Annotated in this window: 60 protein-coding genes and 1 tRNA gene (2 of these 61 running past the window's edge); 29 read left to right on the plus strand and 32 right to left on the minus strand. The window is 66.9% G+C overall.

What is annotated here, in order from left to right; all coding sequences use genetic code 11:
- On the plus strand, positions 1-755 hold the 3' portion of the coding sequence (locus tag BW990_RS11650) for a vWA domain-containing protein (protein WP_076448220.1). Its footprint begins 508 nt before the window's first position; the window shows 755 of its 1263 coding nt (coding positions 509-1263); the start codon falls outside the window, past its left edge; its stop codon occupies positions 753-755.
- Between the two features lie 142 nt (positions 756-897).
- Positions 898-1326, plus strand: a complete 429-nt coding sequence (locus BW990_RS11655) for a DUF4174 domain-containing protein (protein WP_234990237.1) — start codon at positions 898-900, stop codon at positions 1324-1326.
- Here BW990_RS11655 and purL read toward each other — a convergent pair.
- The 3 genes from purL to BW990_RS11670 form a co-directional block, all read right to left on the minus strand.
- Positions 1323-3482: a phosphoribosylformylglycinamidine synthase subunit PurL gene (purL, locus tag BW990_RS11660; RefSeq protein WP_076448221.1), complete on the minus strand. Its 2160-nt coding sequence runs from the start codon at positions 3480-3482 to the stop codon at positions 1323-1325. The two genes, BW990_RS11655 and purL, sit on opposite strands and share 4 nt — an antisense overlap.
- 95 nt (positions 3483-3577) lie before the next feature.
- Complete coding sequence (locus BW990_RS11665) at positions 3578-4180, minus strand: DUF6151 family protein (protein WP_076448222.1); 603 nt, start codon at positions 4178-4180, stop codon at positions 3578-3580.
- A gap of 111 nt (positions 4181-4291) precedes the next feature.
- Complete coding sequence (locus tag BW990_RS11670; protein ID WP_076448223.1) at positions 4292-4522, minus strand: DUF1127 domain-containing protein; 231 nt, start codon at positions 4520-4522, stop codon at positions 4292-4294.
- Between the two features lie 144 nt (positions 4523-4666).
- On the opposite strand from BW990_RS11670, the gene BW990_RS11675 reads away from it, so the two are divergent.
- The 4 genes from BW990_RS11675 to BW990_RS11690 all read left to right on the plus strand — a co-directional run bounded on the left by BW990_RS11675 (position 4667) and on the right by BW990_RS11690 (position 8810).
- Positions 4667-6070: an aminotransferase-like domain-containing protein gene (locus BW990_RS11675; protein WP_076448224.1), complete on the plus strand. Its 1404-nt coding sequence runs from the start codon at positions 4667-4669 to the stop codon at positions 6068-6070.
- A 289-nt stretch (positions 6071-6359) separates the two neighbouring features.
- Positions 6360-6824 (plus strand): 50S ribosomal protein L13, encoded by a 465-nt coding sequence (gene rplM, locus BW990_RS11680; protein WP_076448225.1) that lies wholly within the window; start codon positions 6360-6362, stop codon positions 6822-6824.
- Complete coding sequence (gene rpsI / locus BW990_RS11685; protein ID WP_076448226.1) at positions 6824-7321, plus strand: 30S ribosomal protein S9; 498 nt, start codon at positions 6824-6826, stop codon at positions 7319-7321. Before rplM ends, rpsI begins: the two co-directional genes overlap by 1 nt.
- A 451-nt stretch (positions 7322-7772) precedes the next feature.
- Entirely contained in the window at positions 7773-8810 is a 1038-nt protein-coding gene (locus tag BW990_RS11690; protein ID WP_076448227.1) for a glycosyltransferase family 2 protein, read from the plus strand.
- 52 nt (positions 8811-8862) lie between these two features.
- On the opposite strand, the gene BW990_RS11695 is transcribed toward BW990_RS11690, so the two are convergent.
- From BW990_RS11695 to BW990_RS11715, 5 genes are read right to left on the minus strand one after another with little or no spacing between them, the layout of a single operon-like run.
- Positions 8863-9717 carry a hypothetical protein gene (locus BW990_RS11695; protein WP_076448228.1) on the minus strand — a complete coding sequence of 285 codons (855 nt, stop codon included), beginning with the start codon at positions 9715-9717 and terminating at the stop codon, positions 8863-8865.
- A gap of 3 nt (positions 9718-9720) precedes the next feature.
- Positions 9721-10434 (minus strand): hypothetical protein, encoded by a 714-nt coding sequence (locus BW990_RS11700; protein WP_076448229.1) that lies wholly within the window; start codon positions 10432-10434, stop codon positions 9721-9723.
- On the minus strand, positions 10431-11723 hold the full coding sequence (serS, locus tag BW990_RS11705; RefSeq protein WP_076448230.1) for a serine--tRNA ligase: 1293 nt from the start codon (positions 11721-11723) through the stop codon (positions 10431-10433). The genes BW990_RS11700 and serS overlap by 4 nt, the downstream gene beginning before the upstream one ends.
- Before the next feature lie 54 nt (positions 11724-11777).
- The gene (locus BW990_RS11710) at positions 11778-12419 is read right to left on the minus strand and encodes a trypsin-like serine peptidase (RefSeq protein WP_076448231.1); all 642 of its coding nucleotides are present in this window, start codon (positions 12417-12419) and stop codon (positions 11778-11780) included.
- A gap of 30 nt (positions 12420-12449) precedes the next feature.
- Positions 12450-13871 carry a pentapeptide repeat-containing protein gene (locus tag BW990_RS11715; RefSeq protein WP_143526163.1) on the minus strand — a complete coding sequence of 474 codons (1422 nt, stop codon included), beginning with the start codon at positions 13869-13871 and terminating at the stop codon, positions 12450-12452.
- 284 nt (positions 13872-14155) lie between these two features.
- Here BW990_RS11715 and yajC point away from each other — a divergent pair, with 284 nt between their 5' ends.
- The 9 genes from yajC to BW990_RS11760 all read left to right on the plus strand — a co-directional run bounded on the left by yajC (position 14156) and on the right by BW990_RS11760 (position 20640).
- Positions 14156-14443, plus strand: coding sequence for a preprotein translocase subunit YajC (yajC, locus tag BW990_RS11720; RefSeq protein WP_076448233.1), 288 nt, complete (start codon positions 14156-14158; stop codon positions 14441-14443).
- Between the two features lie 56 nt (positions 14444-14499).
- Complete coding sequence (gene secD / locus BW990_RS11725; protein ID WP_076448234.1) at positions 14500-16158, plus strand: protein translocase subunit SecD; 1659 nt, start codon at positions 14500-14502, stop codon at positions 16156-16158.
- 15 nt (positions 16159-16173) lie between these two features.
- On the plus strand, positions 16174-17142 hold the full coding sequence (gene secF, locus BW990_RS11730) for a protein translocase subunit SecF (protein WP_076448235.1): 969 nt from the start codon (positions 16174-16176) through the stop codon (positions 17140-17142).
- 95 nt (positions 17143-17237) lie between these two features.
- Positions 17238-17591, plus strand: coding sequence for an Mth938-like domain-containing protein (locus BW990_RS11735; protein WP_076448236.1), 354 nt, complete (start codon positions 17238-17240; stop codon positions 17589-17591).
- 304 nt (positions 17592-17895) lie between these two features.
- Entirely contained in the window at positions 17896-18504 is a 609-nt protein-coding gene (ccmA, locus tag BW990_RS11740; RefSeq protein ID WP_076448237.1) for a heme ABC exporter ATP-binding protein CcmA, read from the plus strand.
- Complete coding sequence (ccmB, locus tag BW990_RS11745; protein ID WP_076448238.1) at positions 18501-19157, plus strand: heme exporter protein CcmB; 657 nt, start codon at positions 18501-18503, stop codon at positions 19155-19157. The genes ccmA and ccmB overlap by 4 nt, the downstream gene beginning before the upstream one ends.
- A 76-nt stretch (positions 19158-19233) precedes the next feature.
- Positions 19234-19962 (plus strand): heme ABC transporter permease, encoded by a 729-nt coding sequence (locus tag BW990_RS11750; protein WP_076448239.1) that lies wholly within the window; start codon positions 19234-19236, stop codon positions 19960-19962.
- Positions 19962-20108, plus strand: coding sequence for a heme exporter protein CcmD (gene ccmD, locus BW990_RS11755; RefSeq protein WP_076448342.1), 147 nt, complete (start codon positions 19962-19964; stop codon positions 20106-20108). Before BW990_RS11750 ends, ccmD begins: the two co-directional genes overlap by 1 nt.
- 13 nt (positions 20109-20121) lie before the next feature.
- The gene (locus BW990_RS11760; RefSeq protein WP_076448240.1) at positions 20122-20640 is read left to right on the plus strand and encodes a DsbE family thiol:disulfide interchange protein; all 519 of its coding nucleotides are present in this window, start codon (positions 20122-20124) and stop codon (positions 20638-20640) included.
- A 76-nt stretch (positions 20641-20716) separates the two neighbouring features.
- Here the strand turns inward: BW990_RS11760 and BW990_RS21855 are convergent, their stop codons facing one another.
- The 3 genes from BW990_RS21855 to acnA all read right to left on the minus strand — a co-directional run bounded on the left by BW990_RS21855 (position 20717) and on the right by acnA (position 25300).
- A complete protein-coding gene (locus BW990_RS21855; RefSeq protein WP_159441642.1) occupies positions 20717-20869 on the minus strand; it encodes a hypothetical protein in 153 nt (50 codons plus the stop codon).
- Positions 20870-21059: 190 nt separating this feature from the next.
- A complete protein-coding gene (locus BW990_RS11765; RefSeq protein WP_076448241.1) occupies positions 21060-22367 on the minus strand; it encodes a short-chain fatty acid transporter in 1308 nt (435 codons plus the stop codon).
- 182 nt (positions 22368-22549) lie between these two features.
- Complete coding sequence (acnA, locus tag BW990_RS11770; RefSeq protein WP_076448242.1) at positions 22550-25300, minus strand: aconitate hydratase AcnA; 2751 nt, start codon at positions 25298-25300, stop codon at positions 22550-22552.
- A 252-nt stretch (positions 25301-25552) separates the two neighbouring features.
- On the opposite strand from acnA, the gene BW990_RS11775 reads away from it, so the two are divergent.
- On the plus strand, positions 25553-26239 hold the full coding sequence (locus tag BW990_RS11775) for a DUF1223 domain-containing protein (RefSeq protein WP_234990238.1): 687 nt from the start codon (positions 25553-25555) through the stop codon (positions 26237-26239).
- Here BW990_RS11775 and BW990_RS11780 read toward each other — a convergent pair.
- From BW990_RS11780 to purB, 4 genes are all read right to left on the minus strand, one after another.
- The gene (locus BW990_RS11780) at positions 26203-27150 is read right to left on the minus strand and encodes a lysophospholipid acyltransferase family protein (RefSeq protein ID WP_076448243.1); all 948 of its coding nucleotides are present in this window, start codon (positions 27148-27150) and stop codon (positions 26203-26205) included. The two genes, BW990_RS11775 and BW990_RS11780, sit on opposite strands and share 37 nt — an antisense overlap.
- A gap of 67 nt (positions 27151-27217) precedes the next feature.
- On the minus strand, positions 27218-28300 hold the full coding sequence (locus tag BW990_RS11785) for a flagellar motor switch protein FliG (protein ID WP_076448244.1): 1083 nt from the start codon (positions 28298-28300) through the stop codon (positions 27218-27220).
- 135 nt (positions 28301-28435) lie between these two features.
- On the minus strand, positions 28436-28627 hold the full coding sequence (locus tag BW990_RS11790; protein ID WP_234990239.1) for an adenylosuccinate lyase: 192 nt from the start codon (positions 28625-28627) through the stop codon (positions 28436-28438).
- Positions 28628-28663: 36 nt separating this feature from the next.
- A complete protein-coding gene (purB, locus tag BW990_RS11795) occupies positions 28664-29971 on the minus strand; it encodes an adenylosuccinate lyase (protein WP_076448245.1) in 1308 nt (435 codons plus the stop codon).
- A gap of 119 nt (positions 29972-30090) precedes the next feature.
- Here purB and BW990_RS11800 point away from each other — a divergent pair, with 119 nt between their 5' ends.
- From BW990_RS11800 to BW990_RS11810, 3 genes are all read left to right on the plus strand, one after another.
- Positions 30091-30525, plus strand: a complete 435-nt coding sequence (locus tag BW990_RS11800) for a DUF6314 family protein (RefSeq protein WP_159441643.1) — start codon at positions 30091-30093, stop codon at positions 30523-30525.
- Between the two features lie 109 nt (positions 30526-30634).
- On the plus strand, positions 30635-31234 hold the full coding sequence (locus BW990_RS11805) for a biotin transporter BioY (protein ID WP_076448247.1): 600 nt from the start codon (positions 30635-30637) through the stop codon (positions 31232-31234).
- Between the two features lie 84 nt (positions 31235-31318).
- On the plus strand, positions 31319-32056 hold the full coding sequence (locus BW990_RS11810) for a heme-dependent oxidative N-demethylase family protein (RefSeq protein ID WP_076448248.1): 738 nt from the start codon (positions 31319-31321) through the stop codon (positions 32054-32056).
- A gap of 10 nt (positions 32057-32066) precedes the next feature.
- Here the strand turns inward: BW990_RS11810 and BW990_RS11815 are convergent, their stop codons facing one another.
- From BW990_RS11815 to BW990_RS11835, 5 genes are all read right to left on the minus strand, one after another.
- A complete protein-coding gene (locus BW990_RS11815; protein ID WP_076448249.1) occupies positions 32067-32906 on the minus strand; it encodes a hypothetical protein in 840 nt (279 codons plus the stop codon).
- A gap of 110 nt (positions 32907-33016) precedes the next feature.
- Positions 33017-33820, minus strand: coding sequence for a lytic murein transglycosylase (locus BW990_RS11820; protein ID WP_076448250.1), 804 nt, complete (start codon positions 33818-33820; stop codon positions 33017-33019).
- A 92-nt stretch (positions 33821-33912) separates the two neighbouring features.
- Positions 33913-34716, minus strand: a complete 804-nt coding sequence (locus BW990_RS11825) for a hypothetical protein (protein ID WP_076448251.1) — start codon at positions 34714-34716, stop codon at positions 33913-33915.
- Positions 34717-35103: 387 nt separating this feature from the next.
- Complete coding sequence (glnA, locus tag BW990_RS11830) at positions 35104-36510, minus strand: type I glutamate--ammonia ligase (protein WP_076448252.1); 1407 nt, start codon at positions 36508-36510, stop codon at positions 35104-35106.
- 46 nt (positions 36511-36556) lie between these two features.
- Positions 36557-36895 carry a P-II family nitrogen regulator gene (locus BW990_RS11835; protein WP_076448253.1) on the minus strand — a complete coding sequence of 113 codons (339 nt, stop codon included), beginning with the start codon at positions 36893-36895 and terminating at the stop codon, positions 36557-36559.
- A gap of 158 nt (positions 36896-37053) precedes the next feature.
- Here BW990_RS11835 and BW990_RS21370 point away from each other — a divergent pair, with 158 nt between their 5' ends.
- Both BW990_RS21370 and BW990_RS21375 read left to right on the plus strand, forming a co-directional pair.
- On the plus strand, positions 37054-37707 hold the full coding sequence (locus tag BW990_RS21370) for an NAD(P)H-hydrate epimerase (RefSeq protein WP_234990240.1): 654 nt from the start codon (positions 37054-37056) through the stop codon (positions 37705-37707).
- A gap of 38 nt (positions 37708-37745) precedes the next feature.
- A complete protein-coding gene (locus BW990_RS21375) occupies positions 37746-38552 on the plus strand; it encodes an NAD(P)H-hydrate dehydratase (RefSeq protein WP_143526164.1) in 807 nt (268 codons plus the stop codon).
- 171 nt (positions 38553-38723) lie between these two features.
- On the opposite strand, the gene BW990_RS11845 is transcribed toward BW990_RS21375, so the two are convergent.
- Positions 38724-39224 (minus strand): Hint domain-containing protein, encoded by a 501-nt coding sequence (locus BW990_RS11845; RefSeq protein WP_076448254.1) that lies wholly within the window; start codon positions 39222-39224, stop codon positions 38724-38726.
- A 167-nt stretch (positions 39225-39391) separates the two neighbouring features.
- Between BW990_RS11845 and BW990_RS11850 the strand changes: the two genes are divergently transcribed.
- Positions 39392-39476 (plus strand) — tRNA-Leu (locus BW990_RS11850).
- A gap of 24 nt (positions 39477-39500) precedes the next feature.
- Positions 39501-40832 (plus strand): trigger factor, encoded by a 1332-nt coding sequence (gene tig / locus BW990_RS11855; protein ID WP_076448255.1) that lies wholly within the window; start codon positions 39501-39503, stop codon positions 40830-40832.
- A 96-nt stretch (positions 40833-40928) separates the two neighbouring features.
- Here the strand turns inward: tig and BW990_RS11860 are convergent, their stop codons facing one another.
- The 5 genes from BW990_RS11860 to rpsF all read right to left on the minus strand — a co-directional run bounded on the left by BW990_RS11860 (position 40929) and on the right by rpsF (position 43868).
- Positions 40929-41879, minus strand: coding sequence for a D-2-hydroxyacid dehydrogenase family protein (locus BW990_RS11860; protein ID WP_076448256.1), 951 nt, complete (start codon positions 41877-41879; stop codon positions 40929-40931).
- Positions 41880-42038: 159 nt separating this feature from the next.
- On the minus strand, positions 42039-42329 hold the full coding sequence (locus BW990_RS11865) for an antibiotic biosynthesis monooxygenase family protein (protein ID WP_076448257.1): 291 nt from the start codon (positions 42327-42329) through the stop codon (positions 42039-42041).
- Between the two features lie 262 nt (positions 42330-42591).
- Entirely contained in the window at positions 42592-43245 is a 654-nt protein-coding gene (gene rplI / locus BW990_RS11870; RefSeq protein WP_076448258.1) for a 50S ribosomal protein L9, read from the minus strand.
- A gap of 13 nt (positions 43246-43258) precedes the next feature.
- Positions 43259-43486: a 30S ribosomal protein S18 gene (rpsR, locus tag BW990_RS11875; RefSeq protein ID WP_008328567.1), complete on the minus strand. Its 228-nt coding sequence runs from the start codon at positions 43484-43486 to the stop codon at positions 43259-43261.
- Positions 43487-43511: 25 nt separating this feature from the next.
- Positions 43512-43868: a 30S ribosomal protein S6 gene (rpsF, locus tag BW990_RS11880; RefSeq protein ID WP_076448345.1), complete on the minus strand. Its 357-nt coding sequence runs from the start codon at positions 43866-43868 to the stop codon at positions 43512-43514.
- 332 nt (positions 43869-44200) lie between these two features.
- On the opposite strand from rpsF, the gene BW990_RS11885 reads away from it, so the two are divergent.
- From BW990_RS11885 to BW990_RS11895, 3 genes are all read left to right on the plus strand, one after another.
- Positions 44201-44440: a hypothetical protein gene (locus tag BW990_RS11885; RefSeq protein ID WP_076448259.1), complete on the plus strand. Its 240-nt coding sequence runs from the start codon at positions 44201-44203 to the stop codon at positions 44438-44440.
- A 158-nt stretch (positions 44441-44598) separates the two neighbouring features.
- Entirely contained in the window at positions 44599-45189 is a 591-nt protein-coding gene (locus BW990_RS11890; protein WP_076448260.1) for a YceI family protein, read from the plus strand.
- Between the two features lie 208 nt (positions 45190-45397).
- Positions 45398-45781 (plus strand): DUF805 domain-containing protein, encoded by a 384-nt coding sequence (locus BW990_RS11895; RefSeq protein WP_076448261.1) that lies wholly within the window; start codon positions 45398-45400, stop codon positions 45779-45781.
- Between the two features lie 96 nt (positions 45782-45877).
- Here BW990_RS11895 and BW990_RS11900 read toward each other — a convergent pair whose 3' ends face one another.
- Together BW990_RS11900 and BW990_RS11905 are read right to left on the minus strand one after the other, a co-directional pair.
- The gene (locus BW990_RS11900; protein ID WP_076448262.1) at positions 45878-46324 is read right to left on the minus strand and encodes a plastocyanin/azurin family copper-binding protein; all 447 of its coding nucleotides are present in this window, start codon (positions 46322-46324) and stop codon (positions 45878-45880) included.
- 290 nt (positions 46325-46614) lie between these two features.
- Positions 46615-47829 carry a cytochrome b/b6 domain-containing protein gene (locus BW990_RS11905; protein WP_076448346.1) on the minus strand — a complete coding sequence of 405 codons (1215 nt, stop codon included), beginning with the start codon at positions 47827-47829 and terminating at the stop codon, positions 46615-46617.
- 205 nt (positions 47830-48034) lie between these two features.
- Here BW990_RS11905 and fabD point away from each other — a divergent pair, with 205 nt between their 5' ends.
- From fabD to BW990_RS11920, 3 genes are all read left to right on the plus strand, one after another.
- Positions 48035-48967 (plus strand): ACP S-malonyltransferase, encoded by a 933-nt coding sequence (gene fabD, locus BW990_RS11910; RefSeq protein WP_076448263.1) that lies wholly within the window; start codon positions 48035-48037, stop codon positions 48965-48967.
- Positions 48968-49057: 90 nt separating this feature from the next.
- Positions 49058-49795 carry a 3-oxoacyl-[acyl-carrier-protein] reductase gene (gene fabG / locus BW990_RS11915; RefSeq protein WP_076448264.1) on the plus strand — a complete coding sequence of 246 codons (738 nt, stop codon included), beginning with the start codon at positions 49058-49060 and terminating at the stop codon, positions 49793-49795.
- A 201-nt stretch (positions 49796-49996) separates the two neighbouring features.
- Positions 49997-50230 (plus strand): acyl carrier protein, encoded by a 234-nt coding sequence (locus BW990_RS11920; RefSeq protein WP_076448265.1) that lies wholly within the window; start codon positions 49997-49999, stop codon positions 50228-50230.
- 157 nt (positions 50231-50387) lie between these two features.
- On the opposite strand, the gene BW990_RS11925 is transcribed toward BW990_RS11920, so the two are convergent.
- From BW990_RS11925 to mazG, 4 genes are all read right to left on the minus strand, one after another.
- Positions 50388-50831: a GNAT family N-acetyltransferase gene (locus BW990_RS11925; RefSeq protein ID WP_076448266.1), complete on the minus strand. Its 444-nt coding sequence runs from the start codon at positions 50829-50831 to the stop codon at positions 50388-50390.
- A 4-nt stretch (positions 50832-50835) separates the two neighbouring features.
- Positions 50836-51825 carry a YihY/virulence factor BrkB family protein gene (locus BW990_RS11930; RefSeq protein WP_076448267.1) on the minus strand — a complete coding sequence of 330 codons (990 nt, stop codon included), beginning with the start codon at positions 51823-51825 and terminating at the stop codon, positions 50836-50838.
- A gap of 148 nt (positions 51826-51973) precedes the next feature.
- Positions 51974-52984, minus strand: a complete 1011-nt coding sequence (locus BW990_RS11935; protein ID WP_076448268.1) for a Fe(3+) ABC transporter substrate-binding protein — start codon at positions 52982-52984, stop codon at positions 51974-51976.
- A 319-nt stretch (positions 52985-53303) separates the two neighbouring features.
- Positions 53304-53941: the 3' portion of a nucleoside triphosphate pyrophosphohydrolase gene (mazG, locus tag BW990_RS11940; protein WP_076448269.1), read on the minus strand. The gene runs 172 nt beyond the window's last position; the window shows 638 of its 810 coding nt (coding positions 173-810); its start codon lies beyond the right edge, outside the window; it ends in the stop codon at positions 53304-53306.

The raw sequence follows: 53941 nt of genomic DNA on the forward strand, positions 1-53941 counted from the left end.
CCAAGCGCATGCTCGCCAAGCTCAGCCTGCCGGTGAAACCCATCCAGTCGCGCCGCAGGATGGCCGCGACCCTCGGCACCCATGCCGATTGGCGCCGCACCATGCGCGCGGCGATGCGCCAGGGCGGCGAGATCCGCAGTTTTGCGAAAACAAAGCGGCGCCCGCGCTGGCCGAACCTCGTGGTACTTTGCGATATCTCGGGTTCCATGAGCCAGTACAGCCGGATGGTGCTGCATTTCCTCCATGCGGTCGCGAACGAGAAGGGCGCGGGCTGGGCGCGCGTCCATGCCTTCACATTCGGCACGCGGCTGACGAACATCACCCGGCATCTGGCGACGCGCGATGTCGACCAGGCGCTGAAGGCCGCAGGCGCCGAGGCGCAGGATTGGGAAGGCGGCACCCGGATCGGGCAATGCCTGCACGCCTTCAACCGCGACTGGTCGCGGCGCGTCATGGGGCAGGGCGCGGTGGTGCTGCTGATCACCGACGGGCTCGACCGCGATCCCGAGGAAGGGCTGGCGCGCGAGATGGAGCGGCTGCACCTTTCCTCGCGCCGTCTCATCTGGCTCAACCCGCTGCTGCGCTGGGACGGTTTCGCGCCCAAGGCCCGCGGCATCCGCGCCATGCTGCCCCATGTGGACAGTTTCCGCGCGGGCCATTCGATCCAGACGCTGGAGGAGCTGGCGCTGGCGATCTCGCAGCCCGACGATCCGGGGGAGAAGGACCGCCTGATGCGGGCGATTGCCGAGGGCTGAGCCATTGTCTCGCGATGCCGCGGGGTGGCCGGCCGAAGAATTGCGTTTATCTGGAAAGGTGAAGGGCAGGGGCGGCGCTTCGCGTGGCGGGCTCCGGGCGGGCCGGACGCGCCGGAGCCGCAGTGCCGAAAGGAGGGCATCCATGATCGGATCGAGACACCTGGCCGGAGCGGTCTTCATGGCCGCGGGCCTGGGCGGGGGCGCGGAGGCTGCGGAGTTCCGCCCGCTTGACCCGGGGCGGGCCGATTTCGCCGACCTGCGCTGGCAGGCCCGCATCGTCGTGGTGCTGGCCGATGATGCGGCGGACGCGGCCTTTTGCGATCAGATGGCGCGCCTGCGTTCCGCCGGGGCGGGCCTTGCCGAGCGCGACATCATCGTCTTCACCGATACCGATCCCGCCACGCGCGGGCCGCTCGGGACGCGGCTCTCCGATGGTCCGTTCACCGCACTGCTGATCGGCAAGGATGGCGGCACCAAGCGGCGCGAAAGCGCGCCGCTTGCGATCGACGATCTCTTCGCCACCATCGACGCCATGCCCATGCGGCGGCGCGAAATGCAGGGCGGCGACTAGCCGAAGGTCTCCGCGAAGGCGCCGCGATAAAGCGCCGAAAGCTCCGCCAGCGGCGCCTCGGAGCCGTCCAGGCGCACCGTGTCGCCCTTGAACTTGCCCACCGTGCGGATCGCGACGCCGGCTTTCGACGCCTCGGCCATCAGCCATTCGGCGCAGTCGAAATTGCAGCTGACGAGGTAGCGGCCCTGATCCTCGCCGAAGAGCGTCGCGGTGTCGTCGCTGTCGAGCACGACGCCCACGCCCGCGGCTTCCGCCATGGTGAAGGCCGCATAGGCCAGCCCGCCATCGGAGATGTCCTGGCAGGCGCGGATATAGTCGCGCTGCGCGCGGATGAAGTCGCCATTGCGCCGTTCGGCCTCCAGGTCCACCGCGGGCGCGTCGCCGTCGGTGCGGTTGAAGACCTCCGCCAGAAGCGCCGACTGGCCGAGATGCCCCGACGCCTCGCCCACCATCAAGAGCACATGGCCGTCGCGCGGCTGGCCCAGGATCGGCGTCTCGCCCGCGGCGATGAGACCCACCGCGCCGATGGTCGGGGTGGGCAGGATGCCGGTGCCGTCGGTTTCGTTGTAAAGCGACACGTTGCCCGACACGATGGGCATGTCGAGCGCCGCGCAGGCCGCCCCGATGCCCTTGATGGCCCCGACGAACTGACCCATGATCTCGGGCTTCTCGGGATTGCCGAAATTGAGATTGTCGGTCGTGGCCAGCGGCTTGGCGCCCACCGCGCAGAGGTTCCGGTAAGCCTCGGCCACCGCCTGCTTGCCGCCCTCTTCGGGGTTTGCCGCCACGTAGCGCGGGGTCACGTCCGAGGTGAAGGCGAGCATCTTGTCTGTGCCGTGCACCCGGATCACGCCCGCGCCGTAGCCCGGCCCCTTGACCGTATCGGCCATGACCTGGCTGTCATATTGCTCGTAGAGCCAGTTCTTGGCGCTGTAATTGGGGCAGCGCAGCAGGGCCTTCAGCCCGTCGATCGGATCGACCTGCGGCACCTCCTCGAGGGGCGCCGCGGGCGGGGTCTCGACCCAGGGCCGGTCATATTCCGGCGCGTTGCCCGAAAGCGCCTTCAAGGGCAGATCGGCCTTCACCTCGCCGTTCAGCACGATCAGGAAGCGGTCCTCGGGGATGGTCTCGCCGACGATGGCGAAATCCAGATCCCACTTGTCGAAGACCGCGCGCGCGGCGGCCTCCTTCTCGGGGTCCAGAACCATGAGCATCCGCTCTTGAGACTCAGAGAGCATCATCTCATAGGCGGTCATGCCCGGCTCGCGCGTCGGCACCTTTTCCAGATCGAGCCGCACGCCCAGATCGCCCTTGTCGCCCATCTCGACCGCCGAACAGGTCAGGCCCGCGGCCCCCATGTCCTGGATCGAGATCACGGCGCCGGTCTGCATCAGCTCGAGGCAGGCCTCCATCAGCCGCTTCTCGGTGAAGGGATCGCCCACCTGCACCGTGGGGCGCTTTTCCTCGATCGACTCGTCGAATTCCGCCGAGGCCATGGTCGCGCCGCCGACGCCGTCGCGGCCGGTCTTGGCCCCGAGATAGACCACTGGACGGCCGACGCCGCTCGCTGCGGAATAGAAGATCTTGTCGGCATCCGCGAGGCCCGCGGCGAAGGCATTGACCAGGCAATTGCCGTTATAGGCCGGATCGAAGCGGGTCTCGCCGCCGACGGTCGGCACGCCGAAGGCGTTGCCGTAGCCGCCGATGCCCTCCACGACGCCATGCACGAGCTGGCGGGTCTTCGGATGGGCCACCTCGCCGAACGAGAGCGCGTTCATCGCCGCCACGGGCCGCGCGCCCATGGTGAAGACGTCGCGCAGGATGCCGCCCACGCCGGTCGCGGCGCCCTGGTAAGGCTCGATGTAGGAGGGGTGGTTGTGGCTCTCCATCTTGAAGACCACCGCCTGGCCGTCGCCGATATCGACCACACCCGCATTCTCGCCCGGCCCGCAGATGACCTGCGGTCCCTCGGTGGGCAGGGTGCGCAGCCATTTCTTCGAGGATTTGTAGGAACAATGCTCGTTCCACATGGCCGAGAAGATGCCGAGCTCGGTGAAGGTCGGTTCGCGTCCGATGATCTCGAGGATGCGCTCGTATTCGTCGGGCTTGATGCCGTGGGCAGCGATCAGGTCGGGCGTGATGGCCGGTTCTTGCATGCGCGGGAACTCCGGGAGGACAGGCTTCGCCGCTCTCTAAGCCAAGCGTCCCGGCAAGTGAAGGGGCCGCGCGCCACGGTTCGGCGCGCGGGGCCTCAGATCACCGCCTCGCGGTCTTCCCGGCTCAGCAGCTCCGGCGCGACCCGCAGATGCCCGGCCTCGAAGAAGGGCGATGCGGTCCGCCCGGTCAGCTTGCCCAGGAGGCCGCGCCCGATCACGCCCCAGCCGACCCGCGCCATGCCGCGCTGTTTCACCGGGCTGAGGGCGGTCTCGGTGAAGGCATGGTTGCGGCTGGGGCCGAAGACCTCGGTATCGGGGGGCAGGATGACGCCGACGAAGGGCAGGGCGGCGGTAGCGATGGTGTTGGCGACCGGCGTGTTGCAGCAATCGACATACCAGCGCACCACGCCCTTCGGGGTCATGCGAAAGGATTTCAGCCGCCGCGTGCCGCGGATCATGCGGAAATTGTCCGGCAGGGTCTGGAAGATCAGCGTGCCGCCCTCGGGGTTGAGCCGCGTCTCCGCCAGCCCTAGGTGCTTCATCGCCCCCTGACAGGAGCGGCAATAGCAGCACACGAGCGTGCCGGGCGTGGCATCGACCACTTCCCAATAACACTCGCCGCATTGGCAGGTTTGCGAAAAGACCGACATGGGCGTCACCCGAAAAAGGGAATGTGTGTAATGGGTCCATTGTGCCATCGCGGCGGGTCCCTGCCAAGAAACAAGAAAAAGGGGCCGCCCGCAGGCGGCCCATTAGGGAGAGATCCGGCAGGCCGGGATACCAGGGGCCGGCCGGAGATCGGGCAAGGCTCAGCCCTGCCAGAACCGGCGCTGCGCCTCGGTCCGGGCGGTGTGGCGATCGAGGCCGATATCGCGCAGCAGGTGATCGTCGAGAAGTGCGAGCTGGCGGCGGGAGCGGCTGCGCGCGGTCCATTTCGTCAGCACCACGGCGGCCTTCAGCGCGATCCCGGCGGCCACGCCGAGGCGGGGCGCGTCTGCGAGATAGGCGAGGTGGGCGGCATGCGGGGCTGCGATGGACATGGGTCTTCTCCTTGAATGCGTGTCCAGGTTCAAAAGGTCGTCTCAAATGTGGCCGGGCCGGATATTGTATTGACACAAAAGCACAGGCTTGCTACGAATTATGGATACAATGCAGTCAGGCCTCCGGTCGAGGAAAACATTGTCATGGATACAATTATCTCCGCCTACGGGACGATGCCGGGCGACGGCCCGAAATACCGCCGTCTCGCGGATGCGATCCGCGCCCGCATCGCGGCGGGCCAGCTCGCGGCGGGCCAGAAGCTGCCGCCGGTGCGGGATCTGGCCTACGACCTTGGTATCACGCCGGGAACCGTGGCGCGCGCCTACACGATCCTGACCGATAGCGGCCTCGCCGAGGCGCAGGTCGGGCGCGGCACCTTCATCGCTGCGCCCGAGGCCGCATCGCCCGAGGCGACCTTCGTCTGGCACCAGCCCGAACCCTCGGCAACGCCCGGCCTCGTCTCGCTCTATTCGCCGCGGCTGCCGGACCGCGGACAGGTACAATTGATACAATCCGCCTTCGCCCGGCTCGCCGCGATGCCCGCGGATCGGCTTTTGAACTATCCCTCGCGCGCCGGCTTCCGGCCCGCGCGGCAGGCGGTGCTGGACTGGCTTGGCGAGACGCCGCTCGGTCCCGTCTCCGAGCAGGACATGGTGCTGTCCCATGGCGGGCAGAACGGCATCGGGCTCGTCATGCAGGCGGTGCTGCGCGGCACGCGGCCCACGATCCTCGTCGAGGAGCTTTCCTATCCCGGGTTCCGCCGCGCCGCCGACCTTCTGCGCGCCGAGGTGGTGGCGGTGCCGATGGACGGGCAGGGCCTCATACCCGAAGAACTCGACCGCCTCGCCCGCAAGCACGACGCGCAGCTGCTCTGCACCTCGCCCGAGATCCACAATCCCACCGGCCTCTGCACGCCGCTCGCCCGCCGCGAGGCGGTGGTCGAGGTCGCCGCAAGGCGCGGCTTTCACATCCTCGACGACGATTGCTACCGGCTGGGCCGTCCCGCCGCGCTGAGTTACCGCGCGATCCTGCCCGAGCAATCCTGGTACGTCTCCTCGATCTCCAAGACCATCACGCCCGCGCTGCGCGTCGGCTTCACCATCGCCCCCAAGGGCTGGCGGTCCGAGCTGCGCCGCGTGGCCGAGCACGGCTTCTTCGGCCTCGCGCAACCCCTGGCCGACCTGGTCTGCGACCTGCTGCGCGACCCGGCGCTGCCGCACGTCCTCGGCGAGGTGCGCGCCGCCTATGCCCGCTATATCCGCGCCGCGGTCAACGGCCTCGGCGCGTTCGACATCACCTGGCGCGAGGACATGCCGTTCCTCTGGCTGCGCCTGCCCGCGGGCTGGCGCGCGGCGGCCTTCGTGCAGGCCGCCGAGGTGCAGGGGGTGCAACTGCGCGCCGCCGACGAGTTCGCCCTGCGCGACGGTTTCGCGCCCCATGCGGTGCGCCTCTCGATCAACGCGCAGGTGCCGCTTGCGGAGTTCGAGGCGGCGATCGGACGGCTGCGCGCGCTTCTCGACGATCCGCCCGAGCGCATCGCGGTCTAGCCGCGCCCCGAGGGCAGGGCGCGGCACGGCGCTGCCGCGCGCCGCACAGAAACGAACCGGATCGACCCCGCGGGCTTTCCGCCCCGGCCCGGAAACCGGTCGCCGGTGCCCCAAAAGTATGGGGTATAATAATACCTATTTTGTAAACCACTGATATCCTGTGTATAATCCGAAATCGCCCCGCTTGACTGTGCCTTGCGGGTGGCTATAACCCGCCCATCGGATCGCGCCGCGCGTGGGCTCTTGCCCCCGTCCGGCCCCAGACACCAGACCCAGGGGATACCTGACCATGAAAACCTTCTCGGCAAAGCCCGCCGATATCGAGAAGAAGTGGATCGTGATCGACGCCGAGGGCGTCGTTCTCGGCCGTCTCGCCTCGATCGTGGCCTCGCGCCTGCGCGGCAAGCACAAGCCCTCCTTCACGCCGCACATGGATATGGGCGACAACGTGATCATCGTGAACGCGGACAAGGTCCAGCTGACCGGCAAGAAGCGCCAGGAGCACTTCTACTGGCACACCGGCTATCCGGGCGGCATCAAGTCGCGCACAAAAGAGCAGATCCTCGAGGGCGCCCACCCCGAGCGCGTCGTCTTCCAGGCCGTCAAGCGCATGGTGCCGGGCACCCGCCTGGGCCGTCAGCAGATGACCAACCTGCGCGTCTATGCCGGGGCCGAGCATCCTCACGAGGCGCAATCGCCTGAAGTGCTCGACGTCAAGTCGATGAACTCCAAGAACACCCGGGTGGCGAAGTAATGGCTGAGCAGATCAACTCCCTCGAAGAACTGGGCCAGGCCGCCGGCATCGACGCCGCCGCCGCGCCCGAGACCGAAACCCTGACCCCGCGCGAGCCCGTCCGCGACGAGTTCGGCCGCGCCTACGCGACCGGCCGCCGCAAGGACGCCACCGCGCGCGTCTGGATCAAGCCGGGCTCCGGCAAGGTCACCGTCAACGGCAAGGAAATCAACGCGTATTTTGCGCGTCCCGTGCTGCAGATGATCCTGCGCCAGCCCTTCACCGTCGCCGGTGTCGAGGACCAGTTCGACGTGATGGCCACCGTCAAGGGCGGCGGCCTCTCCGGTCAGGCCGGTGCCGTGAAGCACGGCGTGTCCCGCGCGCTGCAGCTCTACGACCCGAGCCTGCGCGCCGCGCTGAAGGCCGCCGGGTTCCTGACCCGCGACAGCCGCGTCGTCGAGCGGAAGAAGTACGGCAAGCGCAAGGCGCGCCGGAGCTTCCAGTTCTCCAAGCGTTAAGCCGCGCTTGCGATACCAATTTGGAAAGGCCGCTCTTTGGGGCGGCCTTTTCTTATGCGATGAAGCGGACGCGGTTGCAGATCAGGGCAGGGGATCGACCGACGCTGTGGCATCAGCCCCGATACGCGCTTCGGGACCGCCGCGCGCGCCCGGGAACAATCCCAATATCGAGACCGCCTGGAACGACGCACCCCCGGCGCGGAATCAAGGCTGCCTGCAGTCGCCGCATCAGCGCCGATCCGGCCCCACCGGATTGGCGCTTTGAGCCCGCCAGCACTGGCGTTCGAATGGCGCAATGACGCCGCAACCATAAAGCGCCCACCCGCAACCCTTGCCGCGCCACCCCGCCGGCCCGGCGCTCCCGACCGGTGCACGGGCCGCATAAGGCGTCCAAACCCTTCCCCCCGCGGCCCATCCCCGCTACCACCGTCCCGACCCGCCCGGAGCCCTCATGCGCCTCACCCTCGACGACCTCTCCGCCCAGACGCGCCGCCACGGCACCCCGACCCCCGGTGCGCGCAAGCTCTTCTCGATCATGCGCGACGAGATGGCGCTTCTGCCGTCCTTTCTCGCGCATTACCGCGCGCTCGGGATCGAACAATTTCTCATCTTCGACGACGGCTCCTCGGACGGCACGCGCGAAACGCTCGCCGCACAGCCCGACGTGGTGCTCTACGAGGCGCGCCACCGGTTCGGCAAACCGGTCGAGATCGTCTTTCCCGACGACACCTCCCGCAAGGACCGCTTCGGCACCTGGGTGAAGGCGGCGTTGCCCCATGTGGAGGCACCGGGCGAGATCGTGGCCTATTTCGACGCCGACGAGTTCTTGATCCTGCCGCCGGGCGTGACCTCCTTGGCGGAAGTCTTCGACACCATGACGCGCGGCGCCATCCCGGCGATCTGCGCCTCGGTGGTGGAGTTCTTCCCCGAAACGCTGGCGGGTCTCGACGGCGCCATGCCCGACACGCCCAAGGGGCTCTTCGCGGCCTATCCGTTCTTCGAGCCCGAACCGCTCGTCACCCTGATCGAAGGCGAAAGGCCCGACCCGTTTGGCACCTCGAAGACCAACAAGCTCTTCGAGGAATACGGCATCGACGCCGCGAAACCGACCTTCCTGCAGCGCCTGACCGGGCGCAAACCCAAGCCGCGCTTCAAGCGCTCGCCCCGGCACAAGCTGCCGCTCTTGCGGCGCGACGCCGAGACCTGGCAGGTGGGCTCGCATTACGCCAACCGGCCGCCCTCCGCCGATCACCTGCTGACCATCGCGCATTTCGTCTTCACCGCCGAATTCGCCGCCAAGATCGCCCGCGCGCGCCGATGGAAGGCGCATACGGAGGGGGCCGCGAAATACGATCATTACGACCAGTTGCTGGGCCGGATGCGCGCCGAGGGCGGACGCTTCACCGGGCCCGCCTCGACCCGCTACACGGATCCGCAGCAATTGATAGATGTGGGCCTCATGCGTTGGCCCGGCGCGCAACCGGGCTGACGATCCGGCGCAAGCCAAGTGGCGGCGGGACGACCGAGCTCCGGCAATAGCCTCAGCCCAGCACCCGGTCCGCCCCGGGCCAGAGGTCGCGCACCTGCGGCAACCGCTCGGCCACCGCGCGATAGACCTCGGCGTAATGCTGCACGATCTCCGTCCGCACCTCTTCAGAGACCTTCGATCCCTTGCCGCGCGCATTGACCTGCCGCGCTCCGGCATCGGCCTCAACGGGCACGCCCGCGAAGGCCGCAAGCGCGGCGGTGCCCGCGCCCGTGAAGATCTCCTCGAAAAGCGCGATATGCCGGTTCTCGGGCGCGAAGGCCGCCTCCATCGCCGCAAGGGTCCGGTCGTAGCGGCTGCGCGCCTCGGCCTCCGCGCTGGCATAAAAGCCCCGGAGCGGCGCGTCGTTCGCATCCGACAGGTCCATCCGGCCCTTTTCCATCTCCATCCGCATCTGGCTGCGCAGCCGCTCCACCGGGTCGCGCATGACGAAAATGGCCTTCGTGGCGATCCCCCGCTCGGCGAAACCGTCGCGGATCCGGATCAGCGTCTCCGCCGGCAGCGCCGCGTAGGACGGGGTGATATCGCCCGTGCGCACCACGCCGCGCTTGCCCAGCAGTCCCTCGAAATAGTCGAAATAGGCCCTGCGGTCGGTTTGCAGCCGCCAGCGCAGATGCGCCGCGGGTTCACTGCCGCCAAGCGCCATCTTGATCCCCGCGCGCGCCGCCTCGAAGGTTCCGGGCGCGGGCACGGCGTAGCGCGCGAAGACGCCGCCCAGCTCGTGCTCCCAGACCTGGTATTCGCCGAGCCGTCCGAAATCGCTGCCCTTGGCCCGCGCGAGATAGGCCTGCACCCAGCTCGAGCCGCATTTCTGCCCGCCGAGGCCCAGAAAGAAGGTCGGCTCGGCCATGGGTTACTCCGTATCGGTGCCGCGCAGGGCCAGGATCGCGACGATCCCGAGGGCGGCAAGCCCCGCCACGGCGATGTTGAGCGGCGCGGTGTTCGACACGATGATGCCGACAAGCGCCCAGATCACCGTGAGCCCGTATTCCGGCGCGCGGTGCAGCCGGTACTGCACGGTCAGCGCCACGGCGAGCGCCAGCACCAGCGCCAGGATCGCCGCCTCCGTGCCGCCAAGCCATCCATAGCCCGCGAACACCAGCCCGATCGACACCGAGGCCGCCGCCGTGAGCCAGCCCGCATAGATCGCCACCGGCGAGAGCTGCCAGAACCGGTCCTCGTCGCCCACCCGGAAAAGCGCCACCAGCGCCGTGCCGAGCATCGCCCAGATCATCACCGTTGCCCAGAACACCGAGGCATTGGCGACGGGGATCCACGCCGCCCCGATCACGAGGCTCAGCGTCAGGATCGGGCGCGCCGCGGCCCAATCGGCCTCGTCGCGCCGCCGCAGAAGGCCGAAACCCGCCCCGGCGATCAGCCAAAGATAGATCAGCCCCCAGATCGAGAAGGCGTAGCCCGCGGGCTGCACCGGCGGATCCTCCTGCGGCACCGGGAATTGATCCGCGGAAAAGCCGTTGAAGCCCGAGGACAGGAAGGGCGAGGCGGCAAAGGCGATGGCCGCCAGCAGCAGCGCCACCGCCCAGAGGGTTTTGGCCGTGTCGCTCATGCCAGCACGCCCTCCGCGCTGATCCGGCTCTTGCCGCCGAGATAGGGATGCAGCACCGGCGGAAGGGTGACCGACCCGTCCGCCTCCTGGCCGTTCTCCAGCACCGCGATCAGCGCGCGGCCCACGGCAAGGCCGGAGCCGTTCAGCGTGTGCAGGAATTCGGGCTTGCCGCCATCGCGGGGCTTGAACCGCGCGTTCATCCGCCGCGCCTGGAACTCCCCGCAGGTCGAGACCGAGGAGATTTCGCGATAGGTGTTCTGCCCGGGCAGCCAGACCTCGATGTCATGGGTCCGCCGCGCGCCGAAGCCGATATCGCCCGTACACAGGCTCACCGTGCGGTAGGCGAGCTCCAGCTTCTCGAGGATGCCTTCCGCGCAGCGCGTCATGCGCGCATGTTCCGCCTCGCTTTCATCGGGATGCGTCACCGACACCATCTCGACTTTCTCGAACTGGTGCTGGCGCAGCATCCCCGCCGTGTCCCGCCCCGCGCTGCCCGCCTCTGAGCGGAAGCACTGGGTATGCGCCACGTAGCGCCGGGGCAGGTAGCCTTCGTCCACGGTCAGCCCGTTGACGATGTTGGTCAGCGTCACCTCGGCGGTCGGCACCAGCCACCAGCCATTCGTGGTCCGGTAGCTGTCCTCGCCGAATTTCGGCAACTGCCCGGTGCCATACATCATCTCGTCGCGCACCAGAACCGGCGTCCAGGTCTCGGTCAGGCCGTTCTCCTCGACATGAGTGTCGAGCATGAATTGCGCCAGCGCCCGGTGCAGCCGCGCCACCGCCCCCGACATCACCACGAAACGCGAGCCCGAGAGCTTCGCCGCCGTCTCGAAATCGAGCCCGTCCTGCACGGCAGCCAGTTCGTAATGCTCTTTCGGCTCGAAATCGAAGGTCTTCGGCTCGCCCCAAAGCCGAATCTCCACGTTATCGGCCTCGTCCGCGCCCTCGGGCACGTCATCGGCCACGAGGTTGGGCAACTCCATCAGCTTTTCGGCCAGCGCCGCATCGAGGTCCTTCGCGCGCGCCTGCATCGCCGCGACCTCGTCCTTCTTCTCCGACACCAGCGCGCGCAGCCGCTCGAATTCGGCCTCGTCGCCCTTGGCCTTGGCCTGGCCCACATCCTTCGAGGCGCGCTTCTGCTCGGCCTGCGCGGTTTCGGCGGCATGGATCGCCGCGCGGCGTTCCTCGTCGAGCGCCAGAAGCGGTGCCGAGGCCTCCGAGATGCCCCGCTTGGCCATGGCGGCGTCGAACGCCTCGGGGGTGTCGCGGATCATGCGGATGTCGTGCATCGGGGGCCTCTCGGGCAGAAACTTGAGTCGTTGCCCGCTTATGCCCCAAAGCATCTACGGTGTGTAGGGGCGCGCCGCCTCGCGGATGACCCACGGGTCGACCGGCGCCACCACCGCGTCGCCGCCCGCGATGGCCGAGATCACGCCGACGATCCGCCGCCCCGTGCCCGTGCCGAAAAACACCGGCCCGCCCGACATGCCCTTGGAGACCGCGCAGCCCAGATACCACCGCCCGCGCCGCGCCTCGCCGCTGCACTCTTCGCGCGTCGTTTGGCGGTCCGGCGCCTCGCGCGGATAGCCCACCATGGTGAACGGCCCTTGCGGCGCCGCGCTGCCGACGGCGACCGGGGCAGGGGCGAGCGCCCGGTTGAGCCGCAGGATCGCCAGGTCATGCGCCACGTCCACCGCGCCCTCCTGCACCGCATCGGGGTGTAGCACGATCTCCTCAACCGAGGCGGCGGCTTCGTGCCGCTTGCCGTCCCAGCCCGCCACGAAGCCGAGCCCCATGGGCGAGCGCGCCCGCCCGTCGGGCAACGTCACGCAATGCGCCGCGGTCAGAAGGGTGGCCGGGCCGACGAGCGTGGCGGTGCAGAGCCGCACGGACGAGAAGCCGCCCCCGAAGAGCCGCCCGATGGAGAGGTCCTGGGCCGCGGCGGGGGTTGCGAGGAGCGTGAGGGCGAGGAGGAGGGCGCGCATGGACGGAGGATAGGCGGGGGCTGGGTGGGGTCAATCGGGTTTGGGTGGCGTGTAGGTGTCGGGGTTCTTTCGCCACTTGTCCCATTCAGCGGCGTATATCTTTGCATCAAGTCTATGCTGTGGCCAATGCGGAGGAAAATCCAAATCTGCCTCTCCAATCGATGGAAGCGAAACACTCCCATCCCCAAAAACATAGGGAAGAATTCTCTCTATGTTTTGCGTATTAGATAGATCCATAGACCTAACGGAAGCACCGAACACATCTAAATCGTCGAGTTTTGTCAGTTTATTAAGTGTAACGCCATCCAGATTTGTCGCGATGAGCTTAGCTCTTCGAAGCTCAGTTCCGTAGAGGGTCGAATATAACATCACTGCTGATGAGAGATCTGTATTAAATATCTCGGAGCCGTCCAGCACCGCTCTGTATAAGATCGCAAACTCAAATTTAGCTCCGTGTAATCGCGTACCACTAAGATCAGCTTCATCAAATCTCCCGAAGCAAAAATCCAGATTTGACAAGTCCATTCCTTGCAGATTGGCTTTTCTAAAATCAATTGTCTCATATCGACTGGATATCGATAGGTGTCTGCTCATTCTTCCAATGGCTTGCGCGGCTTTCTCCATGTCCGTGCGTACTGGTTCTAGGTTATGGGTCCAAAGCCAGAATTTTTCGTCAGATAATTGATTTGGCCTCAAATCCAATTTTTTAAGTGCTTGTTCTTCGTCTATTGGGGCCTTTTCTTTAGTTCCATTTATTAGGCCTTTGATATTTTGATAGGGATGTCTGGATCGAGGAAACTCTCTGCTTAATTCCCGGACGTACAAGGATAGCAGCCGGACAACCCGTGCCGCGTGATAAGATTGCTCATCGACCAAGCCCTCCAAACGGTCGATGGCGGCGGAGCGGCGCACGATGTCGTCTTCGTACACGTCGCGGGCCTTGTCGTGGTCGTCCTTGTCCAGCGTCACCAGCCGCCGCGCATACAAATCCGCTGCCGCCTCGGTGATCTTCTGATTATACAGCGATTCCTTTGCGGTGTCGGTCTGATCCTTCGTCAGCCGTAGCCGTGACAGAGTGACGGGCAGGGCAACCACAGCGCCGAGGGTCGCCGTCAGTCCCGCTAACGTAATCAGCGTAAACCGCCAGTCGACACCTGCCTCCAACCCAGTATTGCCGCGAAATGCGGGGATCGAAAGCCACAGCAGCGTCCGGATCAGACCGTAACTCAAGGCGAGTGTCAGTAATCCCCAAAGGATCGCTCCGGCGATTGCCACCAACATCGGCACCCCGGAAATCCCCAGCTTCGCACGCCAATCCTGCAGTTTTTCGGTCTTCACAGACGGCATGCTGACCATCACAAGGGCGGAGACAGCCGCCAAGACAAGCACCCCGAACATTGTCCAGAACAGGCCTGCGTCAATCGCAACCATATCCGCTGTCACATCGATCACACCACGGCTCCCAATCGCCAAACCAATAACCTGCCCGTCACCCCGGCGTGCGCCGCCGAAAGCTCCGATAAATCATTGTTTATAAATCACAAAACCTTTCGCATGCGAAAGCTTTTTCGCACCTTCCCGTAAAACGAGCAAAACCTCCTGTCGGGCGACGCGGCAAACCGACCCGCCGGAAGCGTCCAACCCCGCTTGCATCGCCCCGTCCCAATCCATAGGTTCCGCGCAATCTCAGGAGGCCGGGCCGTGGCCCGCCTCTCAGTCGACAAAGGAGCCCCTCGATGGACGGCAACGCGCTGGCGCAATTCGTGCCTCTCATTCTGATCTTCGCGATCATGTACTTCCTGCTCATCCGCCCGCAGCAGAAGAAGATGAAAGAGCATCAGAAGATGGTCGAGAATCTGCGCCGCGGCGACCAGGTCGTCACGCAAGGGGGCCTCATCGGCAAGGTCGTGAAGGTCAAGGAAGGCAACGAGCTCGAGGTCGAACTGGCCGAGGGCGTCAAGGTTCGCGTGGTGCAGAACACCATCGCGCAGGTCATCTCCAAGACCGAGCCCGCGAACAGCTGATCCCCGGGCCGGTTTCGGCCATCCCTTCCCGACGACCCGTCCAAGAAAGCGCGCCCATGCTTCAGATCGACACCTGGAAACGCGTCCTGATCCTCATGGTCGTGACCTTCGGCGTGGTCTTCTCGGCGCCGAACCTGTTCTATGACCGGGTCGAGCGGCACAAAGACGCCGTCATCGAGATCGAGCGTGAGGGCGAGACCGAGGCGCGCCTCGCGGCGCAATCGGCCTGGCCCGACTGGCTGCCCGCGACCATCGTCAATCTCGGTCTCGACCTGCGCGGCGGCGCGCATCTGCTGGCCGAGGTCGAGGTGGAGGATGTCTACGACGCGCGGCTCGAGGCCATGTGGCCCGAGGTGCGCGACACGCTGCGCCCCCTGCGCGACACGGTGGGCACGATCCGGCTGCGCGACAACACGCCCGGCGAGCTACGCGTGCGCATCGGCAATCCCGACAACATGGGCGCGGCGCTGTCTGCGGTGCGCGAACTGGCGCAGCCCGTGGCCTCCGTCGCCGCGGCGGGCGCCACCGATATCGACGTCACCGGCGAGGGCGACGAGTTGGTCGTGCGCCTGTCCGAGGCCGAGCAGCGCGCCACCGACGACCGCACCGTGCGCCAGGCGCTCGAGATCATCCGCCGCCGCATCGACGAGGTCGGCACGCGCGAGCCCACGATCCAGCGCCAGGGCGCCGACCGCATCCTGATCCAGGTGCCCGGCATCGGCTCCGCGGCCGAGCTGAAGGAGATCATCGGCACCACCGCGCAGCTGACCTTCCAGCCCGTCGTGGGCCGCGCCAGCGAGGGCGACGAGCCGGGCCTGGGCAACGAGATCGTGCCGTCGCTCGACGAGGAAGGCGTGTTCTACGAGCTCGAACGCGCGCCCGTGGTGACCGGCGAGGAACTGGTCGACGCCCAGCCCGCCTTCGACCAGAACGGCCGACCCGCGGTGAATTTCCGCTTCAACACCTCGGGCGCCCGCAGCTTCGGCGATTACACGGCCGAGAATATCGGCAATCCCTTCGCCATCGTGCTCGACGACGAGGTGATCTCGGCCCCGGTCATCCAGTCCCATATCCCGGGCGGCTCCGGCATCATCACCGGCAATTTCACCGTCGAGGAATCGACCCAGCTGGCCGTGCTTCTGCGCGCGGGCGCGCTGCCCGCCGGGCTGATCTTCCTCGAAGAGCGCACGATCGGGCCGGAGCTTGGCCAGGACAGCATCGAGGCCGGCAAGGTCGCGACGATGGTCGCCTTCGCCATGGTGCTCGTCTTCATGTTCGCGGCCTACGGCCTCTTCGGGCTCTTCGCGAACGTGGCGCTGATCCTGAACGTGGCGATGCTGTTCGCGGTGCTGTCGGTGATCGGGGCCACTCTGACCCTGCCGGGCATCGCCGGGATCGTGCTGACCGTCGGCATGGCGGTCGATGCCAACGTTCTGATCTTCGAGCGTATCCGCGAGGAGCTTAAGACCGCCAAAGGCCCCGCCCGCGCCATCGAGCGCGGCTACGAAAAGGCGCTCTCGGCCATCGTGGATGCCAATATCACCACGATGATCACCGCGATCATCCTCTTTGCCATGGGCTCGGGCCCGGTGCGCGGCTTCGCCATCACGCTGGGCGTCGGCATCGTGACCTCGGTCTTCACCGCGATCTACGTCACCCGCCTCTTCGTCACCATGTGGTTCGAGCGCAAGCGCCCGAAGACCCTTACCGTCTGAGAAAGCCTGATTGCCATGCGTCTCAAGCTCGTCCGCGACGAAACATCCTTCGATTTCTTCAGCCGCACCAAGCTGTGGCTGGGCATTTCGGGGCTGATGATGGCGATCGCCTTCGTCTCCTTCATCTTCCAGGGCCTGAATTTCGGCATCGATTTCCGCGGCGGCACCACGATCCGCACCGAAAGCGCCGAACCGGTGGATGTGGGCGCCTATCGCGCGGCGCTGCAGCAGCTTGAGCTCGGCGATATCGTCATTTCCGAAGTGTTCGATCCGAGCTTCGATGCCGACCAGAACGTCGCCATGGTCCGCATCGCGGCGCAGGACGGCGCCGAGGCGGTCACCCCCGAGACCATCGAGGCCGTCGAGGCCGCTCTGCAGGGCGTGGCGCCGGATATCAACTTCACCTCGGTCGAATCCGTCGGCCCGAAAGTCTCGGGCGAGCTCATCCAGACCGCGATCATCGCGGTGCTCTTGGCCATCGGGGCGGTGCTGATCTATATCTGGCTGCGCTTCGAATGGCAGTTCGCCGTGGGGGCGGTGGCGGCGCTGGTGCATGACGTGCTTCTGACCATCGGCATCTTTTCGGAGCTGCGAATCCAGTTCGATCTGGCGATCATCGCAGCCCTTCTGACCATCGTGGGCTATTCGCTGAACGACACCGTGGTGGTCTTCGACCGGGTGCGCGAGAACCTCATCAAGTACAAGAAGCGCGACCTGAAGGAGGTGCTCAACATCTCGATCAACGAGACGCTGAGCCGGACCCTGATGACCTCACTCACCACGCTGCTGGCGCTGCTGGCGCTGTTCGTGCTGGGCGGGGACGTGATCCGCGGCTTCGTCTTCGCGATGATCTGGGGTGTGATCGTCGGCACCTATTCGTCGATCTTCGTGGCCTCGGCGCTGCTTTACCGCCTCGGCGTGAAGCGCGACTGGGACAAGCCCGACGCGGGGGCGGGCACGCAATTCTCCAATATCGACGCGTGACGGCGCGATCATTTCGGCAAGGGCGGCCTTGCCGGGCTTGACGCCCGTCACATATAAAGACGCGTTAACGATTTTCCGAGGCGGAGGTGAACCACATGCGCCTGAACGAGATCACGTTTACCGACGCCCAGCCCGTGGACGGCTATGGCCCGGGATTCTTCCGCATCGCCGGTGAGGCCATCGAAGGGCCGCTCTGTCTGTCCCATCGCGGCACCGCCGCCTGGGGCGGTTTGGAGGATGCCGAGCGGCTGCTCGACCTCGCCGACGACATCGACGTGCTTTTCGTCGGCACCGGCCCGGAAATCATGCACTTGCCGAAGGATCTGCACCACCGGCTCGAAGCGGCCGGGATCGGGGTGGAGGTCATGGCCTCGCCTTCGGCCTGCCGGACCTACAACGTGCTTCTGTCCGAAGGCCGCCGCGTCGCCCTGGCGGTGCTGCCGGTCTGATCGCGGGACGGGCCTGCGTTTTCCGAAGGTTTCCTGATGTATGTGACCGGTCGGCGATAGCCGGTCGTTCTAATGTTGTGCGCTCTGAAAAGCGAGGGGCCAGCCCCTCGCGCTCCCCGGAGGTATTTTCGGTCCGGCCGTGACAGGGGCGGCGCACCTGTTTCGGGAAGGTGGGACGCGCGGGTGTCTGTGGGGTCTTCGGGGCGGGCGGCGCGGCGGGCGGCGGCGCCTGGTGCGAGAAATTTCGGCTTGTGGCGGTCTTCGGTGCTTCCGCCTGCCGGGCGGGCGGGCTAACTCTTGGGCCATGTTACGTGTGGATGATCTTGCCGTGTCGCGCGGCGGCGTGCCGGTCCTCGAGGGGCTGAGTTTTGTGCTCGAAGCGGGGCAGGCACTGGTGCTGCGGGGCCCGAACGGGTCGGGCAAGACCACGCTGATCCGCACCATCGCGGGGCTGCAGCCGCCGCTCGAGGGCAGGGTGTCGGGCATCGAGGCGGTGGCCTATGCCGGGCACCAGGACGGGCTGAAAACGAGCCTCGACGTGGTCGAGAACCTCGCCTTCTGGGCGGCGGTCTATGGCGGCGGGGACGTGGAGGCGGCCATGGCGCGGTTCGACCTGACCGATCTGCGCGACCGGCTTGCGGGGAACCTCTCGGCGGGCCAGAAGCGGCGGCTGGGGCTTGCTCGGCTCCTCGTCACCGGGCGGCCGGTCTGGGTGCTGGACGAGCCGACCGTGTCGCTCGACACCGCCTCGGTCGGGCTGTTCGCCGATGCGGTCAAGGCGCATCTCGCATCGGGGGGCGCGGCGCTGATGGCCACGCATATCGATCTCGGGCTGCCCGAGGCGCGGATGCTCGATGTCGCGCCCTACAAGGCGCGGCCGCGCGCGCGGGCGGAAGACGAGGCCTTCCTGTGATCGCGCTGCTGACGCGGGATCTGCGCCTTGCGATCCGGGCGGGCGGCGGCTTCGGGCTGGGGCTCGCGTTTTTTCTGATCGTCGTGGTGCTGGTGCCCTTCGGGGTCGGGCCGGAGACCACGCTTCTGGCGCGGATCGCGCCGGGCATCCTCTGGGTCGGGGCGCTGCTGGCCTGCCTGCTGTCGCTTGACCGGATCTTCGCATTGGATTGGGAGGACGGGTCGCTCGACCTCCTGGCCACGGCGCCCCTGCCGATGGAGGGCATCGTCACGGTTAAGGCCGCGGCGCATTGGATCACCACCGGGCTGCCGCTGGTGCTGGCAGCCCCGGCGCTGGGTCTGTTGCTGAGCCTGCCGGGCCCGGGCTATCTGTGGCTGTTCCTGTCGCTGCTGATCGGCACGCCCGCCTTGTCGGTGATCGGCACCTTCGGGGCGGCGCTGACCGTGGGGCTGAAACGCGGCGGGCTTTTGCTGTCGCTGCTGGTCCTGCCGCTTTATGTGCCGACGCTCATTTTCGGCGCGGAGGTCGCGCGGCGCGGGGCGGACGGGCTGGCCGTCGAGACGCCGCTACTGATGCTGGCGGGGCTCAGTTTCGGGGCGGTGGCGCTGCTGCCCTTCGCCTCGGCGGCGGTTCTGCGCATCAACCTGCGATGAGCCGCGCCGCGGGGCGTGGACAAACCTTGCCGATATGTGAATTGTGCGCGCCGGAGCCGCCCGTTAAGGAAGACCTATGTCGCTTTGGGAATACGCAAATCCGGTCAAGTTCATCGCCACGACCGACCGTGTGCTGCCGGCCCTCGCTTGGGCCGCGGCGGGCTGTCTCGCGGCAGGGCTGATCTGGGGATTTTTCTTCACGCCGGATGATTTCCGGCAGGGATCGACCGTAAAGATCATCTACCTTCACGTGCCCTCGGCGCTGATGGCGATCAATGGCTGGCTGATGATGCTGGTGGCCTCGCTGATCTGGATCGTGCGACGGCACCACGTCTCGGCGCTGGCCGCACGGGCGGCGGCGCCGGTCGGGGCCACGATGACCGTTATCGCGCTGGCCACGGGCGCGATCTGGGGCCAGCCCATGTGGGGCACCTACTGGGCCTGGGATCCGCGGCTGACCTCGTTCCTGATCCTGTTCCTGTTCTATCTCGGCTACATGGCCCTTTGGGCCGCGATCGAGAACGACGACACCGCGGCCGATCTGACCTCGATCCTGTGCCTCGTGGGCTCGGTCTTCGCGCTGCTGTCGCGCTACGCGGTGAATTTCTGGAACCAGGGCCTGCACCAGGGCGCGTCGCTCTCGCTCGACAAGGAGGAGAACGTGGCGGATGTCTTCTGGTATCCGCTGCTGGTCTCCATCGCGGGCTTCGTGCTGTTGTTCATCGCGCTCGTGTTCCTGCGCACCCAGACGGAGATCCGCGCGCGGCGGATGCGGGCGCTTCTGGCGCGGGAGCGGATGGCATGATGCCGGATCTGGGCAAATACGCCGATACGGTGCTGTCGGCCTATGCGGTATCGCTGGTGCTGATCGTGGCGCTGGTGGCGCTGTCGGTGATGCGCGCGCGCAAGGTGCGCCGGGCGCTCGACGAGGTCGAGGGGCGCCGTGGCTAGGATCTCTCCGCTCATGGCGCTGCCGCCGCTGATCTTCGCGGCCTTCGCGACGCTGGCCTTCCTCGGCATGTTCCGCGACGATCCCGAGGGCCTGCCCTCGACCCGGGTCGGCCAGCCCGCGCCGCCGGTGACCGAGGCCGCGCTCGAGGGATATCCGGGGCTGGCGCCCGGCGCGCTGGCCTCGGGCGAGGTGACGCTGGTGAACTTTTGGGCGAGCTGGTGCCCGCCCTGCCGGGTCGAGCATCCGCAATTGCTGGACTACCAGGCACAGGGGGTGCGCATCGTCGGCGTCAACATCAAGGACCAGGCGCGCAACGCGGCGAAATACCTGGCCGAGGAAGAGAACCCCTTCATCGCGGTGCCCTTCGATCCCGCCGGGCGGACGGCCATCGACTGGGGGGTGACCGCGCCGCCCGAGACCTTCATCGTGGACGGAAACGGCATCGTGCTGCACCGCTTCACTGGGCCGCTGACCGGCACGGATTTCGAAACGCGCTTCATGCCCGCGCTGCAGGAGGCCTTGGGTCGGTGATCCGGGTGAGCGGGGCTTGCAGCCCCGCGCAGTTCGTGTCGCGGCAGGCCGGGGCCTGCCGCTCCGGTTGGGGCGCCTAGTTCATAAGCGTGGCGACATCGACGGTCAGGCAGGCGCTCGATGTCGGTGGGCAATCTGGCGCGCTCACCGGTTTATCCGCCGCGGCGGAGGCGCCGTAGACGGTCAGGGCGACCAGGATCAGGGCCTGAATCGTTGTAAGAAGTTTCATCTCTGCTGCCTCGTTTGCTGATTGGAGAGGTGGGGACCCCTCACAGGCGTTAGAACCCCGATGCCGGGATTTGTCCGCTCACGAGGCTGCGATGGGCGAGGATGTGCCGATGTTGCCGCGGGACCGCGCGCGCTTGAAAACGCCGGGCCCGAAGGCCCGGCGTTCCGGTCTTTGTGTCCGACGTGCCGCCTCAGAGTAGCGTCAGACCGGCCACGATGATCGCACCCGAGAGGATCAGGTGGATGATGCAGAAGCCCATGATGTCTTTTGCGCGCAGACCGGCAATCCCGAGGATCGGCAGCGCCCAGAAGGGCTGCACCATGTTGGTCCAGGCATCACCCCAGGCCACGGCCATCGAGGCTTTCGCCATGTCGAGGCCGAGCGCCTCGGCCGCCGGCAGGATCACCGGGGCCTGCACGGCCCATTGACCGCCGCCCGAGGGCACGAAGAAGTTCACAATGCCCGCGGACAGGAAGGTCCAGAAGGGCAGGGTGCTCGCGGTCGCGAGACCGATCAGGCCTTCCGAGATCGACGCGGCCAACCCGGACTGAACCATGATCGCCATGATGCCCGCATAGAAGGGGAACTGGATGACGATGCCTGCGCCGCCTTTGACGGCGTCCTGCAGCGCGTTCAGCAAGTTGCGCGGCGAGCCGTGCAACAAGATCGCGAGCGACAGGAAGACAAAGTTGATGACGTTGAGCGAGAGCCCGCCGCCGCCGACGAAGTAGTTGAGTGACCAGGCGAGACCGGCAAGGCCGATGAGCACGGTCAGCACGGGGCTGTGTTCCAGCCGGTCGGCGGGGGTGGGGGCCTCGGGCTTCTCGGTCTCGGTTTCCTTCAGCGCCTCGGGATCGACGAAGACCTCGTCGCCGGCCTTGGGCATCATCGCGCGGTTGATGAAGGGCACGGCGATGAAGAGGGCCGCCACGATGGCGAGGTTGAAGGGCGAGAAGATCGTCTCGGAGGTCGGGATCACGCCGGTCAGGTCCTGGAAGGGATGCCCCTCGGTCGCGATCGACAGCGGCACGGAGCCCGCGAGCCCGCCATGCCAGACGATGAAGCCCGAGTAGGCCGAGGCCACCAGCAGGCGGTAATCCACCTTGATCTGGCGCGCGAGTTCCTTGGCGAAGAGCGCGCCCACGACAAGGCCGAAGCCCCAGTTGATCCAGCTTGCGGCGAGCGAGGTGAAGGTCACGAGCAGGATGGCGCCGCCGGGGCTGGAGGCGAGACCCGCGAGCTTCGCGAGGCCGCCTTTCACCAGCGGCGTCGAGGCCATCATGTAGCCGGTGACGAGCACCAGCAGCATCTGCATCGAGAAGGTCAGCAGCGACCAGAAGCCGTCGCCCCAGATCTCGACGATCTGCAGGGGGGTTGTGCCTTGGGTGAAGAAGGCGGCCGCGGCGGCCACGAGCGTCAGGATCATCACGAAGACAAAGGGGTCGGGGAGATAGCGGTCGACGATGCGGACCATCGGCCGTGAGAGTGCGTTCAGCATTGTTGTTCTCCTCTGCGAATCAAGTCGGGCGGTGGCTTAACAAGCGCGGGAAGGCGCCCCAACCGCAGAGGCGCGCTTGCAATCGCGCAAGTCATGTTCGGTCGCGGGGGCAGGGCGAGGCAAAAGAAAAGGCCGCCCGAAGGCGGCCTTTCGCAACTTTCCATTGCCGGGATCGGCGGCGATCAGGCCGCCTTGGCGAGGTTGCGCAGCACGTAGTGCAGTACGCCGCCATGCTCGACATATTCCACCTCGATGGCGGTATCGATCCGGCACTTGATCTCGATCGTCTTCTCGGTGCCGTCCGCATAGGTGATCTTGCAGGGGCAGAGCGCGCCCGGCTTGACCGTGTCTAGGCCCTCGATGGACACCGTCTCGTCGCCGGTGAGGCCCAGCGAGGAACGGGTGTCGTCCCCGGTGAACTCGAACGGGATCACACCCATGCCGACGAGGTTGGAGCGGTGGATACGCTCGAAATTCTCGGCGATCACGGCCTTTACGCCCAGAAGGTTGGTGCCCTTCGCGGCCCAGTCGCGGGACGAGCCCGCGCCGTATTGCTCGCCGGCGAAGATCACCAGCGGCGTGCCCTGTTCCTGGTAGGCCATGGCCGCGTCGAAGATCGGCATCTGGTTGCCGTCGGGGCCCTTGGTGTAGCCGCCTTCGACGCCGTCCAGCATCTCGTTCTTGATGCGGATATTGGCGAAGGTGCCGCGCATCATCACCTCGTGGTTGCCGCGGCGGGAGCCGTAGGAGTTGAATTCCCGCACCGGCACCTGGCGGTCCACAAGATACTGACCGGCGGGCGTGGTTTCCTTGAAGGAGCCCGCGGGCGAGATGTGATCGGTGGTCACCATGTCGCCGAGGATCGCGAGGATGCGCGCGCCCTCGATATTGGTGATCTCGCCCTTCTCGGCGCCCATGTCCTGGAAGTAGGGCGGGTTCTGCACGTAGGTCGAGGTCGCCGGCCAGTCATAGGTTTCGCTGTCGGTGGTTTCGACCGATTGCCACTTGTCGTCGCCCTTGAAGACGTCGGCGTATTTCTCCTGGAAGGAGGCGCGGGTGACGGTCTTCTCGACCAGCTCGGCGATTTCCTTCTGGGTGGGCCAGAGATCCTTGAGGTAGACGGGCTCGCCGTCCGGCGTGTGGGCCAGCGGTTCGCGTGAGATGTCGATGTTCATGTCGCCCGCCAGCGCATAGGCCACCACCAGCGGCGGCGATGCGAGGTAGTTGGCGCGCACATCAGGGCTGATCCGGCCCTCGAAGTTGCGGTTGCCCGACAGCACCGAGGTGGCGATCAGATCGTTGTCGTTGATCGCCTTCGAGATCGGCTCTTCCAGGGGTCCGGAATTGCCGATGCAGGTGGTGCAGCCGTAGCCCACGAGGTTGAAGCCGATGGCGTCGAGATCCTCCTGCAGGCCCGCGGCCTCCAGATAGGCCGACACGACCTGCGATCCCGGTGCCAGCGAGGTCTTCACCCAGGGCTTGCGGTCGAGGCCCAAGGCGCGCGCCTTGCGCGCCACGAGGCCCGCGCCGATCATCACGTAGGGGTTCGACGTGTTGGTGCAGGAGGTGATCGAGGCGATCACCACAGAGCCGTCGCGCAGGGTGTAATCCGCGCCCTCGACCTTCGCGGTCTTGCGCGGATCGCCCACGATGGGATCGGCGGCGGGCGCCTCGGCCATCATGTCGCGGGCTTCCTGCGAGATGTCCTCGCCGCGATATTCGCCGACGACTTCCATGAAGCGCGCCGCGGCCAGATCGAGCGGCGTGTGGTCCTGCGGGCGCTTGGGGCCGGAGATGGCCGGAACGACGGTCGACATGTCGAGCTCTAGCGTGTCGGTATAGACGGGCTCGTAGCCCGGCTCGCGCCACATGCCCTGTTCCTTGGCATAGGCCTCGACCAGCGCGATGGTCTCCTTGTCGCGGCCCGTGGTGTCGAGATAGCGCAGCGTCTCGGCGTCGATCGGGAAGAAGCCGCAGGTGGCACCGTATTCGGGGGCCATGTTGCCGATGGTCGCGCGGTCGGCGAGCGGCACGTTGTCGAGCCCGTCGCCGTAGAATTCCACGAACTTGCCGACGACGCCCTTCTTGCGCAGCAACTCGACGACCTTGAGGACGAGGTCGGTGGCGGTGGTGCCTTCGACCATCGCGCCGGTGAGCTTGAAGCCCACGACCTCGGGGATCAGCATGGAGATCGGCTGGCCGAGCATCGCGGCCTCGGCCTCGATGCCGCCGACGCCCCAGCCCAGAACGGCCGCGCCGTTGACCATGGTGGTGTGGCTGTCGGTGCCCACGAGCGTGTCGGGATAGGCCACCATCTCGCCGTTCTGGTCCTTGTCGGACCAGACGGTCTTGGCGAGGTATTCGAGGTTCACCTGGTGGCAGATGCCGGTGCCCGGCGGCACGACGCGGAAATTGTTGAACGCCGACTGGCCCCATTTCAGGAAGGTGTAGCGTTCGATGTTGCGCTCATATTCGCGGTCCACGTTCATCTGGAAGGCGCGGGGATTGCCGAACTCGTCGATCATCACCGAGTGGTCGATCACCAGATCGACAGGGTTGAGCGGGTTGATCTTCTGCGGATCGCCGCCCAGCGCCTTGATCCCGTCGCGCATCGCGGCGAGGTCGACCACCGCCGGCACGCCGGTGAAGTCCTGCATCAGCACGCGGGCGGGGCGATAGGCGATCTCGCGGGGGTTCTTGCCGCCCGCGGTCGCCCATTCCGAGAAGGCCTTGATGTCATCGGTGGTGACGGTGTTGCCGTCCTCGAAGCGCAGCATGTTCTCGAGCACGACCTTGAGCGCGATGGGCAGCTTGGAGAAATCGCCAAGCCCCGCCTTCTCGGCGGCAGCGATCGAGTAATAGGACACCGAATTGCCGCCGACCGTCATGGTCTTGCGGGTCTTGTTGCTGTCCTGGCCTACGGTGATGGGCATGAATGAGCCTCCCTGGCTTGACGTGAATGGGGGTGTTGATCGCTGTCTGCCCGATGCGGGGAGACCGATCAAGGGGGTCTGGCGGAAAATGTATACCATCGTGCACAAAAAATCCAGATGCGCCCGAACCGCCGGTCTGATCGCGGGCCATCGCAATTCGTTGATTGTTCATTTCACACGGTCATGGCTACATCCATCAAGGGGATCGTAACGAGGTTTCAGCCGATGAACATGCGACCAATGCTGTGCGCGATGGCTCTGGCGGGTCTGACGGCGGGGTCTGTCCTGCCCGCGGCGGCGCAGGCGGAGGACGCGCCCGTGGTGGTGGAGCTCTTCACCTCGCAGGGCTGTTCGTCCTGTCCGCCGGCGGATGCGCTGCTGCAGGAACTGGCCAAGCGCGACGACATCATCGCGCTGGCGCTGCATGTGGATTACTGGGATTACATCGGCTGGGCCGACAGTTTCGCGCGGCCCGCCTTCACCAAGCGGCAGAAGGGCTATGCCCGCGCCTCGGGCCGGACGGCCGTCTACACCCCGCAGATGATCATCGACGGCACCCATGACGTGGTCGGCAACCGCAAGATGGACGTCACCGCGCTGATCGAGCGCGCCGAGGACCGGCCGAGCCCGGTCTCGGTCGATCTCACCCGGTCGGGCGGCACGCTGAGCGTTGCGCTGTCGGCCAAGGCGCCGGTGGGCGCGGTGGAACTGCATCTCGTGCGCTACCGGCCCGAGGCCGAGGTCGCGATCCATCGCGGCGAGAATGCGGGTCACAAGCTGCGTTATTCGCAGATCGTGACCGATTGGGACGTGGTCGCGCGCTGGGACGGCACCGGCGCTTTCCGCACCGAGGTTCCGGTCAATGGCGACGCGCCCATCGTGGTGCTGGTGCAGAAGCCCGATTACGGCCCGGTCTTGGCGGCGGCGCGCTTGCGCTGACGTTTCATCTGCCGCTTCGGCTTCCAGCGGCGGTGAATCCAGAACCATTGCGCCGGGTCCTGCCGGATGCGCGCCTCGAGCCGCGCGCTCATCTCCTTGGTCATGCTCAGCGCGTCGCTATGGGCGATGGGCGCCTCGAAGACGCAGGTGAAGGACACGCCGTCGGGCTGGCGGATGCCGAAGAAGGGCACCAGCAGCGCGCCGGTCTTCAGCGCGATATCCGCCGCCGAGGTCAGCGTGGGTGCGGGCTGGCCCATGAAATCGAAGGTCGCGCCGCCGCTGTCATAGACATCGAAGAGCAGCACCGCCATGCCGCCTTCGCGGACATGGCGGATGAGGCCCATCGTGCCGCGGCGGCCCTGCTCGAAGACGGGGCCCGACAGCGCGTGCATGTTGCGGGCGTAATGGGCGTTGAAGAACGGGTTCGACATCGGCCGGTAGAGCCCGCCGATCTGGTAGCCGCGGGCGACGAGTGCCGCGCGGGGCGCTTCGAAATTGCCGTAATGCCCGGTGACGAACAGCACCGGACGGCCCTCGGCGCGGGCGGCCTCGATCGCGGGCAGGCCGTCGCCGGTGATCTCGGCATCCTTCATGCGGGTCAGCAATTCGGCGACGCCGTAATTCTCGATCATGGTGCGGCCCGCCTGGTCGGCGACCGCGTCGGCGATCGCCCGCGCCTCGGCCTCGGGCATGTCGGGCCAGACATGCGCCAGATTGGCCATGGCGCGCGCGCGGTAGCCCGCAAGCGGCGCGATCACTCGCGACACCGCCCGGCCCATGAGCCGGAGCCGGAGCCTTAGGGGCAGGCGCAGCGCCAGCCAGATCAGCGCGCGCAGGACGCGGTCGGTCAGCCAGTCGCCGAAGCGTCCGGTCGGGGCGTCTTGCGAAGGGTCGGCGGGCGGGCGGGACAATGTCGGGCCTCGGTCTGGGATTGCGTCCCCGTCTTAGGCCGCGCGTCCGGAGGCGGCAAGCGGCGGCTCAATCCCCGTCCTCGCCGGTGCGCAGGGTGATCTCGCCGCTATCGGCCATGGCGCGGATCGCGGCCACCACCTGCGCCTGCGCCTCCTCGATATCGGCGCGGGGGCTGCCGACGCGTTCGGCGGCTTCCTCGCGCAAGCTGGCGGCCATGCGGCGCGACAGGTTCTCGAGCAGGAAATCGACCGAGCGGTTCTGCTCTTCGCCCTGCGCGCCGCCGATGGCGAGGGCGAGCACGTCGTTGTCCACGTCCCGGGTGACCTTCGGCGCATCCTCGGGGGCGAGGCGGGTATAGATGTTCTCGAAGGTGAAGATGGCGCGGCGCACCTCTTCGGCGAAGGCGCTGTCGGTCTCGTCGAGACCGGTCAGCACCTCGTCCCGCGTCGAGGATTTGGAGAAGTTGAGAATGCTGCCGACGCGGTTCCCCGGATCCTTGTCGAAGGCCTTGGGCGGGCGCGCATCGAGCTGCGCGGCCAGCGACAGGCCGATCCGGTCCACCGTTTCGGGCGTGACGGCGGCGGTTTTCGACACCGCGTAGGTGATGCGCCGCGCGCGGGGGCCGGGCAGGTGGCCCAGCAACTCGGCGGCGCGGGCCACGTCGATCCGCGACAGCATCACCGCGGCCACCTCGATGCTTTCGGTTTCGATGAGTTTCGCCAGCGTCTCGGAGCTTTCGGCATTGATCCGCACCCAGGGATCGCCCATCCGCCGCACCCCCGCCTCCTTGCGGAGCCGCGCCGCGGTCTGGGGCGATATCTTGCCATCGAGCGCCGAGAGCGCGCCCGCCATGTCGCCGGGAAAGGACATGCCGACCTGCTCCAGCTCGTCGGCGAATTCGGTGATGACCGCGTCGAGCGTGGCGCGGTCGACATAGCGCATCGTGCCCAGCTGGTGCGTCAGTTCCGCCTGCAGCGTCTCGGGCAGGGAGGCCAGCGGCACGTCGGCCCCTTCGTTGAGCAGGAACTGCACGACGATCGCGGCCTTGGCGCGCTGCCCCAGCACCGCGGGCGCACGGGTGGCCACCGGGCGCGCGGCGCTTGCGGACAGGGCGGCGGGTTGCGGAACGAAGGGCGTGAGATCGGTCATCGGGCGCGTGGATTCCGGTTCTGCGAATGCTTCTTTGCTACGACCGGGGAGTTAAGGAATCTTCACCAAGCCTTGAGATGTCATGAAAAAAGGCGACCCGGAGGCCGCCTTTCGGAAAACGTCTTCTGGCGGGGCTCAGCCGCTCACAACTTTGCAGCTGCCGGTCTCGCTGTCGTAGACCATGCCGTCCGCGCAGCTGATATTCGCGGAATCGTGCCCGCAGGCGGCCATGGCCGAAAACGTCGAAGCCACGGTCAGGGCGAGGGCCGTCAGTGCCGTTCGGATCATCGTGTCATAACTCCCATTGAGGTAGCGGGAAGGTAGCATGGCCTTACCCCACGTCAAAACGGAGAAACCGCGACCCTACGCCGCGCCGAAGACCCGCGCGAAGATCGTGTCCACATGCTTGGTATGGTAGCCTAGGTCGAACTTCTCTTCGATCTCTGCGGGCGTCAGGGCCGCCGTCACCTCGGGATCGGCCAGCAATTCGGTCTTGAAATCGGCGCCCTGTTCCCAGACCTTCATCGCGTTGCGCTGCACGAGGCGGTAGGAATCCTCGCGGCTGACACCGGCCTGCGTCAGCGCCAGCAGCACCCGCTGGGACATCACCAGACCCTTGAACTTGTTCATGTTGGCCAGCATCGTTTCGGGATAGACGACGAGGTTCTCGATCACGCTGGTCAGCCGGGCCAGCGCGAAATCGAGCGTGACGGTGGTGTCGGGGCCGATATTGCGCTCCACCGAGCTGTGCGAGATGTCGCGCTCGTGCCAGAGGGCCACGTTCTCCATCGCCGGGATCACCGCCATGCGCACGAGGCGGGCAAGGCCCGTCAGGTTCTCGGTCAGGACCGGGTTGCGCTTGTGCGGCATCGCCGAGGAGCCCTTCTGACCTGCGGAGAAAAACTCCTCGGCCTCCAGCACCTCGGTGCGCTGCATGTGGCGAATCTCGGTCGCGATGTTCTCGATCGAGGAGCCCACGACGCCCATCGCGGCGAAGAAGGCGGCATGGCGGTCGCGCGGGATCACCTGCGTCGAAATCGGCTCGGGCGTGAGGCTGAGCTTGGCGCAGACATGTTCCTCGACCGCCGGGTCGATATTGGCGAAGGTGCCGACGGCACCCGAGATGGCGCCGGTGGCCACTTCGGCGCGGGCGGTCTTCATGCGGGTGAGGTTGCGGTCCATCTCGGCATAGAAGCGCGCGAAGGTGAGGCCCATCGTGGTGGGCTCCGCGTGGATGCCGTGGGAACGGCCGATACGCACCGTGTCCTTGTGCTCCAGCGCGCGTTTCTTCAGCGCGGCGAGCAGCTTTTCCAGATCGGCGATCAGGATGTCGGCGGCGCGGACGAGCTGGATGTTGAAGGTGGTGTCGAGCACGTCCGAGGAGGTCATGCCCTGATGCACGAAGCGCGCTTCGTCATTGCCGATGATCTCTGCCAGGTGGGTCAGGAAGGCGATCACGTCATGCTTGGTCACGGCCTCGATCTCGTCGATGCGGGCGACGTCGAATTCGACGTCCTGCGCCTTCCAGACGGCCTCGGCATTGGTTTTCGGGATCACCCCGAGGGCGGCCTGCGCGTCGCAGGCATGGGCCTCGATCTCGTACCAGATGCGGAATTTGGTTTCGGGCGCCCAGATCGCGACCATTTCGGGACGGGAATAACGCGGGATCATCGGGTGAGCCTTTCCGGACTTGTCATGAAGTTGGTGGCGGTCATAGACTGCAGGTGCAGCATGGACAAGGGAAGGTAGGTGCCATGACCGCACGAGCCCCGGCACGCCCTGCGCCCGATTTGCCGATTGGATTGTTCGATTTCGAAGGCGTCTGGCGGTTTCGCCGCAAGATCACGGACCGGAAACTCGGCCAGATATCCCAGGGACAAGGCACATTGCGCATGATCCGCGACGGCGGCTGCCTGCGCTACGAGGAGCATGTGGTGCTGGATCTGCCCGGTCAGCCCGCGATCGAGGGCACGCGCCGCTATCTCTGGCAATCCTGCCCGCGCGGCATCGAGGTGCTGTTCGACGACGGGCGGCCGTTTCACGTCATCGGGCTGCCCGATGCCGCCCCCAGCGACATGCATCCCTGCGAGCCCGACATTTACCGGGTGCGCTACGATCTGGGCGACTGGCCGGTCTGGTCGCAGGCCTGGGAGGTCACCGGCCCGCGCAAGGATTACCGCATCGACACGCTCTTCGTGCGCGACCGCGCGGCGGAGCGGTCCTGACCCGGGTCCGGGCCCATCGCGCGGCGCGCCCGCATGCTTGGCCCTTGCGCCGCATCGCGCCACGCGGCACAACACCTGCAACGACGAGGAACAGGAGGGGGATCACCCTATGACAATCGCGCTCAATCGCAACGTGCTGGCAGATGCCTTCGGGCCCAGCGAGGGCACCGCGCTGCGCCTCAAGCAGGCCGCATTGGTGGTGCTGGGCATCGCGGCCCTGGCCGTGGCCGCCAAGATCCGCGTGCCGATGTGGCCCGTGCCGATCACCATGGGCACCTTCGCGGTGCTGACCATCGGCGCGGCCTATGGCGCGCGGCTCGGTCTCGTGACGATCCTCGGCTACATGCTGGTCGGCGCGCTAGGCTTCGACGTCTTCGCGTCCTCTTCGGCGGAAAACGCGGGCCTCGCCTACATGATGGGCGGCACCGGCGGCTATCTTGTGGGCTACGTTCTGGCCATCGTGGCGCTGGGCCTTCTGGCGCGCGCGGGCTGGGACCGGTCGGCGCCGAAGATGGCGGGCGCGATGCTGCTCGGCAACGTGCTGATCTACGCGCCGGGCCTTGTCTGGCTGGGCATGCTTTACGGCTGGGACCAGCCGATCCTGGCCTGGGGCCTGTGGCCGTTCCTCGTGGGCGACGCGGTCAAGCTGGGCCTCGCGGCGCTGCTTCTGCCGCTGGCATGGAAGGCCGTGGCCCGCGCGCGCGGCTGACCACGGCTTAGACTGGCTGCATTATCGCATGACAGCGGCGCGTCGGAGAAATCCGGCGCGCCGTTTCTGCAAAGGGCCTTCGACATGATCCTGCAGACCGAGATCCCCTACGAGATCACCGCCGGGGCACGGCTGCCCGGCACGCGGCCCCTGGGCGATGCACCCTGGCTCATCGCCGACGAGGCCTTCGCCGCCCAGATGGCCGAGCGGGAGCGGCTGCTCGCCACCCGTCGCGACGTGGTCATCGCGGAGGATCCGGCGGCCCGGCCGGCGGTTCTGGAAATGCTCGACACGGTGCTGGAAGCGTTGCCCCCCGGCTTCGCGCGGCAGGGCGCGGAGGTCGTCCGGCCCGACGGCGTGACGGTGGGTATCGACCGGGACGACCCGCTGGCGACGCTGACCCTGCTCGTGCAGGAAGACTTCGTGCTGATGGAAAAGCGCGGCGGCGACGAGCATATGCTGACCGCGGCGACCTTGTGCTTTCCGGCCCAGTGGCGCCTGTCGGAGAAGTTCATGCGGCCGCTGACGACGATCCACGAGCCCGTCCCGCATTACGACGAGGGCGTCGCGCGGCGGGTGCAGCGGCTCTTCGACGGTCTGCAGGACGGCCGGCCGATCTGGCGCTACAACACGCTGCGGCATCGCGACGGGCGGCTGCATCAGCCCGACCGGCCCGATTACCCGAAATGGACCGATACCGAGGCTGCCTTTTTCCGCACCGAGCGGCAGGTGCTCTTGCGGCTGCCGGTGAGCCGGGCGGTGGTCTTCTCGATCCACACCTACGTGCTGGCCAGCGAAGACGCGCCGGGGCTGGGGAACTGAGGGCGGGCGCTCAGACGCCGACGATGGCGAGGATCGGGTCCAACATGCCCGCTTTCCAGAACACCAGCCCCATGCCGCTGAGCGCGCTGACATGCGCGACGGTGCGCAGGTGCAGGGCCGCGGCGATGCGCTGGAAGACCGAGCCGCGGCGCGGGCGCGCGGTGCCGGCGATGGCGTCGGGCGTGTGATCCTCTGACATCTGCGCGTCCGCCCTTTGATTCACCGCCTCCGCGTCGACCGCCTTCCACGCATCGCTCGCCGCGGCGCGTTTCTTCAGCGTGTCGGAGGCGGCCTGACGCGCGGCGGCAATCTTGGCGGCGCGTTCGCGGCCATGGCCGGGCTCGGTCACCGGCGGGCTGTCCTCGAACATCCGGGCGAGGCTTTCCTCGATCTCGTCGATGGAACGTTCGGTGATCGGCGTCTCGATCATCTCGCGGCGCTGACGCTTGGGCGAGACGTAAGAGCAGGAGGCCTGGAATTCCTCGGGGCTGAGCAGCGTCCGCTCGTCGAGCCATTCGACCCGCTCGGCGTCCACGAATTGCAGGCTGCGCATGACGATGTCGGACAGGATCTCGACGCTCTTGTCGATCGAGGGCGTCGCTGCTCGCGGGCGCGGGGCCACGCGGAAGGTCAGCCGGGCGCCGGATTTCGGATCGAGTTCGATGGCGATCTTCACCAGCAGCGTATCGGAGGCCACCGCGCTGTGCTTGATCGAGGCCTTGGGCCGCGCGCCGCTTTTCGCGTCGAACCGCTCCAGAACGTCGCGGACGAGCCGCAGGAACCGGTCTTCCTGCAGACCGGTCAGGCTGGGAACGACGAGGGCGGCATGGGGACGGACAGGCAGGGTCATGGGACACCAGCAGTTATTATTGTTCAACTGCCTGTCACGTTAGCGGGGCATTAGGGAAAAACTTGGGCCGAAGCCGCACCCATTTGAGCCCTTTTTGAAGCGCGGCCCGGTCAGCCGTCGATCCGGGCCGCCATGATCGCGATGGCCTGCTGATAGACGGTGGCGGCGTTCCAGGCCTGGATGGCGGCGAAGTTCGGCTGGCCCTGCTGGTAGCCCGCGCCCGGACGCCAGCCCTTCTGGCGCAGGAAATTCGCGGTCGAGGCCAGCGCGTCGGTCTCGTTGTAGAAATCGACCCGTCCGTCGCCATTGCCGTCGACGCCGTAGCGCAGCGCGTTGCCGGGCAGGAACTGGGTGTGGCCAAGCTCGCCGTGCTTGGCGCCCTTGGTGGTGGGCGAGATCGAGCCGCGATCCACCAGCACGAGCGCGCCGAGCGCATGCGGCTTGAAGAAATCCGAGCGGCGGCAATCGAAGGCCAGCGTGGTGATCGCCGAGACGACCTGGCTGTCGCCCATGAAGCCGCCGAAGGCCGTCTCCATCCCGTGGATGGCGATCAGCACGCCCGCGGGCACGCCGTAGGCGCGTTCGAGTGCTGCGTAGAATTGCGGGTTGCGCGCCTTGCGCTTGCGGCCCTGCGCGACGATCGTGTCGGCCCCGCGCACCTGCATGAACTTGTCGAGCGAGTAGCGGAAGCTTTTCTGGTTCCGGTCGGCAGCGATGGTGGAGGTCGAATACCGGGTATTGGCAAGCGCCTGCAGACCGCGCTGGCCGACGCCCGCGGCCTGCGCCTCGCGGGCGAAATCCGCCTTCCAGGCGTCGAAGCCCGCGGCGGTATCGCTGCAGGGCGCGGCGAGGGCGGTGGTGGCGCTCAGCGCGAGCGCACCGAGAAAGGCGGTCAGGGAAATGCGACGGGGCATGGAAAACCTCTTGGGCGGAATGGGGTCCGCCCAATGGTTACGCGCGAATGGCGTTTTGGCAATGCTGGTTTTCCCGGCCCCGGCGCGCGGGCTCAGAGCCCGGCGACGATTCCGGCCATCGCGCCGGAGCTGTCGAGCGCCACGAAGAGGCCCGCGAGACCCATGGCCAGCGAGGCCACGCGCATGTCCTCGCCGCGCACCACGTTGTGCACGAGCACCGGCACCGCCACGGGTAGCGACACGGTGGCGACCGCGATGGAGACGGCCCAGGTCGACATCCGCGCCTCGGCCGGGGTGATGCCGGCTTCCTGACGCAGCGCATCAAGCTCCGCCTCGCTGGCATCCCGGCAGAGCTCGTCGCGCAGATAGGCGTCATAGGCGCGCACATGGGCATCGAGCCGGACGATGCCCGGGCCATCGGCGGCATTGGCGGGCGCGGGGCTGCGCAGCGCGCGGACCCGGCGGGTCGGCGAGGCGGTCGGACGCGCGCGCACCCGGCGGGGCGCCACCGCGGGTGCGTCGGCGTCGGGCGCGTCGAAGGCCGACAGGAACGCGTCACGCGGCAGAAGCACGTCGTTGTCGAGCCAGATCACGAAGGGTGCGCGGATGTTCTTCAGCAAAAGCTGGGTGATCCCGGCGAGGCGGCGGCAGCCTTCCTCGCCCGAAAGCAGGCCCCGGCCCTTGAGCGACAGCGCCACGCGGGTTTCGCCTTCGGACATGTCGAGATCGAGCGACAGCACCGCGCGGTCGCAATCGAGCGTGACCCCGGTGAGCGTTTCGGTCGCGGCGGACACGGTGAGGCCGTGTTGCGCGGCGGCGGCGCGCAGCGCCGCGTCGATGCGCGAGAGCGACAGGAAGACTTCGCTTTGGAAAACCAGCTTGGCCGAGTAGGTCATCGAAATGTCTCCGGTGCTTGAGTGTGCGTGTGTGTGTGTGTGTGTGCGTTAACCGCAAGATCGCGGGCAAAGCGGACGGCATTTGGCAGGGGATGCGGTGATTTGCAGGCAGATCGCGGCGGAACCGCGTCGAGACCCGCCTTCTTCGCCGTATTCCTGCCCGAAAGCGCCTTGTTGTCGCCCGATACGCGACAATGGCGAGGACCGGCGCAATTTGTTTCGGCGGCTTTTAAGGCCCGGTCGGGGCCTTGTGCGGAGGGGCCCCATGGGCCGCTTGCCGCGGCGATGGCCTAGCGACTCACTGGCAGCGACGGAGGCCCAGATGGCCCCTCAACGCAAAAGGGCGCCCCGGAGGGCGCCCTTCGTCATTCGCTCCCGAGTTCGGGATCAGCAGCCGTAGTAAAGCTGGAATTCGACCGGGTGCGGCGTGTGCTCGTACAGCTCGAGCTCTTCCATCTTCAGGTCGATATAGCCGTCGATCTGGTCCTTGGTGAACACGTCGCCCGCAAGCAGGAATTCGTGATCGGCCTTCAGGCAGTCCAGCGCTTCGCGGAGCGAGCCGCAGACGGTGGGGATGCCCTCGAGCTCCTCGGCCGGCAGGTCGTAGAGGTTCTTGTCCATCGCCTCGCCGGGATCGATCTTGTTCTTGATGCCGTCGAGACCGGCCATCAGGAGTGCCGCGAAGCACAGATAGGGGTTCGCGGACGGATCGGGGAAGCGGGCCTCGACGCGCTTGGCCTTGGGGCTTTCGGTCCACGGGATCCGGACGCAGCCCGACCGGTTGCGGGCCGAGTAGGCGCGCAGAACCGGGGCCTCGAAGCCGGGGATCAGGCGCTTGTAGGAGTTGGTGGACGGGTTGGTGAAGGCGTTCAGCGTCTTGGCGTGCTTCAGGATGCCGCCGATATACCACAGCGCTTCCTGGCTCAGATCGGCGTACTTGTCGCCCGCGAAGAGCGGCTTGCCGTCCTTCCAGATCGACATGTTGCAGTGCATGCCGGTGCCGTTGTCACCATAGATCGGCTTCGGCATGAAGGTCGCCGACTTGCCGTAGGCGTCCGCCACGTTGTGGATGACGTACTTGTACTTCTGCAGATGGTCCGCTTGCTCGGTGAGCGAGCCGAAGATCAGGCCCAGCTCGTGCTGGCAGGACGCCACCTCGTGGTGGTGCTTGTCGACCTTCATGCCCATGCGCTTCATGGTCGAGAGCATCTCGGAACGGATGTCCTGACCGTGATCGGTCGGGTTCACCGGGAAGTAGCCGCCCTTGACGCCGCCGCGATGGCCCATATTGCCCATCTCGTAGTCGGTGTCGGTGTTCCAGGAGCCGTCGATCGCATCAACTTCGTAGGACACCTTGTTGATCTTGTTCGAGAACTTGACGTTGTCGAACAGGAAGAACTCGGCCTCGGGGCCCCAGTAGGAGATGTCGCCGATGCCCGAGGACTTGAGATAGGCCTCGGCCTTCTCGGCGGTGCCGCGCGGGTCGCGCTCGTAAGGCTCGCCGGTGTCGGGCTCGACCACCGAGCAATGCAGGCAGATGGTCTTCTCGGCGTAGAACGGGTCCACGTAGACCGAGTTGGTGTCGGGCATCAGCTTCATGTCGGAGGCTTCGATCGACTTCCAGCCGGCGATGGAGGAGCCGTCGAACATGAACCCTTCGTCGAGAAAATCCTCGTCGACCTCATCGGCCATGACGGTCACATGCTGCAGCTTGCCGCGCGGATCGGTGAAGCGAATGTCGACATATTCGACATCCTCGTCCTTCATCAGTTTGAGAACTGCGTCCTTGCTCATTCCCTGAAGTCCCTTCTTTACTTGAGAATTAACTGTTCTTGGTCGGTTAGAGCGCGTCCGGGCCGGATTCGCCGGTCCGGATGCGGATGGCCTGCTCAACGGGGCTGACGAAGATCTTGCCGTCGCCGATCTTGTCGGTCTTGGCGGCATCGACGATGGCCGCGATGGCGCCGTCGACCTGGTCGTCCTCGAGGACCACCTCGATCTTCACCTTGGGCAGGAAATCGACGACGTATTCCGCGCCGCGATAAAGCTCCGTGTGGCCCTTCTGTCGGCCAAAGCCCTTGACCTCGACGACGGACAGACCCTGGATCCCCGCTTCCTGCAGGGCTTCCTTCACCTCGTCGAGCTTGAACGGCTTGATGATCGCTTCGATCTTTTTCACGCCTTGCCTCCTCGTTTCCCGTTTGAGACGCTGCAGACCACGTCCCATGTGCGGGAACAATCGCCGGGCCGCGGATTTCCCGTGTGAGGAATGCCGGAAAAATAGGCGAGGTCAAGAATTGTGCATGTCGCTCAAGAAATAGGCAGAAGTGAATCACCATGCGCGCCGCACCGGTTCTGACCGCCGCCGAGATGCGCGCCTGCGAGGCCCGGGCCATGGCGTCGGGGGCGGTCAGCGGGCGTGCGCTCATGGAACGGGCCGGGCGCGGCGCAGCGGAGGCCATTGCCGCGCGGGCCGGCGCGGCGCGCATCGCGGTCATCCTTTGCGGGCCGGGCAACAATGGCGGCGACGGATATGTCATCGCGCGGCACCTGCGCGAGGCGGGCTGGGAGGTGCATGTCTGCGCCATGGGCGATCCTGCGCGGCTGCCGCCCGATGCGGCGGCCAATCACGCGGCCTGGTCCGCCATGGGGCCGGTCCATCCCTACACGGCGGAGGTCATTGCCGGTCTCGACCTGCCCGAGGACGCGCCGGTCGTACTGGTCGACGCGCTGTTCGGGATCGGCCAGCGCGCGCCGCTCTATGCGGTTGTGGCGCCCGCGCGCGACTGGATCGCGGCCCGCGCGCCCCGGCCCTTCGTGGCGGCGGTGGACCTGCCCACGGGATACGATGCCGATACCGGCGCCGCGCTGGCGGACACGCCGATGCCCTGCGATCTGGCGGTCACCTTTCATGCGCGAAAGCCCGTCCATGCGATGGGCGCGCTCGGCGCGGCGGAGATCGCGGTCGTCGATATCGGGCTTTCGTCGTGACCGACCGGGCGCCCCGGCATATCGGCCCCGGTCCCGCCATGCGCGCAGCGCTCACGAAATCGGAGGGCGCGCATAAATACGATCACGGCCACGCGCTGGTCCTGTCGGGCGGGGCGGGGCGCACCGGGGCGGCGCGGCTTGCGGCGCGGGGCGCGCTGCGGATCGGGGCGGGGCTGGTGACGCTGGGCGTGCCGGGGGCGGCGCAGCTCGAAGTGGCGATGCAGGTCACCGCGATCATGCTGCGGCGCTGCGAGGACGGCGCGGCGCTGACGGCGCTGCTGGAGGATGGGCGGCTCAACGCGCTCTGTCTCGGGCCGGGCCTCAGCCTTGCGCGGGCGCGCGCGCTGGTGCCCGTGGCGCTCGCGGAGCCCGCGCGCTCCGTTCTGCTCGATGCGGATGCGCTGACGGCCTTTGCGGACGATCCGGACGCGCTTTTCGCGGCGCTGCATCCGCGCTGCGTGCTGACGCCCCATGGCGGGGAGTTCGCACGGCTTTTCGGGGCGCCCGGCGACGATCGCGTGGCGTCCGTGCGCGCAGCGGCGCGGCTTTCGGGCGCGGTGGTGCTTCTCAAGGGCGCCGAGACGGTGATCGCGGCCCCGGACGGGCGGGCGGTCATCGCGTCCGCGACGGGGCGCGCGGCAGCGCCCTGGCTCGCGACGGCCGGATCGGGCGATGTGCTGGCGGGGATCATCACCGGGCTTCTGGCGCGGGGGATTGCGCCGCTGGAGGCGGCAGGGTTCGGGGCCTGGCTTCATGCGGAGGCGGCGCGGCGCGTCGGGCCGGGGCTGATCGCGGAGGATCTGCCCGAGGCGCTGCCGGGCGTGTTGCGCGATCTCGAGTGCTGAGCGGGCGAGATTATCGAGAATAATCTCGACGCAATTTTTTGGAAAAATTGCGGGGTGCTGCGCGCGGTTGGTGCGGCGCCGTCTGGCACCGGGCGGAGAGAGATTATTGGCAATAATCTCCCCGCAATTTTGGGAAAATTGCGGGGCGCGCGCCTTCGGCCGGCGGCCTTCTCAGGCGGGTTCCGTCACCGGCAAAGCCGCGGCGAGTTCGAGACCGTCCGCATAGATGATGTGCGGCGCGTCGAAGACTAGCGCGACGAGCGTCATCTCGACCGGTCCCAGCGTGCGGATGAACTCGCCGTCGACAAGCCGCGCGGCGGGCACGAGCGCGCGGGCGCGGCCGAAGATCGCCTGGGCGCGCCAGTCCCGGATCAGCACTTCCTGGCTGGCGGGCAGAAGCGCGTCCTGGTCGGGGCGGGTATGGCCGAGCGTGCCGGCGCGGATCGCGACCGCGTCGACCGGACCGGTGCGGATCACCACCTCGCGCAGGACGGCCATCCCGGCATCGCGGGTGATGACACGGTCCCCGGGCGAGAGAAATTCGGCCGGCAAGGCGCCGTCGAGCGTGAGCACGGATGTGCCCGCCGCGACGGCGTTCGTCATATCGTGGATGGAGTCGTGGCGCAGAGGGGCGGTGCCCCCCGATACGCGCCGGACCGTTTTCGGTTCCATGGGCGCTGTCCTGCTAGTTCCTGCCTCGTGTTTTCAGCACATTATGGCAATATCACGTTAATGTCGCGCTTTTTCTGGCGCGATTTTTCCCCTCGCATCCCGCCCGGGCCTTTGCTAATGAGCGCAGCGACTGGGGTCGGGCATTGCCCGGCCCCGTTTGGATATTGGCGGGTGTGGCGAAATTGGTAGACGCACCAGATTTAGGTTCTGGCGCCGCAAGGCGTGGGGGTTCAAATCCCTCCACCCGCACCAGAGGATGAGGAAAAGGACACCGAAATGCAGGTCACCGAGACCCTGAACGACGGCCTGAAGCGCGGATACGCGATCAAGGTGACGGCGGACGAGTTGGACGCGAAGGTCAACGAAAAGCTCACCGAGGCGCAGCCCGAGATCGAGATGAAGGGCTTTCGCAAGGGCAAGGTGCCCATGGCCCTGCTCAAGAAGCAGTTCGGCGAGCGCCTTCTTGGCGAGGCCATGCAGGAAGCCGTCGACGGCGCCATGAACAAGCATTTCCAGGACAGCGGCGACCGTCCCGCCATGCAGCCCCAGGTCAAGATGACCAACGAGGACTGGAAAGAGGGCGACGACGTCGATGTCGAGATGTCCTACGAGAAGCTGCCCGAGATCCCCGAGGTCGACCTGTCGGACCTGAAGATCGAGAAGCTCGTTGCCAAGGCCTCCGAGGAGGATGTGGACGAGGCGCTGAAGAACCTCGCCGAGACCGCGCAGGACTTCTTGGACCGCAAGAAGGGCACCAAGTCCAAGGACGGCGACCAGGTCGTGATCGACTTCGTCGGCAAGGTCGACGGTGAGGCCTTCGAAGGGGGTGCCGCGGAGGATTATCCCCTGACGCTCGGCTCCAATTCCTTCATCCCGGGCTTCGAAGAGCAACTCGTGGGCGTCAAGGAAGGCGACGAGAAGGCCGTCGAGGTCAAGTTCCCCGAGGAATACGGCGCCGAGAACCTGGCCGGCAAGGACGCGGTGTTCGACGTGACGGTCAAGGCCGTCAAGAAGCCCGTCGCGGCCGAGATCAACGACGCGCTGGCCGAGAAGTTCGGCGCCGAGGATCTCGAGGCGCTGAAGGGCCAGATCCGCGAGCGGCTCGAGGCCGAGTACCAGGGTGCCGCGCGCCAGGTGATGAAGCGCCAGGTGCTCGACGCGCTGGACAAGAAGGTCAGCTTCGACCTGCCGCCGAGCCTCGTCGAGGCCGAGGCCAAGCAGATCGCGCACCAGATCTACCACGAAGAGCATCCCGAGGATCAGGGCCACGACCACGGCGAGATCGAGCCCACCGACGAGCACAACAAGCTGGCCGAGCGCCGCGTGCGCCTGGGCCTGCTGCTGGCCGAGCTTGGCCAGAAGGCCGAAGTGCAGGTGACTGACGCCGAGATGACCCAGGCGATCATGAACCAAGCGCGGCAATATCCCGGCCAGGAGCGCGCCTTCTTCGACTTCGTACGCCAGAACCAGCAGATGCAGCAGCAGATGCGCGCGCCGATCTTCGAGGACAAGGTGATCGACACGGTCGTCGAGCAGGCCGACGTGACCGAGAAGGAAGTCACCAAGGAAGAGCTTCAGAAGGCCGTGGAGGCCCTCGACGAGGAGTGATCCTTTTCGCGACCGGAAAAGAGAAAGGCCGTCCTTCGGGACGGCCTTTTTCGTTGGGTCGGGGGTCGGGCCCCGGATCGGGCCCGGGGCGCGGCGTTACAGGACCCGGACGGGGGCGCCGGCGTTGAAGGCCCGCACGCAGTCGCCGGCCTCTTCATACATGGTCTGATAGGTCTGCAGCGCGCCGTAGCCGATATGCGGGCTGAGGATCAGCCGGCCGGCCTCGATCAGCGGGGCGTCGCGCAGGGGATGCGCGGCGGGCAGGGGTTCGGTGTCGAACACGTCGAGCGCGATGCAGCCCGGGCGACCGGCGCGCAGGGCAGGCACGATGGCGGCCTCGTCGAGGATCGGGCCGCGCGAGGTGTTCACCAGCACCGCGTCGGGCTTCATCGACGCAAGCTCCGCCGCGCCGATCAGCCCGCGCGTGCGCTCCGACAGGACGAGATGGATCGAGGCGACATCGGCCTCGGCCAGAAGGGCCGCGAGGCTGGGGGCCTGCCGCACGCCGACCTCGTCGCAGCGCGCGGGCGTGAGGTTCTCGCTCCAGGCGACGATGTCCATGCCGAAAGACCGCGCCATCTCGGCCATGAGCGCGCCGAGGCGGCCCAGCCCGACCAGGCCCAGCGTCAGCCCGTCGAGATCGCGGCCCGCCTCCGCCTGCCATCCCCCGGCATTCACCGCGGCGAGGTTCGGCAGGATGTTGCGCGTGGCCATCAGGATCAGCGTCATGGCGAGTTGCGTCGTGGCGGGGGTGCGGCTCGCCGTGCCGCAGACCGTGATGCCGTGCGCCGCGGCGGCCTCGGTGTCGATGGCGAGGTTGCGCATGCCGGTGGTCACGATGAGCCGCAGGTTGGGCAAGGCGTCGATCAGCGCGGCGGTCAGGGGCGTGCGTTCGCGCATCACGCAAAGCGCGTCAAAGGGTGCCAGCGTCGCGGCCAGCGCATCGGGCGCGATCGGGTCGCGGAAGACCGTCACTTCGCAATCCGGGCCGAAATCGGCGAAGCGCCGGGCGTAATCGTGGTAATCGTCGAGCACGGCGAGTTTCATGGTCGCTCTCCCTTGGGTCCGGGACAAGCTGGCGGGATCGGTCCGGGATGCAAGCGCAATCCGCCGGTGCGGTGGCGCATTCGAGGGCTGGAATGCAGGGCGCGGGCGGGGTGTTCGGCCGGGCGCGCGGTCCGCCGGGCCCGGCATCCCGCGCACGGGTCACATGTGACGGAAGTGATGCACCCAGCATTCGGCGACGAATTTTTCCATGCCCTCCGGGATATGGGCGATGGTCCAATCGGATCCCGCGAATTCTCCCAGGCTCGCTTCGCTGTCCCAGACCGAGATCATGGCATAGTCGTCCGGCTCCGCCTCTGTCGGGCCGCCGACGGTCACCTGCGTGCAGCCGGCGAAGCGGGCCACCGACGACCGGGCCACGGTGCGAAAGAGCGGTTCGAATTCCGCGCGGAGTTCGGGCTTGATGCGCACTCTGTAGATGCGGGTGATCATTTTGGCCCTCCGGCGTTGCGCGGCGTCTGTGGTCCCGAGGGGCGGCCGCGGGCTTTTCTCTGCGCCTAAACGACTATCGGCGTGGGGCGGCGTCAACCGGTTTGCGCAGGCGCGGGGCGGTGTCGGGCCTTCGGGACGCTAGGGCATGTGGCCGGGTCGTTCTGCGCACCCGGAAACGTGCGTAGATAAACGCGCAATGAAAAAGGCCGCGGGCGTGATGCGCCGCGGCCTTTTCGAGAACAATCGGTTCGGAAACCGGTGCTTACTTGTCGTCGTCGAGCTTCTCGTCCAGCTCGTCCTTTTCCTGGACGGCGGGCTGATCGGTGGCCTGCTCGACCTCGGTCTCCAGCTCGTCGAGCTGGGCGGCGCCCAGATCGTCGAAGAGCTCGGCGATTTCGAACTCGGCCTGCGCCTCTTCCTCGGCGGCGGCATCCTGGATGGTGCGGCCCGACGCCTGCAGCTCGGCCTCTTCGGGCGAGCGGGCGACGTTGAGGGTGATCGTGGTGATTACTTCGGGGTGCAGGTGCAGCTCGACCTCGTGCAGGCCCAGCTCCTTGATGGGCTCGCGGATGATGACCTGCTTGCGGTCGACATCGAAGCCCGCTTCCTTGCAGACGTCCGAGGCGTCGCGCGTGGTCACGGAGCCGTAGAGGTTGCCGCCGTCGGAGGCCTGGCGAATCACCACGAACTGCTCGCCGCCGAGCTTGTCGGCCACGGCTTCGGCTTCCTTGCGGGTCTCGAGGTTGCGCGCCTCGAGCTGGGCCTTCTGGCCCTCGAAGGAGGCGATGTTTTCCTTCGACGCGGTCAGGGCCTTGCCCTGCAGCAGAAGGTAGTTGCGCGCGAAGCCGGGCTTGACGTCGACGACGTCGCCCATCTGGCCGAGCTTGGCCACGCGTTCCAGAAGAATGACTTGCATGTGCGTGCTCTCCTTACTTCACGGCGTAGGGCAGAAGGGCGAGGAAGCGGGCGCGCTTGATCGCACGGGCCAGCTCACGCTGCTTCTTGGCCGAGACGGCGGTGATGCGCGAGGGGACGATCTTGCCGCGCTCGGAAATGTAGCGCTGCAGGAGCTTGGTGTCCTTGTAGTCGATCTTCGGCGCATTGTCGCCCGAGAACGGGCAGACCTTGCGGCGGCGGAAAAACGGTTTTGCTGCCATGGGTTATGTCCTTTTCTTCAGGCGATCAGTTGCGGCGCTCGCGACGGGTGTCGCGTTCGTCGCGTTTCTGCATCTGGGCCGAGGGGCCCTCTTCGTGGGCGTCGACCTTGATGGTCATCACGCGCATCACGTCGTCATGCAGGCGCATCAGGCGCTCCATTTCCTGGACCGCGTCGGCGGGCGCGTCGGTCTTCAGGAAGGCGTAATGGCCCTTGCGGTTCTTGTTGATCTTGTAGGCCATGGTCTTCACGCCCCAATACTCCGACTCGACGAGCGTGCCGCCGTTATCGGTGAGAATGGACGAGAAATGTTCGACGAGGCCCTCGGCCTGGGTGTTGGACAGGTCCTGGCGCGAGATAAAGACATGCTCGTAAAGCGGCATGTGGTCTCCGTTCATATGTCGGCGCATTTCATAGGACAGGCTGGTGATCCTTCCGCCCCTGTCCACGAGAGTCTGCGCGGGGTGATACGTCTTGCGAAAGGAGCGCTCCGTATACACGGAATGGCCGGTGGCGCAAGGTCCGCTTCCCGTGCGGAGGCCGGCGGGACCGGGCAGCGCCGTGGCGCCGTAGCGCGGCGGTGTTTCAGGCGAACGCGGCGGGCCAATTGTGGCGAAGCGGGGGCAGGGTGCCTGCACATTTCCCCGTGCGTGCCCCAATCCGGTCCGTTTCAGGCGATTAATTCCATTCCGAGAACAATCGGAGGAATTGTCCCATGGCCTATGTCAACGATCTGCACAGCACCGAACCGGCGGAGATGCCGGTGGGCCTGTCGATCCTCGCGCGCCTCTGGTTCGGCGCGCTCGGCCTCGGCTGTCTCGTGGCGGTTCCGGGGATCTGGATCGCGGATACCGGGCTCGCCCTGCCGGAGATCGCGCTGGTCAAGCTGGGCCTGTCGGTGTTCCTCGGCGGTGCCGGTCTGGCCGCCCTGGGCTTTGCCCGCCACGCCCGCTGAGGCGCCTTCCGCGCGGGTCCTGCGACGTCTGTGCGCGGAAAAAGACAAGTGTTCATAATTCCACAGGTTGTGTGATTTCTCATGGGCTTGGCGTTTGCGCGCCGAGCCGCATCTTCTTCATCACAACAGGCCACATCCGGCCAACAGATGGAGATATCATGAAGACGTTCGCCTTTGCCGCCGCCCTGACCGCCCTGCCGCTCGCCGCGTTCGCCGCGCCCGAGAAGTGGATCCTCGACCCGAGCCACAGCCAGATCGTGTTCAACTACAACCACCTCGGCTTCTCGACCACCTACGGGATGTTCTCGGGGTTCGAGGGCGAGATCATGTTCGACGAGGAAGACCCCGCGAACTCCTCCGTCGAGGTCTCCTTCCCGGTGATGTCGATGTTCACCGGCTGGGAAGCACGCTTCAACCATTTCATGGCCGATGACTTCTTCGGCGCGGAAGACGGCGACATGGTCACCTTTACCTCGACCGGTATCGAAGTGACCGGCGAGAACACCGCCGAGATCACCGGCGATCTGTCGATGAACGGCGTGACCAAGGCCGTGACGCTGGACGCGACGCTGAACCAGCAGATGGCGCACCCGATGGAGAACAAGCCTTGGGTCGGTTTCGACGCGACCACCACGGTGCTGCGTTCGGACTTCAATGTCGGCGCCTTCGCACCCTACGTCTCCGACGAGGTGCAGGTGATGATCTCGATCGAGGCCTCCAAGGCCGATGTGGACCAAGCCTCCAACTAAGCCGGTCCAATCGCGCATCGCGTGATGGTTCTGAACAGAGCGCCCGCCGGTTCGGTGGGCGTTTTTTTTGCCCGGCAGGCCTTGGGCCGGGCTGTCGCCGCGCCGTGAGGGCCCATTGCCTTGCTGCATGGCGGCGGGCCGGGCATGCTTTCGACGCGAAGCGCCGACATTGAGCGCCGCGATTTGAACAAGGCATTTGGAGCACGCGATGAATTTCCAGGACGCCGTCACGACCTGTTTTTCGAAATATGCCACCTTTCGCGGACGCGCTCGGCGGTCGGAATTCTGGTGGTTCATCCTGTTCGTGACCGTTGCCAACATGGTGTTGAGCATGATCGACGGGCTGCTCTTCGGCACCGCGACCGACGGGCAGCCGGTCTCGATCCTGGGGGCGCTTTTCTCGCTGGCGGTGTTTCTGCCCGCCCTCGCGGTGGGCGTCCGGCGGCTGCACGATATCGGCAAGTCGGGTTGGTGGTATCTGCTCTGCCTCATCCCCGTCATCGGCGCGCTGGTGCTGATCTACTTCTTCGTACAGCGCGGCATGGACGGGGTGAACGATTTCGGGCCGGATCCCTTGGCCGCTGACGGCTGACGGGGGCGCCCGCCACGAAAAAACGCCCGCCGGGAGGGGCGGGCGTTTTGTTTCGGTCAGGCGGCAACGCTGTGGATGCCTTTGTCCACCTGAGAATTAGCTGCCGAGCGCTTGCGCTTCCTCGACCAGCGCCTCGATCTTGTCGCCGGAGCGGCCGGGGATGCGTGCCTCGAGCACCGCGTCGGCGTTCGACGTGTCGCCGCCCGCCACGATCAGCGCGGCCATGCCGAGGCCCACATGCGGCTGGCAGATCACGGCGGTGAGGCCCGCTTCGGTGATCTCGTATTCGACGGCCTCATTGATGCGGCCGCGGAACTCTTCCTGACCTTCGGGGATCGCGCCGTCGACGGACTGGGCGTTGTGGCCCTTGTCGGTGGGCACGAAGCGGATCACGTCGCCGACCTCGGCTTCGATCAGTTCCTGGCCGAAGACCATGTTGTTGCCGTCCGCATCGCGGTTCAGCATCTCGATCTCGATGGTCTCGGCGAGGGCCGGGGAGGCGAGGGCGATGGCGGCGGTGGCGGTCATCAGAATGCGTTTCATGGTACGTCCTTTGGTTGGTTCGTTGCCTTGTTGGTACATAGGTGGCCCCTCAAGACGCGGCTGCCAGAGACGAGACGTCGCGGGAACTTCACGGTACCGAGAGCGGAGACGGATTTGCGTGCCGGACCGGGGTTTTGCGGTGGGGCGTGCTACGGATTTGGGGAGGTTGAGCGCGCGGGCCGGGCGGGGAACCGCGCCTGTGCCTTATGTGGCGTCAGGCGCGGGCGCAGAGGGTAACGGCGCCGGTCCCGCGGGTGCGGTCCCGGCGCGCGCCAATCGCGCGCCCGCGTTCAGGCGCCCGCTTCGGCCTGCCGGCGCGCGGTCAGGGTCACCCGCAGGCCCACGGAAAAGCCGAGCTGCCCTTCGTCCTGGATGTTCGTGCCGACGCCGAAGGTGCGGCGGTCCATGGTCAGGCGGCCATCCATCTCGGCCACGCCATCCTCGGAGATCAGCAGTTGGAAAGGCAGGGTCAGGGGGGCGGTCTCGCCCTTCAGGGTCAGCGTGCCGCGGGCCTCGTAGCCGTCGGCGACCTTGACGATATCAGCCTCAAAACGGGCGCGGGGATGCTCTTCGGCGGCAAGGAAATCGGGGCCCTTCGCCTGGCCCGTCACCGATCCCAGCGTCAGCGAGGCGATCGCCACCTCGACGGTGACATCGCCCCAGATGCCGGGCTTGTCCTGTTCCTCGAAGGTGATGTCGGCGGTCCAGTCGGCGAACTCGCCCGTCACTTCGGAGCCGTTCTGGGTGATCGAGAGGGCGAGCGTGCCGTCCTCCACGACCCAGTCCGAGGCCACCTCCTCGAGCGCGGCGGTCTCGGTGCCGGTCTCTTCGGGCGCGTACCAGCCCGCGGCGCCCGCGCCGCCCAGAACCACCGCCCAGACCGCGACGGCGGCGAAGGCGGGCAGAACGTGCCCCTGGCGGACCGGCACGATGCCGGCCTCGGTGCGGCCCGGCAGCATCCGCGCCAGCGTCGCGTCGCGGTCGATGATGTGGTGCTTGAGCGCGCCCAAGATGTGCGCCGCCAACGCCAGCCAGAGCGTCACGTTGAAGAGGTAATGCAAAGTCGAGAAGACCTCCGCCAGCGCCTCGTCCTCGGAAATGAAGGGCAGCGACTGGCCCAAGGGCCACCAGATCGGCGCGAAGCCCGTGGTGGCCGAGTGGTAGGCCCAGCCCGACAGCGGGATGAGGATGATCGAGCCATAAAGCAGCCAATGCGCGACGCCGGCGGCGAAGGTCTCGACCCGCCGTTCGGGATGCAGTGGCACGGGCTTGGGTTGCGCGATGGCCCAGAGCACACGCAGGATCGCCGCGAAGAGGATGGTGACGCCCAGCGTCTTGTGGATCGAGAAGGCGGTCTTCTTCAGCGCGATCTCGTCCTCGCCGCCCAGCGGCAGCCATTCGGCCCAGAGGCCCAAGGCGATGTTCGCGATCATCCCGAGGGCGATGATCCAGTGAAAGGATTTGGCGACCCAGCCGTAGCGGGTCAGGGTGTTTCCTGCGGGCATGTCTTGCGGGTCCTTCGATCCGTGATCTCGAATGTGGTTGGGTTCCAGATAGATGCCGCGCGCGCCGGAGCAATCGCGCAGGACCGCACAGCGGGTGCGCATCCCGTTGCGTCACCCGGCGCCGCCCGCTACACCCCTCGGACCACGCGCTGCGTCGGACCGGGGCCCGCCAAGAGGTCCGGGGGACAGAAATTCGGAGGACCTTATGAGCCGCGCTTTCCTCTTTCCGGGCCAGAGCGCCCAGGCCATCGGCATGGGCCGCGATCTGGCGGAGGCCTATCCCGCCGCCCGCGCCGTCTTCGACGAGGTCGACGACGCGCTGGGGCAGAAGCTTTCGGCGCTGATCTGGGAGGGCGAGGCGGAGACGCTGACCCTGACCGAGAACGCCCAGCCCGCGCTGATGGCCACCTCGATGGCGGCGATGCGCGCCCTCGAGGCCGCGGGCATCAAGGTGACCGATGCCGATTACGTCGCGGGCCATTCGCTGGGCGAATATTCCGCGCTGGCCGCCGCGGGCGCGCTCAGCCTCGCCGATTGCGCGCGGGCGCTGCGCATCCGGGGCCGCGCCATGCAGGAGGCGGTGCCGGTGGGCGAGGGCGCGATGGCGGCGATCCTCGGGCTCGATATCGAAGCGGTGCGCGCCATCGCCGCCGAGGCCGCCGAAGACGGCGTCTGCGCCGCGGCCAACGACAACGATCCCGCGCAGGTGGTCATCTCGGGGCACAAGGCGGCGGTGGAACGCGCCGCGGCGCTGGCCAAGGACAAGGGCGCCAAGCGCGCGCTGATGCTGCCGGTCTCGGCGCCCTTCCATTGCAGCCTGATGGCCCCCGCCGCGCGGGTCATGCAAGAGACGCTGGCCGAAATCGACATCAGCGCGCCCGCCGTGCCGGTCGTGTGCAACGTGCGCGCCGAGGCCGTGAGCGACCCGGACGCCATCCGCGCGCTGCTGGTGGAGCAGGTGACGGGCGTGGTGCGCTGGCGCGAAAGCGTCGCCTGGATGGCCGCGCAGGGCGTGGACGCCTTCTGGGAAGTGGGCGCGGGCAAGGCGCTTTCGGGCATGGTGAAGCGGATCGCGAAGGAGGCCGGGACGCGCAACATCGCGACGCCCGCCGATGTCGCGGCGGCGGCCGCCGGCTAGGGCCAAAAAGGGCCCGGCAGGGCCCGATGAGGTGCGACGCCTCGCTTAAGGTACGGGCGCCCCGCAGGGCGCGGAGACGGGAGAGAGAAAATGTTCGATCTGACGGGAAAATCGGCGCTGATCACCGGCGCCTCGGGCGGCATCGGGGGCGAGATCGCCCGCGCGCTGCATGGCGCAGGCGCCCAGGTGGGCCTTTCGGGGACCCGCGAGGCGCCGCTGCAGGAGCTTGCCGGGGAACTCGGCGAGCGCGCCTTCGTGCTGCCCTGCAACCTTTCGGATGCGGAGGCCGTGGCGGCCCTGCCGAAACAGGCGGCCGAGGCCATGGGCGCGGTCGACATCCTCGTGAACAACGCGGGCATCACCCGCGACAACATCTTCATGCGGATGTCGGATGACGAGTGGCAATCGGTGCTGGACGTGAACCTCACCGCGACCTTCAAGCTCTGCAAGGGCGTGATGCGCGGCATGATGAAGGCGCGCTGGGGCCGGATCGTGAACATCTCGTCGATCGTGGGGGCCACCGGCAACCCGGGCCAGGCCAATTACGCCGCCGCCAAGGCGGGCATGGTCGGCATGTCGAAATCGCTGGCCTACGAGGTCGCGACCCGCAACATCACTGTCAACGCCGTGGCGCCCGGCTTCATCGAGACCGCGATGACCGAGAAGCTCACCGACGAGCAGAAAGGCCAGATCATGGGCCAGATTCCCATGGCGCGCATGGGCACGCCCGGGGAGATCGCCGCGGCGGTTCTCTATCTCGCGAGCCCCGAGGCGGGTTACGTCACCGGCACCACGCTGCACGTCAACGGCGGCATGGCGATGCTGTAGGATACGGGTTGACGGCAGGGGCGGAAAGCGTTTGCCTCTGCACACCGCTGTGGTAAGAGCGCAGCCAGTTTTGGAACCGGGACACATATCCGGGCCTGACACCCTTCACCCCCGGGGCGATCCGGGGACATCGCATCTTCGGGGACATCTCCGGAGGCGCATATTGGGCCAAGTCGCCCGGACAACGATGAGGAAGTGACAATGAGCGACATCGAAGATCGCGTGCGCAAGATTGTGGTCGAGCATCTTGGCGTGGAAGAGGACAAAGTGGTCGAGAACGCCTCGTTCATCGACGACCTCGGTGCGGACAGCCTCGACACGGTCGAACTGGTCATGGCGTTCGAGGAAGAGTTCGGGATCGAGATCCCCGACGACGCCGCCGAGACCATCCAGACCTTCGGCGATGCGGTGAAGTTCATCAAGGAAGCCGCGTAAGCGCCCTTGAAAGTTCGTATTTTCGAAAACGGCGTCCTTCGGGGTGCCGTTTTTCTTTTGCGGCGGGATTCACCCGCCCGGCGCGCTCGGCTCGGCGATTCCCGGGCCTGCGCATGGGGATGGTAAAGGTGCGGGGCAGGGCGCGCAGTCGGCGCGGCTAGAGCGTCTTGCGATAGAAGACGCGGTGATAGCCGTCGACCTCGGCGCGATGCGTCTCGACAAAGCCCATCGCGGTATAGAGGCGCTGATTTCGGGTCATCGCGACATTGGTGCAGAGCCGCAGATCGCGGCTGCCCATCTCGCGCGCCCAATCCTCGATGGCCGCGATCAGGCGCTTGCCGAGCCCGCCGGCCTGCGCATCGGGGCGCACGGCGATGGTGTCGATCCAGACCGATCCGCTCTCGATCCGGGTGGTGCAGAAGCCTGCCGGGCCGCGCGCATCCTCGACCATGTAGCCGCCGCCTCGGCGGATCGCGGCGCCGTAATCCGCGTCCATCGGGGCCGGGCGGCGGCCGATCACCTCAACATAAGGCGCGAAGGCCGCCTCGGCGAGCTGCGACAGCGTTGCAGCATCGGCTCGGCGGAGGGCGCGCAGGTGCATGGCCCTAGTCGCCGGTCATCTGGGACAGGGAGCCCACCCGACCGGGCATCGCGTCGGCCTTGGCCGCGCCGCGCTCGCCCATGCGGCGCTCGCGCTTCCCGGCGGTCGAATCGCGGCCCGTCTGGTATTCCATCTCGGCATTCACCTCGGCGCCGAGCAGGATGATGAAGGCCGAGAGCCACATCCAGGTCAGCAGGATGATGACACCGCCGAGCGCGCCGTAGGTCTCGTTGTAGCTCGCGAAGTTTTTGGCGTAGATCGAGAAGCCGGTCGTGCCGACCATCCACAGAAGCGTCGCCAGAACCGCCCCGGGCACCACCCAGCGCCATTTCGGCGGCCGGCGCGACGGCGCGTAGCGGTAGAGGAAGGACAGCCCGCCCACCGACATCAGTGCCAGCAGAACGAATTGCGCGGCCAGCACCAGCGTCTCGACCGCGTAGGACACGCCCAGAAAGGCCAGCGCCGCAGGTGTGCCGATCATCATCGCCAGCGACACGAGCACCCCGAAGATCAGCACCGAGGTCAGCACGTAGGCGGTGAAGTTGAGCTTGAAGAAGCCCCGCCGCTCGCGTTCGCCATAGGCCACGTTGATCCCGGCCATCAGCGTCTTGACCCCGCGCGTCGCCCCATAGACCGCAAGCAGAAGCGACAGCATGGACAGCAGACCCGTGGCGCTGTCGGAGCCGCCGGTGACCTGGATCACCTGGTCCTGCAGGATGTTGGCGGCATTTTCGGGCAGCAGCATCGCCAGTTCGTCGAGCTCGTCCGCCACGTCCTGCGGATCCAGCGCGTAGCCCGCCACCGAAATGAGCGCGGTGACCGCGGGAAAGATCGCCAGCAGGCCGAAAAAGGCCACGCCCGCGGCGATCACCAGGACATTGTCCTCGATCGTGTCGGTGTAGACCCGCCGAAGGATCTGGAACCAGGCGCGCAGCGGCAGCTCTCTCGGGCGGGTGGCGTTGGCGCCGGGCGCGACATGGGGCTTGGAATACATCTGCGGTGTCTTCGCTCGTTCGTTTGGTCTGTCTAGGCGCCAAGACATAGCATTCGAAAGCCCCGACACCACCAAAGCCTGCCGAGATCACAAAAAACCCCGGCATCGGGGATGCCGGGGCAGTGGTCGACAAGCGCGGAGGGAACCGTCAGCCGTCGAAATCGATCTCTTCCATGATCCGCAGCGCGTCGGGGCGCAGGGCGGCGAGGTCCATCAGGTTGACGTCATCGGCGGTGAACGCGCCCCAGGACGCCACGGTCTCGGAGGTTTCGGCGCCGGGACGGACCGGGTATTCGTAATTCACCTCGGCATAGATTTCCTGCGCGTCGGAGGAGGCGAGGAATTCCATGAATTTCAGCGCGTCCTCCCGGTTCGGCGCCGCCGCGGTCATCGCCGCGCCCGACACGTTCATGTGCGTGCCGCCATCCTCGAAGGCCGGGAACAGCACGTTGACGCTTTCGGCCCAGGCGGTCTGCTCCTCGTCCTCGAGCATCTTGCCCATGTAATAGGTGTTGCCGAGCGAGATGTCGCATTCGCCGGCCCAGATCGCGCGGACCTGCGCGCGGTCATTGCCCTGCGGCTTGCGCGCGAGGTTGTCCTTGAGGCCCTGCGCCCATTCCTTGGCGGCGTCGTAGCCGTGGTGATGGATCATCGCCGAGAGCAGCGCGAGATTGTAGGGATGCGTGCCCGAGCGGGTGCAGATGCGGCCTTCCCACTTGTCCGAGGCGAGATCCTCGTAGGTGGTGATTTCCGAGGGATCGACGCGCTCCTTCGAGGCATAGACGATGCGCGCGCGGGTGGTCACGCCGAACCATTCGTTGCCCGGATCGCGGAACGCGGCGGGGATGTTCTCGACCAGCGCGGGGCTTTCGACTGCCTGCGTGACGCCCGCATCCACGGCCTGGCTCAGGCGCGCGATGTCGACGGTCATGATGATGTCGGCGGGGCTGCGGCTGCCTTCGGCGGAGAGACGCTCGGTCAGGCCCTCGTCGAGATAGACGACATTGGTCTCGATCCCGGTCTGCGCGGTGAAGGCATCGGTGATCGGCGCGATCAGTTCGGGCTGGCGCTGCGAGTAGATGTTGACTTCGGCCAGGGCCGGCGTGGCCGCGATCAGGGCCAGCGTGGCTGCTTGGATCGTCTTTGCGGGAACGGACATAAGCTCTCCTGTTGTCTCTGTGCGATCTGTTCCGATGGCGCAGAAATGCCTGACTGAAACAGTCGGGTCAATACCCGACAAAAAAAATCGGAATAAATTTTCGAAGGGAAAATGCCGGCGCGGCATTTTCGCGCTTTCTTGCGAAGAAAGCGGGGCGGGTGGTGGCGTTGGCGCGGTACGGGGGCGCGTTTGCGTGTGGCGGCGATGGGCCGGGGCTGCCGCGCGGCCCGCCTGCGACGGTCTGGATCCGGTTGCGACCGCCGGGCCGGGCGCGGTTTCCGCGTTCGGAAACCGGCCGCTTTTCCGCGCCGGAAAAGCGTCAGGCGCGGGACTTTTCGCGGGCCTTCGCCGCATCCCAGAGCGCGTCCATCTCCGCGAGATCGCTGTCCTCGGGCCGCTTGCCCTCCGCGGCGAGCGCGGCCTCCACCGCGCCGAAGCGGCGGATGAATTTCTGGTTGGCCGCGCGCAGAGCCGCCTCGGGGTCGATGCCCAGATGCCGGGCGAGATTGGCCATGACGAACATCAGATCGCCGAATTCCTCGGCCCGGTGGTCGGGATCGGTCGCGGCGCGCAGCTCGCCCGCCTCCTCGACGATCTTGTCGATCACCTGGTCGGTCTCGGGCCAGTCGAAGCCCACCCGGGCCGCACGATTCTGCAGCTTCACCGCGCGGGTCAGGGCGGGCAGCCCGGGGGCCACGCCGTCGAGCACCCCGGTCTCGGCGCGGGCGGCGCGTTCGGCGGCCTTCACCGCCTCCCAGTCGCGGGTCTGCTGTTCGGCGCTTTTCGCGTTCGATTCGTCGCCGAAGACATGCGGGTGCCGGGCAACCATCTTGTCGGCGATGGCATTGGCCACGTCGTGGAAATCGAACAGGCCCCGGTCCGCGGCGATCTGCGCGTGAAAGACCGACTGGAAGAGAAGATCGCCCAGCTCGCCCTTGAGCTCGTCCCAGGCCTCGC

It is taken from the genome of Roseivivax lentus (assembly GCF_900156805.1).
Classification (GTDB): Bacteria; Pseudomonadota; Alphaproteobacteria; order Rhodobacterales; family Rhodobacteraceae; genus Roseivivax; species Roseivivax lentus.

Bases quoted from the DNA above. Each gene is read 5' to 3' on its own strand.
- BW990_RS11925 (WP_076448266.1), bottom strand. From the start codon at position 50,831: ATGCACCTGCGCGCCCTCCGCCGAGCCGATGCTGCAACGCTGTCGCAG.
- yajC (WP_076448233.1), top strand. From the start codon at position 14,156: ATGGACGGCAACGCGCTGGCGCAATTCGTGCCTCTCATTCTGATCTTC.
- rpsI (WP_076448226.1), top strand. From the start codon at position 6,824: ATGGCTGAGCAGATCAACTCCCTCGAAGAACTGGGCCAGGCCGCCGGC.
- BW990_RS21370 (WP_234990240.1), top strand. From the start codon at position 37,054: ATGCGCGCCGCACCGGTTCTGACCGCCGCCGAGATGCGCGCCTGCGAG.
- BW990_RS11895 (WP_076448261.1), top strand. From the start codon at position 45,398: ATGAATTTCCAGGACGCCGTCACGACCTGTTTTTCGAAATATGCCACC.
- BW990_RS11890 (WP_076448260.1), top strand. From the start codon at position 44,599: ATGAAGACGTTCGCCTTTGCCGCCGCCCTGACCGCCCTGCCGCTCGCC.
- ccmD (WP_076448342.1), top strand. From the start codon at position 19,962: ATGCCGGATCTGGGCAAATACGCCGATACGGTGCTGTCGGCCTATGCG.
- BW990_RS11710 (WP_076448231.1), bottom strand. From the start codon at position 12,419: ATGCGCGCCCTCCTCCTCGCCCTCACGCTCCTCGCAACCCCCGCCGCG.
- ccmA (WP_076448237.1), top strand. From the start codon at position 17,896: ATGTTACGTGTGGATGATCTTGCCGTGTCGCGCGGCGGCGTGCCGGTC.
- rpsF (WP_076448345.1), bottom strand. From the start codon at position 43,868: ATGCCGCTTTACGAGCATGTCTTTATCTCGCGCCAGGACCTGTCCAAC.
- BW990_RS11865 (WP_076448257.1), bottom strand. From the start codon at position 42,329: ATGATCACCCGCATCTACAGAGTGCGCATCAAGCCCGAACTCCGCGCG.
- BW990_RS11750 (WP_076448239.1), top strand. From the start codon at position 19,234: ATGTCGCTTTGGGAATACGCAAATCCGGTCAAGTTCATCGCCACGACC.
- fabD (WP_076448263.1), top strand. From the start codon at position 48,035: ATGAGCCGCGCTTTCCTCTTTCCGGGCCAGAGCGCCCAGGCCATCGGC.
- secD (WP_076448234.1), top strand. From the start codon at position 14,500: ATGCTTCAGATCGACACCTGGAAACGCGTCCTGATCCTCATGGTCGTG.
- BW990_RS11690 (WP_076448227.1), top strand. From the start codon at position 7,773: ATGCGCCTCACCCTCGACGACCTCTCCGCCCAGACGCGCCGCCACGGC.
- acnA (WP_076448242.1), bottom strand. From the start codon at position 25,300: ATGCCCATCACCGTAGGCCAGGACAGCAACAAGACCCGCAAGACCATG.
- BW990_RS11700 (WP_076448229.1), bottom strand. From the start codon at position 10,434: ATGAGCGACACGGCCAAAACCCTCTGGGCGGTGGCGCTGCTGCTGGCG.
- BW990_RS21855 (WP_159441642.1), bottom strand. From the start codon at position 20,869: ATGAAACTTCTTACAACGATTCAGGCCCTGATCCTGGTCGCCCTGACC.
- BW990_RS11665 (WP_076448222.1), bottom strand. From the start codon at position 4,180: ATGGCACAATGGACCCATTACACACATTCCCTTTTTCGGGTGACGCCC.
- BW990_RS11775 (WP_234990238.1), top strand. From the start codon at position 25,553: ATGGCTCTGGCGGGTCTGACGGCGGGGTCTGTCCTGCCCGCGGCGGCG.
- tig (WP_076448255.1), top strand. From the start codon at position 39,501: ATGCAGGTCACCGAGACCCTGAACGACGGCCTGAAGCGCGGATACGCG.
- BW990_RS11675 (WP_076448224.1), top strand. From the start codon at position 4,667: ATGGATACAATTATCTCCGCCTACGGGACGATGCCGGGCGACGGCCCG.
- rplM (WP_076448225.1), top strand. From the start codon at position 6,360: ATGAAAACCTTCTCGGCAAAGCCCGCCGATATCGAGAAGAAGTGGATC.
- BW990_RS11735 (WP_076448236.1), top strand. From the start codon at position 17,238: ATGCGCCTGAACGAGATCACGTTTACCGACGCCCAGCCCGTGGACGGC.
- BW990_RS11825 (WP_076448251.1), bottom strand. From the start codon at position 34,716: ATGACCTACTCGGCCAAGCTGGTTTTCCAAAGCGAAGTCTTCCTGTCG.
- BW990_RS21375 (WP_143526164.1), top strand. From the start codon at position 37,746: ATGCGCGCAGCGCTCACGAAATCGGAGGGCGCGCATAAATACGATCAC.
- BW990_RS11670 (WP_076448223.1), bottom strand. From the start codon at position 4,522: ATGTCCATCGCAGCCCCGCATGCCGCCCACCTCGCCTATCTCGCAGAC.
- rpsR (WP_008328567.1), bottom strand. From the start codon at position 43,486: ATGGCAGCAAAACCGTTTTTCCGCCGCCGCAAGGTCTGCCCGTTCTCG.
- BW990_RS11815 (WP_076448249.1), bottom strand. From the start codon at position 32,906: ATGACCCTGCCTGTCCGTCCCCATGCCGCCCTCGTCGTTCCCAGCCTG.
- BW990_RS11920 (WP_076448265.1), top strand. From the start codon at position 49,997: ATGAGCGACATCGAAGATCGCGTGCGCAAGATTGTGGTCGAGCATCTT.
- fabG (WP_076448264.1), top strand. From the start codon at position 49,058: ATGTTCGATCTGACGGGAAAATCGGCGCTGATCACCGGCGCCTCGGGC.
- BW990_RS11695 (WP_076448228.1), bottom strand. From the start codon at position 9,717: ATGGCCGAGCCGACCTTCTTTCTGGGCCTCGGCGGGCAGAAATGCGGC.
- serS (WP_076448230.1), bottom strand. From the start codon at position 11,723: ATGCACGACATCCGCATGATCCGCGACACCCCCGAGGCGTTCGACGCC.
- BW990_RS11805 (WP_076448247.1), top strand. From the start codon at position 30,635: ATGACAATCGCGCTCAATCGCAACGTGCTGGCAGATGCCTTCGGGCCC.
- glnA (WP_076448252.1), bottom strand. From the start codon at position 36,510: ATGAGCAAGGACGCAGTTCTCAAACTGATGAAGGACGAGGATGTCGAA.
- BW990_RS11820 (WP_076448250.1), bottom strand. From the start codon at position 33,820: ATGCCCCGTCGCATTTCCCTGACCGCCTTTCTCGGTGCGCTCGCGCTG.
- BW990_RS11845 (WP_076448254.1), bottom strand. From the start codon at position 39,224: ATGGAACCGAAAACGGTCCGGCGCGTATCGGGGGGCACCGCCCCTCTG.
- BW990_RS11655 (WP_234990237.1), top strand. From the start codon at position 898: ATGATCGGATCGAGACACCTGGCCGGAGCGGTCTTCATGGCCGCGGGC.
- BW990_RS11810 (WP_076448248.1), top strand. From the start codon at position 31,319: ATGATCCTGCAGACCGAGATCCCCTACGAGATCACCGCCGGGGCACGG.
- purB (WP_076448245.1), bottom strand. From the start codon at position 29,971: ATGATCCCGCGTTATTCCCGTCCCGAAATGGTCGCGATCTGGGCGCCC.
- BW990_RS11860 (WP_076448256.1), bottom strand. From the start codon at position 41,879: ATGAAACTCGCCGTGCTCGACGATTACCACGATTACGCCCGGCGCTTC.
- secF (WP_076448235.1), top strand. From the start codon at position 16,174: ATGCGTCTCAAGCTCGTCCGCGACGAAACATCCTTCGATTTCTTCAGC.
- BW990_RS11885 (WP_076448259.1), top strand. From the start codon at position 44,201: ATGGCCTATGTCAACGATCTGCACAGCACCGAACCGGCGGAGATGCCG.
- purL (WP_076448221.1), bottom strand. From the start codon at position 3,482: ATGCAAGAACCGGCCATCACGCCCGACCTGATCGCTGCCCACGGCATC.
- BW990_RS11790 (WP_234990239.1), bottom strand. From the start codon at position 28,627: ATGCTACCTTCCCGCTACCTCAATGGGAGTTATGACACGATGATCCGA.
- BW990_RS11900 (WP_076448262.1), bottom strand. From the start codon at position 46,324: ATGAAACGCATTCTGATGACCGCCACCGCCGCCATCGCCCTCGCCTCC.
- BW990_RS11765 (WP_076448241.1), bottom strand. From the start codon at position 22,367: ATGCTGAACGCACTCTCACGGCCGATGGTCCGCATCGTCGACCGCTAT.
- BW990_RS11930 (WP_076448267.1), bottom strand. From the start codon at position 51,825: ATGTATTCCAAGCCCCATGTCGCGCCCGGCGCCAACGCCACCCGCCCG.
- BW990_RS11935 (WP_076448268.1), bottom strand. From the start codon at position 52,984: ATGTCCGTTCCCGCAAAGACGATCCAAGCAGCCACGCTGGCCCTGATC.
- BW990_RS11760 (WP_076448240.1), top strand. From the start codon at position 20,122: ATGGCGCTGCCGCCGCTGATCTTCGCGGCCTTCGCGACGCTGGCCTTC.
- BW990_RS11905 (WP_076448346.1), bottom strand. From the start codon at position 47,829: ATGCCCGCAGGAAACACCCTGACCCGCTACGGCTGGGTCGCCAAATCC.
- BW990_RS11785 (WP_076448244.1), bottom strand. From the start codon at position 28,300: ATGACCGATCTCACGCCCTTCGTTCCGCAACCCGCCGCCCTGTCCGCA.
- rplI (WP_076448258.1), bottom strand. From the start codon at position 43,245: ATGCAAGTCATTCTTCTGGAACGCGTGGCCAAGCTCGGCCAGATGGGC.